The organism is Oceanobacillus sojae, from assembly GCF_007991515.1.
In the GTDB taxonomy this organism is placed as follows: Bacteria; Bacillota; Bacilli; order Bacillales; family Amphibacillaceae; genus Oceanobacillus; species Oceanobacillus sojae.
Genome location: NZ_BJYM01000016.1, coordinates 57672 through 115342 on the forward strand (window position 1 = coordinate 57672; position 57671 = coordinate 115342).

Genomic DNA, 57671 nt, shown 5'->3' on the forward strand with positions numbered 1-57671 from the left:
GTGCCGTTATAACCGAGCGTTGCAAACAGATCCATTCCTTCCATTAGAATTTTTTCTTTTGTGTGCATGGTGTTATTCTCCTTTGACAAAATAGTTATACTAGGGTAGAATTTTCTTAGAAACGAACAGTCGGTAGGTTCCGTTGATTCATATTATAGAGTATGCTTAGCGGCATGTCATCTAAAAAGATAAATATAAAGCTTTCGGTTATCAGTATAGCTTTATTTCGCCAGTAAAAAAGTCGGAGGAAAGATAATATGGAAGGACAAGCGTTATTTAAAAATCGTACATTTGTGCTGTTGTTCGTTGCTGGTATCTTTGGCGTAGTCAGCTTCAGTATGTTCTTGACGACAACAACATGGTTTGTTATCAGCGAGAGCGGATCTGCAAGTTCTTTAGGGCTTGTATTAATTGCTGCGACGGTTCCGAGGATTGCGATGATGATTTTCGGCGGAGTGGTGGCAGACCGTTATAAGAAGACCACGATTATGTTTTTAGCAAATTTTGTGCAAGCAGTTCTTCTGCTTATTTTATATATCCTCATTAAAAATGATGGATTATCTCTTAGCCTGCTTCTAGTGATTGCAGCTGGTTTTGGGATGCTGGATGCTTTCTTCGGTCCAGCAAGTTCCTCGATGATTCCTAAAATTGTTGAGAAAAGCCAGCTTCAGCGTGCCAATGCCTTATTCCAGGGAGTGGACCAGGTTTCCTTTGTAGCAGGTCCAATTATTGCAGGAATACTGATGGAATCTGTTGGAGTCAGCGGAAGTTATTTTGTGGCAATGATTTTAGCGCTGCTTTCTGCGGTAATTATTTATCCGCGTTTTATTAATGAAGGCCCTGTTGCACTGCAGGAAAAACAAAAACCGATAAAGGAAATCAAAGAAGGTCTGGCATATATTCGTAATTCACGCTTTTTGCTGACAGGCTTAGCGGTTTTAATTACACTGAACTTCTTTGTATTCGGAACCCTGCATATTGCGATTCCCTTCTTAGTGGAGAGCTATGGAGGAACACCGCTTAATCTAAGCTACATGGAAGCCAGTCTGGGTATAGGTCTGGTTGCCGGGACAGGGGTACTCAGTACCGTGCTGATAAAAAGGAAAGGCAGAACTTCCCTGTTCGGCTTATTGGGGGCGTTAATATCGTACGTTATTTTTGCACTTGTCCCTAATTTAACAATGCTTACGGTTGTTGTATTCTTTATTGGATTTTCTATGTCGTTTGTATTTATTCCGTTCTTTACAGCTGCTCAGGAGCAGACAGAAGACTATATTATGGGAAGAGTCATGAGTATTATTTTTCTGGCTATGAATGGATTCGATCCAATTTCATATGCTCTTGTTTCTGGATTGTCAGCTGCTGATATTTCTATTCAAGTTATCCTGCTAAGCTTTGCGGCGATAGGCTTGATTATTACAACAGTGCTATTTAAAAAAGCAAAAACCTATCAAAGTTTGTAAAACTGCAGCTAAAAAAACCTCTTATGCGATGTTTTGTCACATAAGAGGTTTTTTTATACGGTCATTTCTAATTGATTTCTGCGCCACTTACCAATAAATAGAATGGAAATAGTAAGGATATTGAGGAAGATAAGCTGTCCATATTTCATTGAAGCGAAAAGCTGCTGTACAAATGCCTCTTCTAACAGCATCTTTCCAGCTGTCCAAGCAAGTAAGCCTGCACCGATATAAATAATAATTGGGAAGCGCTGGATTAATTTTAGAATGAGTTCACTGGCTGTTAAAATAATCGGGATACTTAAAATGATTCCGGCAATTACCAGCAGCAAATCGCTGTCTGCAATGGCAGCGATGGCCAGTACATTATCCAGACTCATGATGACATCTGCAAAAATAATAATTGTTATCGCCTCACGCAAAGAATTCCCGCTCTTCATCTGACTTTGATCCTGCTTATCAACCAGTAATTTATATGCTACATACAATAGGAGAAATCCGCCAATTAGTTGAATAAAAGGCAGCTGTAGCAAGTAAATCATGATAAAAACAAAGAGGATACGAAGCGCAATTGCTCCAAAGGTTCCCCAGCGGATAGCGCGTGTTTGAAGATGTTCCGGAAGATTTCGGCTCGCCATCGCAATGACAATAGCATTATCCCCGCTTAATAAAATATTGATAAGGAGAATTTGTCCGACTGTCTGTATAAACTCCAACATATCTCTCCTTTCCTGTCTGCTCGATATTTTAGTATATGAGCTTGTACGAGGAATCAGAACAGGAGAGAAAAAAATAAAGAACGGCAAATGAAAACCCTTTTATTTTTTTATCCAAAGGAAATAAAAGGGTTGTTAACTGTTTTATATGTACGTACATGCCAGGAGGCCTTCCTGCTCTTTTTTGTCAAAAGAAAACTTGTTAAGAAAAAATTAAAATAAATGCTATATTCAATTGAATAGAGGCTGTTGGCCTTGAATCATTTGAAAATATGTAAATAAGCTTAAAAAATATTATCAAGTTTTTATGAGAAACTAGCTATCACTGCGAAGGCGCGCGTAAATGCCGTTTCGTCTGTTTAAATCCAGCTTTAAGCCTGCATATGGATCAGCATGAAGATTCTCTTTGATCCATTTTCTTAATGCAGTAATAATTTGCTTGGTCATCCATTCCTGTTTTCCGGACGGCGTTATGATTTCTGCTGAAAAACCAGTGTAATCATCATAAAACAACTCTACCTGGACGTCATCTGCATTCATATTCTGTTCTTCAGCAATGTACATACATATAGCAAGCACAATATCCTCTTCAGGAATAATAAGTTTTTGCATACCTCAAATTCCTCCTGCATATGGTTGGAAGGCTTATTTAATATCCGCCTTTAGCGATGGTGCCCATTCTATTCTATCTTACTACAAATTCCCTATTTGCATGAAGCAGGAAGTAGTTATAGGGCATAATCTTTCTCTTGACTCTTCTAATCAGGATAATTTTATTGTTAACCTTTATGGGAAAAAGAGCAATGGAGAGAGCGCGAAGCCTCAGAAGAGCTTAGTCATTACTTCGTTTAACTAACATTTCTAAACAGGAAGTATATCAATAGTATATCACTGTCTTATTTGATTTAATAATGAGAGAGGTGTAAATCTATTCTAACTAAAGAAAAGCAGCTGTCCTTAATCCGTAACAGCTGCTTCTATAATCGAAAAGGATGCTTGATGGCAATCAACTTGTGCTAATCTTCCATATGGGATAGGTGTTTTTGGTTCAGTATGTCCAAAAGAAACACCATAAAGAACAGGAAGGTCAACCAGCCCGTTTTCTGCTAGAACAGATAAGATAATTTCCTTATATGCTTCATAATGTACCTCCCCATAAGGTTTTGCAAAAATCATTCCATTTGCCTGGTGGAGTATTCCTTGAGCTGCATAGTTTCTAAGCCATCTTTTTATTAACTCGGGCTCTGTCTGCTCCTCGGATGTTTCAAAGAAGAGAATGCTATTCTTCCATGCTCCCTGCTGTGGCCAGATTTCTGTTCCTTTGGCAAATTCAAGTACTTCGATACAGCCTCCGATAAGGTTTCCTTTTGCGATACCGCTTCCCTGCAGGAGTTCATAACCCCGATCAGGATATCTTGTTCTTGCAATGGATTTATTGGAAATATCCCATTCCAGGAATTCACTTGTCCATTTCTCCGGTGCAGAGATATTGCCGACTGCTTCCACTTTAAAAAGCATGTTTTGAATGGCATTCACTGTGTAATCATCCATTGCAACATTTTCTGCAAAGTCTGTCATAATTGCCGGACCGTAGAAGGAAGATAATCCTGCATGGAAGCAGAATAAATGGGCAATCGTCGTGTCAGAGAAACCCATAAAAATCTTTGGGTTTTTACGGATAATATCAAAATCAATATAGGGAAGCAGGCGGATACTATCATCTCCGCCAATATTAGAAATAATCCCTTTGATTTCAGGATCCTGAAAAGCGGTCATTAAATCCTCAGCCCGTGCCTCGGGGTGTTCAGCTATGTAAGCTTGTCCTTTTAAGCTGTTGGGCATTGGCACAACTTCGAGCCCAAAGACGGATTCTAAGCGTTCCACGCCCTGTTCATAGCGCCAACGCAGTGATGGTTCACCAGCTCCTCCCCAGGAAAGGCTGACAGTTGCTACTTTATCACCAGGCGATAATTTTTTTGGCTGAATAAGCATAATTGAGGCTCCTTTCTGTGAATGGTATATACTATGTATTCGTTACTTATTTGAGAAATCCTTTTTCTGTTTTTTATAATAAGATCCAGTTTTCTTCTTTCTTCGCATTAATATGGCTGCATATATTAATAAAGCGGTAACGATGATAACACAGCTGTAAATAATAAAACTAGATCCTATAAAATCACTGAATTTGGTTCCTGATATGTACGCTTTATAAGGCTGGCCTTCAGGATAACGGATATTTATTAAATCACGATTTTGAGGAAAAATACGAGAGGATACTTGTTTGGAAATAAAATTTCTTCTTCTATATCTTCCGCGTAAAAAGGATAAATGCAAATAGTATGAATTTGTGCTATGGAGGCCGGCATTATAATTACGCTCTTTATCAGAAATAAAAGCCTCGGTTTCTATTTGATTGCCACTATAGGATTGAACAACACTTATAACAGCTTTTCCCATAAAAACATATGACATTAAAAATAAGAGAGAAAAGATTCCCAATAGCGAAAAGACAAACAGGTACAGAATAATCTTTGATAAAATCCTGCTTTACGCCTGTACACCCTTATGGTAATCTAAAGCTGACAAGTAAATACGCAATGATCCACTAGGGGTGCTTATAAAGCTGAGAGAGGCATGTATATACTGCCTTAACCCTTACCAACCTGATCTAGTTTGTACTAGCGGAGGGAAGTGGGCGGGATATGCCTATAGGCAAATGAAATAAAACTTTCTGCCATCTTCCTTCCTGGGGAGATGGCTTTTTTGCGTGCTTTAAAGGAGGTTTATTTTAATGGATAAAATAGTTCAGGATGTATGGAACCGGGAGAAAGAGCTGGTAGAGCTACTCAGCGATTTGATCCGCTTCAGGACACCGGCGCCGCCTGCAAGAAATACAGCGGATATCCAGGCTTATATTGCAAAGTATTTGAAGGAAATGGATTTTGAAACAGAACAATGGGATGTTTATCCGGGAGATCCAAATGTCGTCGGCCATCTACAAGGAACTTCTTCTGATGCATATAATAGTTTGATTCTTAATGGACATGTCGATGTCGCTTCTATTGAAGAGGATGAAAACTGGAAAAATGCGCCATTTCAACCGATAGTAGAAGACCGTACATTATACGGACGTGGCGCAGCGGATATGAAAGGTGGTCTGGCAGCTTGTTTATTTGCTATGAGAATTTTGCATGACCATCAGATTGAGCTGGGAGGAGATGTCATTCTTCAATCAGTCATTGGTGAAGAAGTTGGCGAAGCAGGAACGAAGCAATGTGGTGAGCGCGGTTATACAGCAGATTATGCCATTGTTGCAGACACTAGTCATTGTGAAATTCATGGACAGGGCGGTGTTATTACGGGCTGGGTTACAGTGAAAAGCCCAACCACGCATCATGATGGTACACGCAGACAACTTATTCATGCAGGCGGCGGAATGAAGGGAGCGAGTGCGATTGAAAAGATGAACAAGCTGATTACTGCCCTGCAGGAGCTGGAGCGCCATTGGGCAGTGACTAAATCTTATCCAGGTTTCCCGCCGGGCACGAATACGATTAATCCTGCAGTTATTGAGGGAGGAAGACATGCCGCATTTATCGCAGATGAATGCCGCCTGTGGATTACCGTTCACTATTATCCGGATGAGACAGCTGAACAGGTCGCAGAAGAAATTGAGCTGCATTTACGAAAAACAGCGGAAGCAGACGTCTGGATGAGAGACAATCCGCCGGAACTTGAGTGGGGAGGCGAATCGATGATTGTTGACCGGGGTGAAATTTTCCCATCATTCTCAGTAGATGAGGAGCATGCAGCCTTTGCTCTTTTACAAGAGAGTCATCAGGAAGCATTCGGTAAGAAAGCTTCCAGTCGTATGTCTGAAACAGTAACAGATGGGGGATGGCTTGCAGCCTACGGTATTTCTACTGTCTGCTATGGCCCAGGAGAATTAAAGCACGCTCATGCAGTCGATGAACAGATAGATATAGATGAGCTATTAGACTATACAGCGTCATTACTGCGGTTTATTTTGAAATGGTGTAATACAGAAAAACAGAAATAGCGTTGTTCATAAAAAATATATAAAAGGAGCTTTTATAACATGAAATTTTCAGAGCGTATTCGCAAGAAAGCAGACCCGGTTTGGGAGAAAAGCCATCAGCATCCATTTGTACAGGGGATTGGTAATGGAACACTCGATATAGAGGCGTTTAAATTTTATATGTGTCAGGATTACAAGTATTTGATAGAGTACTCCAAAGTAATTGCGATGGGAACGGTGCTTGCAAAAGATTTAGATACGATGTCCGGGTTTGCTAAATCATTGGACGAAACGCTAAATTTTGAAATGGATCTTCATCGTCAGTATGCTGAACATCTTGGTATTTCAAGGGATGAACTGGAATCTACTGTTCCAGGTCCTGTAACTCTTGCTTACAGCAGTAACATGCTTGCAGAAGCGCAGAAGGGCTCTTTAGCAGCTTTGATTGCAGCAATTCTGCCGTGTGCCTGGAGTTATCACGAAATTGGTCTGGAGCTGGCGAAGAAGCCGGGTGCGCTGGAGCATGAGCAGTACGGAGAATGGGTGAAAATGTACAGCTCGGATGAATTTGGTTCCATCGGTAAGTGGCTGATTGAAAAATTGGATGAACTTGCTGAAGGCTGTACGGAAACAGAACTGAATGATTTAGAAGCTATTTTTCTGAATACCAGCCGCTATGAATATATGTTTTGGGATATGGCGTATAAGCGTGAAGGCTGGCCGGTTTAATGGCAAAGAGATTACCTATAAGATATAAGCCATTTGTGAAATAGTGTATAAATAGGATGTTTGGTATAACAATATTGTCTATAAAATTGAAAAAAGTAGAATGGTTGGATAGACAATGAATAGATTCATGGTAAAATAAAGAAAACGGATATGGAAGATGGGTGAAGCAGATGAAGCTCTGGTGGAGAAGAATAGCAGTCGTATTTATAACTATCTTAACGTTGGGGATATATACACCGACTAACCTTTTAGAAATTGATGCAGATAAACGGAGCGACAGTAATTTATCTTCTTCATCTGATATAGAAACAACATCTGTTATTGAGGAAACCACCCAATCATATATTGTAGGGAATCCAAAGGAAGTTTATCTGGAACATCTGCATAAAGAGGCAAAAGAATTGAGTCTGGAAAAGTTTGGACCAAGAATCACTGATAAAGTAGAGAACGAATTTGCCGCAGTTATTTTGCCGCAAATGGAAACATTACTTGCAGATCTTGTTGAACATTCTGAGGAATATAAAGATATCGCTATTACGGAAAAGCCGTCAGAAGGCTATGGAGAACGAATCTTTAATGTTTCTAATAACAACACAAATGAAACATTGGTAAAGTTTCATGTCCGTCGTGAAAACCGGCCATTAGAAGGACATTATTTTAATTTTCATTATCATTTAAATAAAGACAGGTTCCAAAAGCATTATCACATCGGGGATATCTATTGGGATAAAAATACACCGCCAAAATGGATGGCATAAGAACAAAATTATGTTTTTATATTAAGAAAGGCAAGGAGGCGACGAGCGCTTCCTTGCCTTTTGTTTTTTTATAATAATTTATTCGTTTCCTCTAAATAAGCTCCAATCTTCCGGTCAAATACAACTAAATCTGCATAATTATCTAATGGTGTTTTCTCCTGATTCACAATGACGAGCTTTGCACCATTTTGTTTTGCGATTTCCGGAAATTGATTGGCAGGCGTTACGGATAGGGAGGATCCCAGTACAATAAATAAATCAGCCTGCTTTGCAAGTTCAAAAGCAGCAGAGAAGGCATCCTCTGGGAGCATTTCTCCAAATAACACAATAGAAGGTCTGAGTATTCCACCACAGGAACAGTAGTAATCTTCATCTACATAAGCAGAGCTGTCATAAACTTTTCCGCAGCTTTGGCAATGAAGCTTCTGCAGCGTTCCATGAAGCTCATGAACATGTTTGCTGCCTGCATCCTGATGGAAGCCGTCTACATTCTGAGTAATGATGGCCTGAATAAGTCCATTCTTCTCCCAATCGGCTAGAATTTGATGGCCTTTATGCGGACCGAATTCCTTTACACCAAGAACACGTTCCCGATAAAATTCGGTAAAATCTTCTACGTGATGATTTAAAGCATCTACGCTTGCGATTTTACTCGGGTCTTTTTTTCTCCAAATTCCTCGGTTTGTTGAACGAAAATCAGGCAGTCCACTTTCTGTAGACATTCCTGCACCAGTGAAAATAACGGTATGATTGGAATCTTTTAACCATTCATGAAGCATCGAGACCCCTCCTCTTCTATATGTTTTCTATTATACATGTTGTTGGAGCTATATGCGACTAATATTGACAGGTAAAATAGAATATGGTATTACATGTAATAGAGGTTTAGCACTCTGCGTGCAAGAGTGCTAAAAAAAGAAAAAGGAGAGGGAATGTCATGGCAAAGCGGAAATTTAAAGCAGAATCACAGAAGTTATTAGATATGGTAATTAATTCAATCTATTCACAGCGGGAGGTTTTTCTGCGTGAATTAATTTCAAATGCAAGTGATGCGATTGATAAAATTTATTATAAAGCATTAACAGACGATTCTTTAACTTTTGATCAGAGCAGCTATTACATTAAACTGATTCCAAATAAAGATAAGCGTACACTGACAGTCATTGATACGGGGATTGGAATGACAAAGGAAGAGCTGGAAAATAACCTTGGGGTGATTGCTAAAAGCGGCTCACACACCTTTAAATCTGAAAATGAAATTAAAGATGGTCATGATATTATCGGCCAATTTGGTGTTGGCTTTTACGCTGCATTTATGGTGGCAGATAAAGTAACTGTACTTACGAAATCAATTGATAGTGAAGAAGGGTATAAATGGGTTTCACAGGGATCAGACGGCTACACAATTACACCAATTGAACGTGAAGAAGTTGGAACAGAGATTATTCTTGAAATAAAAGAAAATGAAGACGAAGAAAATTATGATGAATTTTTAGATGAATTCAAGTTAAAACAAATCGTAAAGAAATACTCTGACTTTATCCGTTATCCAATTAAAATGGATGTTACTGAAAGTAAGTTAAAAGAAGGTACAGAAGATGAGTATGAAGATGTCATTGAAGAACAGACGCTCAATACAATGGTTCCAATCTGGAAGAAAAATAAGAGCGAACTGACAGATGAGGACTATCAGAACTTCTATCAGGAAAAACATTACGGATTTGATCAGCCATTACGTCATATCCATATTAATGTGGATGGTACCGTCCGTTATAATGCTATTTTGTTTATACCAGAACAGGCACCTTTTAATTACTACTCCAGAGAATATGAAAAAGGTCTGGAGCTGTATTCTAATGGTGTGTTGATTATGGAAAAATGTGCAGATTTACTGCCTGATTACTTCAGCTTTGTGAAAGGGATGGTTGATTCAGAAGACTTGTCCCTAAATATTTCCAGGGAAATGCTTCAGCATGACCGTCAGCTGAAAATCATTGCGAAAAATATTCATAAGAAAATAAAACAACAGCTGCTCAGCCTGCTGCGCGATGACAGAGAGAAATATGAAACATTCTTTAAAGCATTTGGCCAGCAAATTAAATTTGGTGTGTACAGTGATTTTGGCCAGCATAAGGAAGAACTGCAGGATCTGCTTCTGTTCTACTCTTCGAAGGAAAAAAAGCTGGTAACCTTAGAGGAATATGTATCACACATGCCGGAGGACCAAAAATATATTTATTATGCTTCAGGGGACTCCAATGAGCGTATTGAAAAACTCCCACAGACTGAAATTGTTGCCGATAAAGGCTATGAAATCCTTTATTTCACAGATGAGATTGATGAATTCGCAATTAAAATGCTGATGAAATATCAGGAGAAAGAATTCCGTTCTGTTTCCAGCGGAGACCTGGGTATTGAAGAGGATAATAAAGAGGAAGAGAAGGAAGAAACGGAAAGCCATAATGAGCTGTTCAAAGCAATGAAAGAGGTTCTCGGAGATAAAGTGAAGGATGTACGAGCCTCCAAACGTCTGAAATCACATCCGGTTGTCCTTTCTGCAGATGGAGAGATTTCCTTGGAGATGGAGAAAATTATAAATGCTATGCCGGATGACCAGCAGATTAAAGCAGACAAAGTACTTGAAATTAATGTAGATCATAGTATTTTTAAAGCACTCGAAGCAGCACAGGGAAATGATCAGGATAAATTAGAATTATATACAAATCTACTTTATAACCAGGCGTTGTTAATTGAAGGGCTGCCGATTGAAGATCCGGTGGCATTTACGAATGATATGAGTAAGATTATGGTTTGATTCCATTTAGAAAACATCGTATAGAGGGAGACCTTTTATACGGTGTTTTTTACTTTATTCATCAGCATTTCTGAATCTCTGCAGGAATGATATGTTTATTTTGTGAATTCAGAATGTTAAAATGATATCAATATAATTTTTTATATGGCAGGAGGATTTTATGAGGATAAGCGTAATTGCAAATGAAATTAACAAACAGGTAGAAAATTATTTATCTCTTTATCCTGAAGAGCAGGAAAGGTTAGCACCACTTATTCATCAGCTTAACGAAAATAAAACAGATATTTTTTCGAGAAAATCACTCCCGGGACACATCACTGCAAGTGCAATTATAATAAAAGAATCCAATCCTGATTATATGTTAATGATGCTTCATCAAAACTTGAAAAAATGGCTGCAGCCAGGCGGTCATGTAGACCCAGATGAAAGACCGGTCGAATCAGCTGTCAGAGAGCTGAAAGAAGAAACAGGAATGGATGGGGAAGTGGATGCAGCAGTTTCTCTTATCCCTTTAGATATTGATATTCATACGATTCCTGCCAATCCAAAAAAAGGGGAAGGGACTCATCAGCATTACGATTTCAGGTATATCGTGAAAGTAAACACGGAAGTTATATTGGGGAACATAGAGAATAATAAAGTTGCCTGGGTACATATAAAGGATATAGATAACAACGGGTTAAAAATATTGATAGAAAAATTGAGGCAACGCAAAGAAGTAAAAATAGGGGAGTGAACTTAAAATAGGCAGTAAAAAAGAATGAGTTGATTATTCCCTTTCAAGCCGTTAAATTTATTAAAAAATTAAAAGAAGCTTTTAAAGAAATTCAGCTAAATCCCTTTGGAGTTGTTGGAAAAAAGAGATTTAGCTGATATTTTTGGTTACGACATATATTATTAACGTAAAAATTATGAGATCGCTTATACAATCGGCCAGGGTGAAGATGGCAGAAATGTTATCATTGCCTTGGTTGGAATATGAGAACAATTTTATCAAGCGTTAAATAGATATATCAAAACACCAAAATAATTTATCAATTACTTCCGATACATCTTAAACTGTAAAAACAGCTCATTATAAAACGCCAGATTTTCCTTCCCGAGATTTTCATAAACCTCAAGCTTATCCGTCAATGCAGCATCCGGGTAAAAGCGTTCATCGTTCACCATTTCTTCAGGCATATATTTCAAAGCTTCTTTATTCGGCGTAGAGTAGCTGACATATTCTGTGTTCTGTGCAGAAATCTCAGGGTCCAGCATAAAGTTAATAAATTCATGTGCACCTTCGATATTTTTGGCAGTTTTGGGAATAACAAAATTGTCAAACCAAAGATTAGAGCCTACCTCAGGAACCACATAGTCCATTGCTTCATTTTCCCACATAATATCTGCAGCATCCCCGGACCAGCCGACTGCCACTGCAGCTTCATTATTCACCATCAGCATTTTGTTTTCATCCCCGACGATGGCACGGATATTAGGAGTCAGCTTTTCCAATTGATCCAATGTTTCATATAGATGCTCTGGATTTGTGTCGTTCAGAGAATAACCGAGTGTGTTTAAGCCCATACCTATAATTTCCCGGGCTCCATCAACAAGCAGAATCTGGTTCTCCAGGCGCGGGTCCCATAAATCATGCCATCCTGTTATTTCCATTCCCTCCGGAAGCAGCTCGGGGTTGAATATAATGCCTACTGTTCCCCAAAAATAAGGGGTTGAATAGCGATTATTCTCATCAAAAGGCAGATTTAAGAAGCGATCATCAATATATTGCAGGTTTGGAATTTTATCATGATCCAGCTCAAAGAGCAAGTCTTCTTCTTTCATTTTTTCAATAGTATATTCAGAAGGAACGGCGATATCATATGTTGTGCCGCCCTGTTCAATTTTGGTCATCATTGCTTCATTGGAATCGAAGGTCTCATAAATAACAGTGATTCCTGTTTCTTCTTCAAATTGCTGAATGACATCCGGGTCAATATAGTCTCCCCAGTTATATACGGTAAGTGTGTTGTCGCCGGAAAAACCCTGTGCAGCATTCAGACGGTTAATAACTATGAGTAAAACAACAGACACAACGAGAATAATAAGAAACGAACGGTTTAAAGCCTTCATCGTCTAAAGTTCGCCCCCTTTGTACCTGAGCTGCTTGCCAGGTAATAATAGACAACGACAAAAATGACAGTAATAACAAACATCAGTGTTGATAATGCATTAATATTTAAGGAGACGCCTCTTCTTGCCAGGGAATAGATTTCTACAGACAGTGTTGAAAATCCATTTCCAGTTACAAAGAAGGTCACTGCAAAATCATCTAAGGAGTACGTTAAAGCCATAAAGAAGCCGGCAAAGATTCCTGGTGCTATATAGGGCAGTGTTACTTTCGTCAAAACATTCCAATGGCTTGCTCCTAAATCGCGCGCTGCATCCTCTAAAGAGGGCGACATTTCCATCAGCTTCGGCAAAACCATCAGTACAACAATCGGTATACTGAATGCAATATGAGATAAAAGAACAGAATAAAATCCGAGCTGAATCCCCGCCATGGTAAAGAGAATCAAAAAGCTTGCTCCCATAATAACGTCAGGACTGACAATAAGGACATTATTTAATGAAAGCAATGTATTTCTAGTCTGTCTCCGTTTATAGGAGCGTATCCCGATAGCGCCGAGTACACCTGTTATTGTAGCAATAAGTGCAGATAATAAAGCAATGACTACTGTATTCAAGACGATAATTAACAGCCGGGTATCATGCAATAATTCCCGGTACCAATCAAGGGTAAATCTTTCAAAATGGCTCATAGTACCGCCGCTGTTAAAGGAATAGAAAATCAGGTAAAAGATAGGTGCGTATAAAATAAAAAAGATAAGCAGCAAAAATAGATTTGCGAACGAAGAAGATTTTTTCTCCATATTACACACCTCTCCTTCTAATCGAAGTCAGTGCCATAAAGCCGACCATGATGATAATTAAAAATACAGCAATGGTCGCGCCCATTCCCCAGTTCTGTGTCACGAGAAACTGCTGTTCAATCGCTGTCCCCAGCGTAATTACCCGGTTTCCTGCGATAAGTCGTGTCAGCATAAACAGGGATAAAGCCGGAATAAAAACAACCTGGCATCCTGATTTGACACCGTCCAATGTCAACGGGAAGATAACTCTTCGGAATGTTGTCCATTTAGATGCTCCCAAATCACTTGCTGCATAAAGCAGGCTGGGATTTAATTTATCCAGAGCATTAAAAATAGGTAAAATCATAAAAGGAATAAAAATATACACAGCAACAAATACAAAGCTGAAATCGGTAAATAAGAGCTGTCTGGATCCAATGCCGGCCCACTCTAAAAAACGGTTGGCAGCGCCGTGTGTGCCAAAAATTCCAATGAAGGCATAGGCTTTTAATAATAAATTGATCCAGGAAGGAACAATAATGAGCAGAAGCCATAGCTGCTTATGCTTGGTACGCGTCAGAATATAAGCTGTCGGATATGCTATGAGCAGCGAAATAACGGTTATCAAAAAAGCGTACCAAAACGAGTTTAAGGTCATTTGCAAATAAGTTGCAGTAAAAAAGTTTTTATAATTTGTTAAAGAGAAATTTCCATTAATATCAAAAAAAGAAAAGTAAACAACCAAAAGAATCGGCGCAATAACGAATATAATAATCCACAGTGCATAAGGGAGCATAAACAAATTTCGGAAGGTTTTATTTTGCATCGTTCTCATCCTCACTATAGGCATCGAGGCGGCGGTCGAAGTCTTCCTCTGATTCATTTAACCGCATAACATGAATGTCCTCAGGTGTGAAGCGGAGCCCGATTTCCTCGCCGATAGTTGCTTTTTTGGTCGATTGAACAAGCCATTCATTGCCGGTATCATCCATACAAGTAATTTCATAGTGCACCCCGCGGAATAATTGAGCTTGAACCGTAACGCGAATGCTTCCCTGTTCTACAGAAGTAATTTCCATATCCTCCGGCCGAATGACAATTTCAACAGCTTCATTCGGGTCCATCCCCTGGTCTACACATTCAAATTGTTTACCGGCAAATTCGACCAGAAAATCCTGAATCATTGTTGCCCGGATAATATTTGACTCGCCGATAAAGTCTGCAACAAACCGGTTAATCGGCTCATCATAAATATCGTTAGGTGTGCCGCTTTGCTGAATTTTTCCTTTGTTTAATACAAAGATTTCATCCGACATAGCAAGAGCTTCCTCCTGGTCATGTGTCACGAAAATAAAGGTAATCCCAAGACGTCTCTGCAGCTCCCGCAATTCATATTGCATTTGATAACGAAGCTTCAAGTCCAGTGCCGAGAGCGGTTCATCCAGCAGGATAATGGCCGGCTCATTGACAATGGCGCGGGCAATTGCTACACGCTGCTTTTGACCGCCGGACATATCCGTAATCTCCCGGTTTTCATAGCCTTTTAAATTTACAAAGCTGAGCGCTTCTTTGACCTTGGCATCCATATCTGCTTTTTTAACCTTTTTAATCCGTAACCCAAAAGCAACATTTTCATATACATTAAGATGGGGGAACAGGGCGTAATCTTGAAAAACGGTATTAATAGGACGCTTGTTGGCTGGTACATGATTAATCTTTTTTCCTTCAAAAAGAATATCGCCTGAGGTCGCTTCTGTAAATCCGGCAATTAAGCGGAGAATTGTTGTTTTCCCACATCCGGAAGGACCGAGCAGGGTATAAAACTTTCCTTTTTCTATTTCAAAACTGACGTGATCCAAAACAGGTGCATCATCGTCAAATTGTTTCATTACATGATTGAATTGAATAATTGGTTTTTTTGCCATTTCAGACTCCTTTTTACATAAAGATATCTAATAAAAAATCCTTTGCATATATTCACGTGTGAACATAAAGGAGTGCTATCATTCTTATCAGATTCGAAATAATTATACACGAAAATAAATCATTTGAAATCAATTTTTTTTAGGTATTATTTTGAAGGAAAAAGCAGATAACGATACCGAAAAATAAATAATCAAATTAATTTTTGAAATTCTCATATTTTGTTCAATATTTAAGGTTATGAAATAGCAGAATCGGGGAATATGATTATTAGGTCGGAGGTTAAACGAATGTAAGAATAAATTTTTTATAAAAGGTTTACAGGAAAGAGAAATAGTAAACACTTATTAATAGAAAACCTGGCTCCTGCCTGCCATACAATAGTCACATTTTATAAAAAAAGTGACACGATGTCATGAAAAAAATTGACTTATGACATCGTGTCACTTAATATAGAATTATAGAACATGACATTGTGTCACATGAGCTTATGGAGGAGCAAGAATATGCCTACATCTACATTTTTTAATTTGAACGACTCAAAAAGGGCTAAATTATTGCAAGCAGCAGAAAAAGAATTTGCAAGAGCTCCGTTACCACAAGCCTCCATTGCGAATATTGTAAAGCTTGCAGGTGTTTCAAGAGGAAGTTTTTATCAATATTTTAACGGTAAAGAAGATGCATTTTATTATTTATTAAAGATCCATACAGATAAGCGCCGGGCATACTTTTTAAAGCTGTTACAGGAAAAGGACGGAGATCTGATGGCTTCTATGGATCAGGTTTTTCGCACAATGCTTATCGAGCTTTCTGAAGAGGAGCATTTACAATTCTTAAAAAATGCCGTGCTTAATGTCACGCATGAAATTGAAGATTCATTTACGGAGTTATTCTTAGGGAAACAGCCAGAGGTAGATGCAGTGAATCAAGTAAAGGATCTGGTGGATTTTAAAAAATTAAATATTGATAATAAACAAGAGTTCTTCCATGTTATGCAGATTTTAACATCTGTCACATTTCGAAATATTGTGGATCAGTTATCCAGAAATCTTTCTCATGAAAAAGCTATAGAGAATTTTCGTATTGAAATGGACCTGTTAAGCAAAGGTTTATCAAAGGTAAAGAAGCAAGTATAAACTTTTCCATTTGTGCGACGGGGGCGATGACCCGGTCATAATTTGGTATTTACCCAAAGGTTTAGCAAAGGTCAAGTTTTCTAATGATTTAGGAAAAGAAACTATATAAAAATGGGGTATGATTAATGACAGTAACAATTTATGGTGCAGCATGCTCATCAACAAGAAAAGCAAAACAATGGTTTACGAAAAACGGAATTGAATATACAGAACGTAATGTAATCAGAGAACCTTTGACAGTCAATGAATTACAAAATATTCTTCGTATGACAGTAGAAGGAACAGATGAAATTATTTCTACACGCTCTAAAATTTATAAAGATTTAGATCTTGATATTGAAGCATTGCCGTTGCAGGAGTTATTAGAGATTATTCAAGAATATCCCCGTCTTTTACGCAGTCCGATTATGGTAGACGCGAAAAGATTGCAAGTTGGCTATCATGAAGAGGATATCCGCCAGTTTTTACCGCGGAAAACGAGAGAAAGCCAATGGCTGCAATGGAGAAAGAATCATCTTCGTGTTGCGGAAAGCTGATAGAATGATGAATTAACGGAGGAGACAATGCAATTTATTGCCAAACAACCGTATGTAAAAGTTGTCCGTCAAGTAAGCGTATTAGAACAAAAGGATACGGAAGAACAACGTTATATGTATCTTTATGAAGATAAGATTGTCACACGATACCGGGAATTCTCAATTGAAGATGTTATGGATATTTCATACCGGCTCACTGGAAAAAAAGAAAAAGGAATGCTTTATTTACACACTCTTAAAGGAGTTTATGCCTACATTATAAAATCTTCACCGGAACAGTTTATCGATGCGTTTAAAGCTCGAACACATAGTACCATCCATCGGAATTAAGGGAATATAATGAGCAGCTCGAAGTTTTTACAAGAAACTTCCTTCGGGCTGATTCTTCTGCGCCCAAAGCCTTAGCTCATCTTCCTCGGAGCTTATATGGTTTTATCCACTTTCAATAATATAACCTATGAAGGAAACTCTGAGTGAATGAGATGTCACTTGGGGTTTTTAACTTATTTATAGAAAAATGCTGATAGAAGTGAAAATGAAATATAAAAAAATTATGCGGTTAGAAGATGATTCTAATAATGAAGAGGAGTTATTTTTCTCAATTCTTCTCTATCACAGGTCCATCATATGATACTAGGCGAATAACCAAAATTCGTCCTATTTTTTTCTTTGTGCATAAGCTGATTTTAGAGGTGATGAAAATGGTATATCTGAACCGGCAAAAGCGCATTTATGCAGATGATATAAAGGGTGCTTCGTCTAATCAGGAAACATTTATTTATGCTCATGCAAGTGAGAGAGAACAAAAACAGCTGGAAATGCAAAGGGAATCTACAGAAGTATTACAGCAGCTTCAGCGGGATGTTTTTGCAAAAAATCAGCAGCTGGAACGCATTGCGAAAAGATTAAAGGAGATGGACAAAAATAGAAAGAATCATCAGCAGGTGCAGGAGAAGGTATTAGATCGATTAGATTTGCTTGATGAAAATTCAAGGAGTGAAAGCGGACAGCTTGCACAGGTTCTTGCTATTCAAAAGAAGGCTGAGGCAGAGACAGATGATATTAAGAATAACCAGGCATCTATTCATGTTAAGCTTGAAAAAATAGAGGATGTAAATGCAATAATATCAAAAAAAGTGGAGGAGCAGGGAAATAAGTTAGAAGAAATTTATAATCAGACGGGACAAAGAGAAGAAGAACTCACGCTGCTCCATGAAAGAATCGATACACAGGAGGCATGGCTTGAGAAATTGATGCGTCAGGTCCATGATTTACGTGGAATCATTTATGAGAGAGCAGATGAAGTGATAAAGAAGATAGAAAAAAGTATACAATTGTTTGGCGGCAAGTGGAATGTTGTTCATCGGGAAGATACAAAGTCATCTAAAGAAACATTAAAGAAGTGAGCTGTTTCATAAGAAACGGCTCACTTCTTTAATGGGTACATATGCGACTAAACATTTATGAGGTTTAATATTCCTTTTAAGCAGCATCATTTCTCTTTAAAGAATGAAAGTGATAAAATCAGATTGATACATTGTGAACTGAAAATAGAGAATAAATATAGAATTAATGACGACAAATACGAGGTGGCAAAACATGAAAACAACAAGTTTCCGAGATACTTGGGCGGAAGTATCTCTGCAGGCTTTAGCCTTTAATGTAAAACAATTCAAACAGCATATTCATAAAGAAGCACGCTTTATGGCTGTTGTGAAGGCAGATGGATATGGTCACGGAGCTGTAGAAATTGCTGAAGAAGCATTAGCTAATGGAGCGGACTGGCTTGGAGTTGCTTTTTTAGATGAAGCACTGGCCTTAAGAGAAGCAGGGATTATTGCACCTGTATTAATACTAGGCTATACACCGGGTTATGCAGTCCATAAAGCAATAGAGCAGGATATAACACTGACAGTCTATTCGCAGGAAACAATAGAAGCAATTCGCCAGGCAGCAATAACTTTAGAGAAAAAGGCAAAGGTTCACATCAAAGTGGATACAGGAATGACGCGTATTGGTATCCGGTCAGTGGAAGAAGCATTGGAGTTATGTCAAGCCTTAGACCAGGAAGAAATAGAAGTAGAGGGAATCTTTACTCATTTTGCGGAGGCGGATAATGGCAAGTCAAGTGAGTATACGTATCAGCAATTTGAAAGATTCCAGCAGATTTATCAGGCAGTAGAAGCGAATGGGTACAAAATTCCTATCAAGCATTGCTGTAACAGCGCCGGGACGATTGCATATACGGAAATGCACCTGGATATGGTTCGTGTAGGAGTAAGCCTGTATGGTCTTTATCCGGAGCCTCATTTAAAGGGAATTCTGCCGCTGAAGCAGGTGATGAGCTTGAAAACAAAGCCTGTACTTATTAAGCCTGTTCCGGCTGGACAATCTATCAGCTATGGCAGAACCTATACAACAAAGGAAGAAGTAAAAATTGCTACCTTACCAATCGGCTATGCAGATGGATTATCACGTCTCTTATCCAATCAGGGGCATGTTACCATTCGTGGGAAGGAATGTCTGATTGTCGGACGCATCTGTATGGACCAGACGATGGTGGATGTTTCGAACATAGATGATGTTCATGAGAATGATATTGTCACCATTTTTGGCGACCCCAGTGAAGGATATGTTTCTTTGGACATTGTAGCAAAACAAATGCAAACCATTCATTATGAAACAGTTTGTTTAATTGGAAAACGTGTACCGCGAAAATATGTGAGGTAAAGTAAAACTTCATTTAGCAGTTTCTTTTCGGTGTACTGCGATAAAAATTGGAATAGGAATGATAAAGGATGACTCCTTTTACACATGAGGTTATCAAAATAATACAGCAAATACCACCAGGAAAGGTTATGACTTATGGACAAATAGCCAGAGAGGCCGGTAATCCTAGAGCTGCGAGACAGGTTGTCCGGATCCTCCATTCAATGAGCAGAAAGCATAACCTGCCCTGGCACCGTGTAATCAATGCAAAAGGCCAGCTGGCAATTCCAAATGAAGAGGCAAATTGGGAGCAGCGCACCCGTTTGGAGGCGGAAGATATTCATGTAAGTTCTGCCGGGCGTGTGAATTTAAAAGAGTACCAATGGATTCCAGACTGATAAGCATCTAACTGTATTTCTATTTGTCAACTAGGTATAATACAGGTAAATAACTGCTTTTAAAAAGCGTTTTCATTCCTGTCTGTTTATGTTCCTTTGTAATCATATGAGCAATATAGAAGGTTCGCGTTATAAAGAAGTCTATTTATAGGCGAACAAAGTAAATGTGCATCCATATGTTTGCATAGACTGATTAAGAATCAGATAAACATTCCTGGACAAAAAGAAATAAATTGATAATATAGGAGGATGCTCCGTGAAAATAGTTGGTATTTCTGGTTCAACGGTCGGCTCAAAAACAAGAGTTGCAGTGGACCATGTATTAAAGTATATGGAAAAAGAACATACTGGAGTAGATATAGAACTGTTAGATTTAAAGGACTACAATGTGGTATTCAGTGACGGACGTCCTTACAAAGATTATACAGGTGACACAAAAGTCTTGTTGGAAAAAATTATGCAGGCTGATGGAATCCTGATCGGAATGCCTGTTTTTCAAGCATCTATTCCAGGAACATTAAAGAATATTTTTGATCTGCTTCCTGTCGATGCTTTTCGGAATAAAATGGTTGCAATTGTAGCAACTGCGGGCACAACGAAGCACTATTTAGTGCCGGAACAGCATTTAAAACCGATTCTTCACTATATGCATGCATGGGTAATTCCCAAATATGTATTTGTTGAAGAAAAGGATTATACAAACTATATAATCACGAATCAAAATGTTATTGATCGTTTAAATAAATTATCAGATGATCTTATTCATTATGTGGATATCCTGCAGAAGCATCCGGAAATAACGCCATTTATATAAAGTGAGGCTTTAGGAATACTATGCTGTAATCTAAAAAGTCCTTTTACGAAATTATGTTTTCGCAAAAGGGCTTTTTACGTATTTATAGACATATTTTTCTCATGAGCTGTTACCAGGCAACTCCTTTGTGTTTGGAGTCAATGGTAAACAGGCTATGGGCAATAAGAAATTGTGCACTATAGTAAGTAAGCATAATAACTTCATTTGCGGCTGCAAAACTGGATATGAACATATTCCAGGCAAGCATACTGTCGGAAATGATAAATAAAATACTTCCTAGAACAGCCCAGCGGTTCCCCGTCATTACAGCCGTAAATGTCATCAGGGTAATGATTCCAATATAAGCGATGACAGGGATGATAAGGGTTGTCTCCCCATCAGTCTGCAGTCTGCTTATAAGCTGATAACCAATCCAGCAGGCAAAAAGAATAAGTGGTATAGAAGAAAGAAATCTTGGTAAAGAAAAGCGCCATTCTTTTAAAAAGCCGATTGTATAGAATACATGACCAACAAAAAAAGCAGTTAAGCCGATTAAAAACCAATGCAACGTTGCATCCCCAATCAGGCAAAATATAATACCGCCAATAATCCAATAATGTACGGTCTTTCGTTTTGGCAGTGATTGCTCAAAAGCATAGATCAGAATAAGCACCATTGGAATTACCTTAAAGAAAATACTGAATGCTAACGGCTCTGATGGTGAAATAAATATATAGACAATTCCTGTAGTCAGAATCAATATGGGTAAACGATAGAGCATCAAATTGGACACATTCCCTTCATTTATCAGGATGAGAATCTTCAGATAAGTTTAGTTTAATCATAGTAAAAAAATGCTTATATAACAAATTCTAGATATATAACAGAATTCCTTTTTTGAAGTATTGCAATGGTGGAAGAAATAAGGAGTTACAAGGAGATGAATAATGAAAAAACTTAATGGTTTTTTAGACATCGTTAAGGATTAATAGGGTTGTACATTATTTATTCGAAACTAGATACAAACAAACTCCAGAGATAATTAAGAGAATTAAAGAAAATTTTTCATTTGGGATATGTAAGCTTTTTATAATAAAAAACTCCCCTTGCCGCCCCTGATTGAGGAGCAAGAGGAGATTCTATTATTGTTCGATAGATACTTCTTTTAAATTTAAAAGCTGTGTTGGTGATTGAGTTAATCCTTTTACACTGTCATCGACACCTAATAAATATTGCTGATGGTGAATATAAACCATTGGCGTAATTTCAGCCAGTAATTCCTGTGTTTGACGGTAAAGCTCTAATCGTTCATCAGGATCACCTTCCTGACGGGCCTGGTCTAATAAATCATCGAGCTCGGGATCAACTGTAAAAGTTCTATTTCCTGATTCACCCAGATTATCTGAATGGAATAAAGGATATAAGCCGTTATCAGCATCTCCGGTAACGGTTGTCCAGCCAAAGACAAACATATCATGCTCGCCGTTAGCAGTCTGTTCAAGCATAGAGCCCCATTCCACAGTTCTTACTTCTGCATTAATACCAATTTCCTTCAGCTGTGCCTGGATATTTGTTGCTGTATCAATGCGCTGACGATCATCATTTGTCCAAATTGTTGTGGAGAATCCATCCTCCAGACCTGCTTCAGCAAGTAATTCTTTCGCTTCTTCTATATTATATTCTTGGTCTTTTACGTCCTCACTGTAACCAAACACACTTGGTGCAATTGGAGTATGTGCAGGAATGCCGACATCATCATAAATACCGGAAAGAATTTCTTCTTTATCAATTGCTTTAGCTATTGCCTGGCGGACACGTACATCATCAAATGGTTCCTTCTCCATGTTAAATCCTAAATAGGATAGTGCCAGACTGTCCTGAGCCTGAACGGATAGATGATCAGAACCCTCAATTTGAGCCACATCAGACGGGCTTAAGGAGTTCGCAACCTGAGAGTCACCGGTCTGCAGCTCTGCAATACGAGTTAAATCTTCCGTAACTACTTTGAAGGTTACCGAATCAAGCAATGCCGGCTCGCCCCAGTAATCTTCATTATTTACTAAACGGACGTATTGACCAGGCTGCCATTCATCGTATTTGAAAGGGCCAGTGCCCTGTGGATTTGCACTGATAACATTTCCAGCATCTTCTCCATCTTCCATAGCTGCGTAGTCTTCTTCAATCTGATCCTTTGAAATCATCACTCCACCTGGATGAGCAAGGTGAGCCGGTAATGCAGCAAAAGGATATTCTGTTTTAAAATGAACAGTATAATCATCGACTACTTCGACTTCAGAAATCATATTGTACATAATTGCGCGTGGAGATCCTACATCCGGATCAAGCGTACGGTCAATATTTGCTTTTACAACGTCTGCATTAAAATCAGAGCCGTCATGGAATTTAACATCCTGACGCAGCTTGAATTCCCACGTAGTATCGTCAATTTGCTCCCATTCCTCTGCAAGCAAAGGCTGAACCTCCATATTCTCATCCTGGGTAACAAGTGTTTCAAAAATATTTCGTTGTACGTCACTGGACGGGGTATCATTGGAAGCAGCCGGATCAAGTGATACAGCATCTGCTGGAGTGGTAATCGTTAAATCACCGCCTGGCGTACCTCCTTCTGAATCATTGCTCCCAGATTCATTCGTATTACTATCTGGCTCACTGGCACAAGCAGCCAAAACGAGGCTCAACAGAGCTATAAATACGAGCACATATATTTTTTTCTGTATTCTCATAAGATGTTTCTCCTTTTCCATGTTGTACTTTAAAGCCTGATTATATTGTAATAATCAGGCTTCAGCTTACTTAAATTATTTGATTTTACCAGCCTGGAACGACAGAGCCGTCGAAGTTTTCTTCAATAAATTCTTTTACTTCATCTGTGTGGTAAAGATCAATAAATTGCTGAACTACTTCATCATCCTTATTTTCTGTGCGGGTTGCAATTAAGTTAACAAAGGTAGAGTCCTGCTCAATAAAGATAGAATCATCTTTAGGGGAAAGGTCAGCTTCAATTGCAAAATTGGAATTAATTGCCGCTGCATCTACTTCACCAAGCTGCCTTGGTATTTGCGCAGAATCTAACTCAAGCAGCTCAAGATTTTTTGGATTTTCAACAACATCATTTACTGTTGCGTTAACACCTAAACCTTCTTCTAATTTGATAAGTCCAGCTTGTTCAAATAATAATAAAGCACGTCCGCTGTTGGTAGGGTCTCCAGGAAGACCTAATGTTGCACCGTCTGGAATATCTTCAAGCGAATCAACAGATTCAGAATAAACCCCCATCGGGAAAGTTACAGTATCTGCTACTTTAACAATATCTAAGCCTCTTTCTTCAACCATACTGTCCATAAAAGGTTCTGTTTGGAAGCTGCTGATGTCAATATCACCTTCGTCTAAAGAAACATTCGGCATGACATAATCGCTAAACACAACCGTTTTAATCTCTAAATCATCTTCAGCTGCAATTTCAGCTATTTTTTCAACAATTTCTTCATGCGGCCCGGCTGTTACACCGACTGTCAGTACACCATCCTCAAGTAAGTCTGATTCACTGCCGCTTTCGTCATCTCCGCCGCAGGCAGCAAGGAAAACGAGTAATAAAGCTGTAATACTAAGTAAATATTTCTTCATGATAGATCTTCCTACTTTCATTTTTATTTTGAATAGTCTTCAAGTTGTAAGAATGCACTAATAACTTTATCTGCATTGATGTCTTTCTTCATCAAATGAATAGATTCCTCTTCACGGGTAACCTTCTTCGCAATAGCTTCCAACAGCTCCTGATCATCTGTCTGTATGGAGAAGTCTGTCAAGCTTGTTGGAAAGCCCCATGCTTCATAATAATTCAAGAGCTTATGAAGCTCTTCAATATCCTGTTCTATGACAAGCTGAGCTAAAATACCGTAGGATACGATTTCCCCATGAAGGGAATCAGCGATTTGCGGTGCTGCTGTTAAACCATTATGAATAGAATGTGCACCGGCAATACGTCCAGCTTTCCCGCCAAAGCCTCCAACCATACCACCTGTTGCAATAATGGCTTCAATAACGCGAATGAGTGCATCTGTCACCTGATTATTTTCACAAGCTTTAATTGCTGCTTCACTGTCAGCAAGCAAAATATCTTTGCAGGAACGGGCTGCGAACTGAGAAATTTGCAGCCAGACTGGAAGTGTACCAGCAGGATAGAAGGCTTCCACTAAAGAACGGGCTTCATAGAATTTTGCCAACGTATCGCCAATCCCTGCTTTTAAATATTTTACAGGAGCTTCTGCGATAATTGCCGGTTCTACTATGACCAATGTATTGGCCTCAGGAAATTCTGTATAATGAGAATGCGCTCCGTCTTCCTGATAAAAGACACTTAACGGGGTCCACGCTGCACAAGTTGCTGCAATGGTTGGGATTAAGATGCTTTTTATTTGTGCATTTATAGCGGATGCTTTCGCTATGTCTAAAGCTGTTCCGCCGCCAATACCAATGACAGCATCAACCTGTTGTTCCTGATAAATCTTTGCAAGTCTGCTGGTTCGTTCGACAGTACAATGCCCATCTGCAAAATGTATATCTTTCTCTTTTATGTTATCTGTAATTGCAGCTGGAAGATATGGTTTTGCCTTTTCCCAGGCAGTTCTGCCGGTAACGACTGCAATTCGTTCCACATGCAGATCATTCAAGTTTTCTGCAAGGTGTTTCAGAGCACCTTCACCAATTTGATAATGGCCTGGTGAGCCCTTTACAGTAGCTATTTGCATGATAAGATGTCCCCTTTTAAAATAACTTTAAATAGAATTCAAAAAGTACGGAGAAATTCACCGTATTATATTTATTGGACTTTTTGAACAACCTCTTTAAATGCTACATAAAAAACCTCTCTATTTGCTCTAGAGAGGTTGAAAAAGTTTATTTACTAAACGTCCTCTCTTATTTTCCAAAGCGCATAATGCGCTTTGCAGGATTTAGCACCTTTTTTAGAACGAATTCTAGAAAGGTTGCCGGGCTTCGTCGGGCCAGTCCCTCCGCCACTCTCAATAAGAGTTCTTATGTAACTGTTGTTATATCTTAATATGAAATATATGAAAAGTCAATGGCTTTAGAAAGAGTGCTAAATATAGATATATAAGCAGAAATAATAAGTTACATCTTTAATATCTATTATTTTCTTCTATTTTGAAAATGTCCCACAATTTCAGAGATTCCTATACATGTCAGAATGACGCCAAAGGTTTGAAATAGTATAAGCGTGCTTTTGAAAGGGTTAAAAACAAGAACAGCTCCTCCAACCATGAGGAGAATACAAAAAATAGTCCAGCCAGTACTTTTTATATTCAAGGCTACAATCAGTTGCATTAGTCCATTGATGATAATCGCTAAACCTAATAAAAACGGTAAAATCGAGAAAAGTGTTGGTGCAAAGTAAATGAAGACAGCAGCCAATACAATTAAAAGAATGCCGCCTGCTAAACCTATATCATAAGTGCCGGTCTGTTGTTTTAATTTGTAGCTTTGATATATTTTAATAACACCTAGTAAAGTTAGATACCCTGCAATCAAATAACCCACAAAATGCAAGAATCCATTTGGATTAATAAAAATTGCTGCACCGATGAATATAAATATAACTGCACGGAGTATCGCATGACGTTGAAAGTTTTCTTTGAAGTCCTTAATCATTTAGTTTGGCCTCCCTTATGTCTTTTTTTTTATTCTAATGTAAAAATCATGTTTTTACTATATAAATAGATTTAATATTTACATTTAAACAAAAAACGTATGTAACCTAAACTGGATTAGTGTTGCTGTTCATAATGAATTTTCTGGCAATGGTAGTGATTTTCGGTACTTTTGAGTGAGAGACTTTGAAAGTTTTCTTTCAAGAAGGATAATTCAATTTTTATAATATAAAATATATAAGAAAGCCCAGACACTGATTTTGCAGCGGCTAGGCTCTCTTATAACTAGATTATATTTTTGTTTATTCATTATCCTCTAACACGATATCTTTCTTTTTTTTCTTCAAATAATACGCACTCATCAGAGCGGCAATTGGAATAACCAGGGCGATTCCGACACCGGAAATAAAGATTGTCAGCAATTCATCATTAAACACTTTCGCATTCATAATATCGCCTACTGAGTAATCCAAATCCTTAAACCAGATTAACAGCCCCATATAGCCTCCGAAAAAGGCAAAGAACAATGTATTTGTACTTGTCCCTAAAATATCTCTGCCGATCCGGATGCCGGCTAAAAATAAATCTTTTCTGGAAATCTCCGGATTCTGCTCATAAATTTCACGCATGGGAGAGGTGATGGAAATTGCTGTATCCACAATTGCTCCAATGGTGCTCATCAGAATAACTGCTGTAGCAATTTGAACAAAATTAAGACCGATATGAACATTGAACGTGGTTATTTCGCCAGACTCTTCTTCTCCGAGTCCGTAAATCATTGATTGTTCGGTCAGAATAATAATGAAAAAGATTAAGATAACCGTCGTTGCAATCGTCGCTAAAAAAGCAAGCATTGTTTTATTATTTACCTGATTAATGAAGAAGAGGCTGACCGCGCTGATAAAGCCGACCGCGATAAGCGCAATAATAATCGGGTTTCCGGACGGGTCATTCATGACGAAAACAGCCATCAGAACAATGAGAAAGTTAATAAAGAGTGCGATAAAGGACCGAACACCCTTCATTCCGCCAACCCAAGCCATTAGTGCAAATAATACGATTGCCAGTAATACGAGTACATTCATAATTTCGCCTGCTTTCTGCGGATGAAGAAAATAGATATATACACAGCAATAGGAATAGTCAGGACAATACCAATTCCGCCAACTAAAGCACGTGCTAATTCAAGAGAAAGGTTCATGGATACAGTAAAACCGAATGGAGCTGCATTTTTAAAATAAATTAACAGCATTGGAATCGATCCGCTGACATAGGCAAAAAATAGAATATTTGTCATTGTACCCATAATATCCTTGCCTATTTCATATCCGGCTTTTTTTAATGTTTCTAGGCTAATATGATTATTTTTCTCATACATTTCAAACATGGAAGCAGACAAGGTAATAGCAACATCCATGACGGCTCCTAATGAGCCAATCAAAAGTCCTGCCATAAAGATAGTTTGCGGATTCCGGGTTAGAAATGCCATCTCTTCATAGCGTAAGCCCTGTTCAGCAGTAAACTGTAGTGCTACATAAGCAATAACCAGAGATACACCTGTACCAATCAGTGTCGTGAGAATAGCTGTATAGGTCTTTTCATTAAAGCCTGTTGCCATCAGTAAAGACAGCACCGTAAAAATGATGATACTGATTAATGTAATGAGCGACAAGCTGATGCTTGGATGTTGAATATAAATATCTAAAGCAACCGATAAGATGACTGCATTGACGAGCAGACTGAGTGCAGATAAAGCTCCTCTGGATTTACCGACAGCTAATAAAATAGCCAGGAATATCCATGCTACAAATACGAAATATTTATCCCGTTTGATATCACCAGTGGCCTCGCCATCCTGGGCAAGAAAAATCTCGTCTCCAGCAGCCAGTTCATAATCCAATGCCAGGGACTGGATATATTCATTGTCAAATTTAGTTAAATTTCCTTTATCAGGTCCATTTTTTACTTCCCCGACGATATGCTGTGTAACATGCTCGTCTTTATTTCCATGTGTATCAACCTGATCTTCTCTATTTATTTCCTGCACATCGGTTATTTGAACAATCGTTCTATCATATAAATCATAATTATTATTGATAAAAATCATAGATGCAATAAAACCGATCAGTAATAAACAAACGGTAATTATTTGGCTTTTTGTCCGGTTTTTTAACCATGCTTTCAATGTGATCACTCCAAAAATAGGGTTTCCTATTTGTATTTCTGAAAACATATACTATGATAACACTTTTAATTAGAAGGAGATACATACAACTTCGAAAAATTTTCCGGTATAAAGCAAAGGGGAGATGCATAACCTTCTTATTTTAGTATGTACCAAAAGGAGGAGGGTATTTTATAATGTCCAAAGCTTTGGACATTATGAAGGGAGTAATGCTATAATTTTGTCAAATACTTTTGACAAAAGGAGCTTGAACATTGAAAAATTTTATCAAAAAAATAAGGAAGCAATCAAATATAACTCAAGCAAAGCTGGCTCTTCTTTGTGGCGTTTCCAGACAAACAATTAACTGTGTTGAAAATGATAAATATGACCCTGCTTTAGTGCTGGCATTTAAAATATCGAGAGCGCTGGATAAAAATCTGGAAGAGGTGTTTATTTATGACGAAATTCCATAAAGGGTACCGTATTACAATGAAAGACATTAAAAAAGAAGGAGCTTCTATTTTAAGAAAACAGCTGGATCCAGTGCGCATGCCTGTTACGGAAGAAACGAAAACAGAACTGGAATGTATGCTGACCTATTTAAAAAACAGTCAGAATCCTGAACTGGCAAGGAAATATAAGTTAAGGCCGGGCTCTGGGCTTTCAGCGAATCAAGTGGGTATCAACAAAAGAATGTTTGCAGCACTTTACCAGACGGAAAAGGGTGAAACAATAGAATTAAAGCTGATTAATCCTAAGCTGATCAGCCATTCTGCAAATACAATCTACCTTCCGGAGGGAGAGGGATGTCTATCTGTAAATAGAGAAATACGCGGGCATGTGCTGCGCTATGAAAGAATAAAGGTGAAGGCCTTTGACATAGAAGGAAAGAAGCATACCTATGCCTTTAAAGGATATAGCGCTATTCTAGTTCAGCATGAGATGGATCATCTGGATGGAATTATGTTTTTTGACCGTATTGATAAAGAAAAACCATTTTTGAATTTACAATAGGAGGACAAAATTCTCAGAAAAGAGGTTTGGAAATGAACAAATTTACTGCCATGTTACAAGAAGAATATGACGTCCACCCGGTACAAATACAATCCAAACAAGGGGGATGGGCATCGCTTGCCTTTGAGATAAAAGCAGGTAAAGCTGTTTATTTTTTAAAGGTATATGAAAAGAACCGGGCGTCGACACCAAAATTAACTGCATTGATTGATCAATATGTTCCGATAGTCGAATGGATAGAACATAACAGTAATTTAAAAGGTAGAATTCCTGTTCCGATGCAGACAAAGGAAGGCTACTACAAATGTGACGATGAGGAAAATATTTATTTACTGTATCCTTTTATTAATGGGAAGACAATTGGTGAACAGGATTTAACAGAGCAGCAGACAGAAGAATTGGCACATATCATTGCTGCACTTCATTCATTTGGTGAGGAAATCCCTTTTCCAACGGGGGCCCTGACAGAAGATTTTGAGGTACCCTTTATAAGAGAATTGGAAAAGGTGCTCGATTACAGTGAGGAGCATGTTCCAAAAGAATTGCATTTATTTCTGCATGAGAACCAGGAGCGTATAAACAAGTGGATTACTAACGTAAAAGAGCTCTCAACAAAACTGAAATCTGCCTCATTAAACAGGGTGCTGTGCCATACGGACCTTCATCATTGGAATTTAATGCAGGCAGAGAACCTGTTGGTAATCGATTGGGAGGGTTTGAAACTGGCTCCTGCTGAAGCAGACATGATGTTTCTGACAAGTGAGCCGTATTTCAAGAAATTTATGGAAATTTATCGGAAATATCATAAAAATTATCATATAAATAAAGATGCTCTCACTTTTTATCAGTTAAAAAGGAAACTTGAAGATATTTGGGAGTTTACCGAGCAGCTGTTATATGAAGAGCTTAGTACAAAGGATAAAGATGAAATTATTGGTTACTTAAAAGAATTAACAGATCTTGAAAACTAAATCTTTATGATATCGGGTTAAACACGCTATAAAAAGGGAATAGGCAAAGGTATTTGTGTTGTAATGAAGCCAAAGGGAAGTGAATTTATGTTTTTAGCCTGGAACGAAATAAGGAATAACAAGCTGCGTTTTACATTGGTTATTGGTGTTTTGGTGCTTATTTCTTACCTGGTTTTCTTTTTATCAGGGCTGGCAAATGGATTAGAGCAATTAAACCGTGAAGCTGTTGATAAATGGGAAGCAGATGGGATTATTCTGACAGAAGAATCGGATTTGCGGCTGCAGCAATCTATCCTGTCCAAGGATGATTTTGATGGGAGCGGCGTTGATGAATATACCGAATTATCTCAGCTGAGTGCGATTGCCAGTAACGGGGATAAAAAAGAAAATGTATATATTTTTGCAGTAGATCCATCTTCCTTTATCATGCCGGATGTTACCGAAGGAAATGCTTTTGTGGATGAAGGGGAAGTCATAGCTGATGATACATTAAAAGAAGACGGCTTTGAAATCGGTGACGAGCTTTCTCTGTCTTCTACAGATGAAACGTTAGAAATTGTCGGATTTACTGATAAAGCAAGGTTTAATGCAGCGCCAGTACTGTTCACGGACCAGGATACACTGGAGACCCTTCAATACGGGGAATTTGCTGAAGAAGATAGTGATGCGATTAATGCCTTCATCATTCGTACAGATAATTTAAATAATGTGGAAGCAGACAAAACATTACAGGTTATTGATACAGAAACTTTTATAGAAAATTTACCAGGCTATACAGAACAAAATTTGACGCTGACATTGATGATATACTTCTTATTTATTATATCGGCTGTTGTACTGGCAATTTTTCTTTATGTACTTACCATTCAGAAGATAAGTATTTTTGGGGTAATGAAGGCGCAGGGGATATCATCCGGGTACTTGGCCGGCTCTGTAGTGGCCCAGACATTTTTACTTTCTTTAGCTGGTGTTATGATCGGGCTGTTTTTGGCGGTAATCACAGGCTTATTTTTACCTGCGGCAGTACCGGTAGCCTTTAATTACATCGAAATGTTGATTTATGGAATCATCCTGATTGTTGTGTCAGTAATTGGAGCATTAATCTCCGTACAGACCATTGTACGAATTGATCCATTAAAGGCGATAGGAGGGTAAGAGAGCATGGCTATTTTAGAATTGAAGAAGGTACAGAAAACTTTTGGAACCGGCAGAACAAAAGTGGAAGCAATGAAAGAAACGGATTTTGAAGCTGAAAAAGGAGAATTAATTGCTGTGATTGGTCCCTCCGGATCAGGAAAAAGTACATTTTTAACTATTGCAGGCGGACTGCAGACACCAACTGACGGGGAAGTAATGATTAATGGAACAGCTTTGGCGGATTTAAAGGAGAAAAAACGTGCTGCATTAAGGCTGAAGGAAGTCGGTTTTGTATTACAGGCATCTAATCTCATACCTTATTTAAATGTCGGACAGCAGATGCAGCTGTTAGATAAGGTAAAGAAAGGGAATCTGCAAAAGGAGGAGGCGAAGGAGCTTTATCAGTCACTGGGAATTGACCATTTAATCCGTAACTTTCCGAAGGACTTATCCGGCGGGGAAAAGCAGCGGGTTGCAATTGCCAAAGCACTTTATACCAACCCAAGTATTATTTTAGCGGATGAGCCAACTGCATCCCTCGATTCTGATCGCGCGTTTGAGGTAATGAATATGCTGAAAGAAATAACCAAAGAAAAGCAGACAGCAACCATTGTTGTGACCCATGATACGCGCCTGATTGATGATTGTGATAAAGTATATAAGATTACAGACGGTAAGATGGAATTACAGGAAAGAGTGTATGATACATTATAGTAGACGTAATAAAAAGTGATGCAGAGCCGGTTTACGGCAATGGATCACTTTTTATTTAAATAATATTTCATATCATTTAAAGCTTTGCTGTTAAAAAATCCTCATAGAATAAAACACTATTATCTATTTAAAATCAATCCGTTTTCGACGCTTTACGAATAATAATCTGCCAATGAGGTCCTGTTTCAACATGATATGCATTGGCAAAGGAACCCTGGTTGATAGCTACGCCTAAATTATCTAATGAATTCACATATAGTAAAGGCTCACCAAGTCGAATTTCGGCAAAGGAATGTCTATATGTCATGATATTTTTATATACTTGCTGACGATTAGTGGCAATGGTAACTTCAAAAGCATCACCGTGTGCAACATTGATTTTTTGGAATAACTCTCGGCTGATATTGGTCCATAGATTACCAAAACGGATATCCAATATATCAATATTACCGTAGACAATATCATCTTCTATAAATGCCTCCGGTTTTGTTAATTCGACAATATCATCTGTATCAATAGCCGGTCCGACTTCTTCAAAGGTAATTGTATTTGATGCCAGTCTTGCTCCGGTGTACGCATAAACATCCCGGCCATGAAACGTATAGGATTCACCTGATTGGGGCAGCCTATTTGTTTTTTCATCGATAATTCTTGCTTCCTTGATGCCGATATCCTTCTTAATATGAGTAAGTGTTCCGTTATCTGGTGTCACGATATACTGGTTATTCACCGTTTTCACAACAACACTCAGCCTCGAAGTACCAACTCCCGGATCGACTACAGAAATAAAAACCGTCTCTTCTGGCCAGTATGGTAAAGTTTGATACAAACGATAAGAACCCTCCCAAATGTTATATTGCGGGATATTGTGTGTCAGATCAAATACCCGGAGATTGGAATCTACAGTAAGTGCCACCCCATACATTGCACTGACTGCACCATCACTGATACCAAAGTCTGTTTGAATTACTAAATTTCTGCCCATTTAAAACCCTCCTGTATGTTAGCCTTTATTTTCGCTGATGAGTAGCTGGTTTCCTTTTCTAATAAGAAATTAAAAAACCACGCCCGTATCGAATAAACGATAAGGACGTGGCTGGAATTTACGTGGTACCACCTTATTTTACTGTATGCTCACACATACAGCCTCATCAAGTACGAAAGCATGGAGCTTTTATACTGTGGTATTGATAACGAGTACCAAATCTCGCCGGAACCTACTTATATCTAAGGGATACTTTCAGCACGAAGCTCAGAGACCATTGTTCAGATTCTTATTTTTACTTCTTTTCAGCTACCGAAGTTCTCTGTGAAAAAATAGGTGAATCTTACTTTTCCTCTTCAACGCTTTTGATAAATAACAAATGTGAATTATCGTCATTATAAGTAATTGTCATATAAAATGCAAGCGGTTGTAGCAAAATGATAACGTGAAAGCTGAGATGGTAATATAAGATATTTCGGAAGTTTATCCATTTAAATGATAAATGGAATATCCGTGCATAAGATATTAATAAAGAAATAAATGATATTTTTCATTTAAAACGGGACAAGCATACAAAAGAGCGTAGAACGTAGCAGCTGTATATCTTTTCTTCAGTTGGATTTTCTAACTTTATTAAGCCCTCTTTAAGATAATTTACATACTCTTTACATTAACAACAAACTATATTAATAATTCTTCTCTATACTTCAAAGTAAGGACAGAGAAGAAATGTCCAGTAAATATAGGATGAATTTTAAGGGGGCCCTTTGATGAGCTTTAAACGTATTACTTTATTCTTTTTAGTTTCTGTTTTAGTTTTCTTAACAGCATGTGGTTCAGATGATGCAGATAGTGCAGGAGATTCTGGATCTGATAATGGAGAAGAACTGACAGGAAATATCGCAATTGATGGTTCAGGTACTGTATTTCCATTAATGGCACGTTTAGCTGAAGACTATATGTTAAATGAGCAGCAGGGCGTTTCGATAGAAGTAAGTCGTGCCGGGACGAGTGCAGGTTTTCAAAAATTCCTAGTTGAAAACGGGACAGACTTTAATGATGCATCAAGAGAAATAAAAGAAGAAGAACAGGCAAAAGCAGATGAATTAGGTATTGAGGTTCAAGAGTTAAAGGTTGCATTAGATGGTTTAACAATTGTGACGCATCCAGATAATGACTGGGCAACAGAGTTAACACCAGAGCAGGTACAGGGGATTTTCCTTGGTGAATATACAAAGTGGTCAGATCTTGATGATTCTTGGCCAAATGAAGATATTAAAACGTATGGTCCAAATGAAAATCATGGAACATATGAGTTCTTTTACGAAACTATTTTAGAAGAACAAGACTTAGTAAATGGCATTGATCTTCAGCAAGATTACTCAACATTAGTAACACTGGTTTCGGAAGATAAGAATGCCATTGGATTCTTTGGATTTGGTTACTATCAAAGTAATCAGGACACGATTAATGCAGTATCTATTGATTTTGGAGAAGGGGCAGTTGAACCTTCCCTGGATACCATTGCAGAGGATGGACCTTACGCAGATTATACACGTCCCGTATTCACTTACTTGAATGTAAATCATGCACAGGAAAAACCACAAGTTCTTGATTATGCAAAATATGTTTTAGAAAATGCGAATAATATTGCCGGTGAGACTGGATTTGCACCAATTCCTGATGAGGAAGTTCAGTCTCAGCTGGAAGCTTTAGAAGGAATAGAATAAGAAAAGAAGATAGATGAGAGGTGCAGCTGCACCTCTCATCTTCCTCTTATTTTTTGATGAGGAAAGGTGGCTTTTGAATAATGGCTGCAGATAATAAGAACCGTACGTCGGTTAGTGAAATGATTGAGCAACAAAAGCGGAAGCGGAAATTTTTTAATCAATTAGAACGGATGATACCGGGTCTATTATTGATTATTGCTTCCATATCGGTTCTTACAACAATCGGGATTATTTATACTTTGTTTGCTGAATCAGTTGCGTTTTTCCGGAATGTGCCGATTCTTGATTTCTTTACAGGAACGGTATTAAAGCCGTTAAGCCAAAACCCTGAATTTGGTGTATTACCTTTATTAAATGGAACGATTATCTCAACAGTTATTGCAATGCTGGTAGCTGGGCCAATCGGGATGATGTCGGCGATTTATTTAAGTGAATATGCTCCTGATAACGTACGAAGAGTGATAAAACCGTTATTGGAGATCCTGGCAGGAGTGCCAACAATTGTTTACGGGTTCTTTGCGTTTACATTTGTAACACCTTTACTGAGAATGATTTTCCCATCTATTGAAGCGACAAATATTCTTAGTCCGGGAATTATCATGGGTGTGATGATTATTCCAATGATTGCTTCGCTGTCAGAGGATGCGATGTCATCTGTTCCTAACTCTATGAGAGAAGGAGCTTTAGCACTTGGGTCAACGAAGCTGGAGACAACATTTAAAGTAGTTATCCCTGCAGCATTATCAGGAATTATTGCTTCCTTTGTGCTTGGTATTTCCCGGGCAATAGGGGAAACGATGATTGTAGCTATCGCAAGTGGAAGCTCTAAGAATTTCTCCTTTGACATTACTGGGTCTATGCAGACAATGACTGCTTATATTGTAGAGGTAGCCGGGGGAGAAGCAGCAGCAGGAACAACAATTTATTATAGTCTTTATGCTGTGGCACTAACGTTATTTGTTTTCACATTAATTATGAATCTATTAGCAAAATATATTTCACGTAAATTTAGAGAGGAGTACTAAGATGGCAACAAAATATATGGATGCAGAACTGGTCGGAAAGCGTATGTCATCTCGTGTACGAAAGAATGCAGGCTGGAAAGGCCTTTTCTTTGCCTCTACATTATTTGGTCTGATTGTACTGGCAGTATTACTTGTCCGTATTTTTACGCAGGGAATAGAATATATCAATATTGACTTTCTAAAGAACCATCTATCAACGGATGCAAGCAGAGCGGGTATTATGGGAGCAATTCTAGGAACTGCATGGCTGATGGTAGTTGTTATTCCGGTAACAATGGTAATTGGAGTAGGGACAGCAATTTATCTGGAGCTTTATGCAAAGAAAGGAAAACTTCAATCCTTTATTGCAACAAATATTTCTAACTTAGCAGGTGTTCCATCCATTGTTTATGGACTATTAGGTCTGACATTATTTGTCCGTGCTTTAGAATTTGGAAATGTTATTTTAGCTGGCGGGTTAACATTAGCTTTGCTTGTGCTTCCAATCGTAATTGTTGCAGCACAAGAAGCTCTTCGGGCAGTGCCGGGTAGCTTGAGTGAAGCGTCCTACGGCATGGGAGCAACAAAATGGCAGACTGTACGTCGTATTATTCTGCCGGCAGCATTACCTGGGATTTTAACGGGAGCAATTTTAGCATTATCGCGTGCAATAGGGGAAACAGCTCCATTAACCGTTCTTGGTATACCAGCTTTATTAATCCCGTTTCCAGAAGGTATTTTTGATACATTTACGGCATTACCAATGCAAATTTATTATTGGACTATTGATGCTTCTCTTGTAGCAGAATATGCGAACTTAGCAGCGGCGACAATTATTGTACTATTAGTTTTGCTATTTTTGCTAAACTCTATCGCAATCCTGATTCGAAATAAATTTCAGCAGCGTTACTAAATAAATAAAAAGAGATTTAATATAAGAGAGGAGATTATCCTAAATGAGTACTGTAATGACAAAAGCAATTAACTTGAAACTTGTAAGAAATGAAAACGAAAGAAGCGAACCGGAAGTGGAAAAAGAAGTAGTTTATGATACAAAAGGGTTAAATTTATGGTATGGAGAAACACATGCTTTAAAAAATATTAATATGGATATTAAGGAAAAAGAGGTAACAGCAATTATTGGGCCGTCCGGGTGCGGAAAGTCAACATATTTGAAGACATTAAACCGTATGGTGGAACTGGTTCCAATTGTAAAAACATCTGGTCAGATAACGTATAAAGGAAAAAATATTTTAGATAAATCGTTTCGTGTAGAAGATCTGCGGACTCAGGTGGGAATGGTATTTCAAAAAGCAAATCCATTTCCAAAATCAATCTATGAAAATATTGCTTATGGCCCAAAAATCCATGGTATTAAAAATAAAAAGATACTTGATGAGATCGTTGAAAAAAGCCTGCGTGGCGCATTTATTTGGGATGAATTAAAGGATCGTCTTAATGATAATGCGTATGGGTTATCAGGTGGACAGCAGCAGCGTCTATGTATTGCCCGCTGTTTAGCCGTCGAGCCGAATGTTATTTTAATGGATGAGCCGACATCTGCGCTGGATCCGAAATCAACTCTGCGAATTGAAGAGCTTGTACAGGAATTGAAGAAGGATTATGCCATTGTTATTGTAACGCATAATATGCAGCAGGCAGCCCGGATTTCTGACAAAACAGCATTCTTCCTGAATGGAGAAATTATTGAATATGATAAAACAGATCATATTTTCAATAATCCTACGGATGAGCGCACAGGAGATTATATCTCTGGACGATTTGGATAAGTGAATAAGACTTCTATGAGAATGGCTTTCCGGGTCATTCTTTTTTGTATTTCAGATGGATAAATTCAATGTATGATAGAAGGACAGAGAATATTTTATATGGCCTTTCCAGAAGAGGGTTTTTAAAGTTATCCACATTGTGTGGATAACGCAGGATTCATTATAATAGATCCATTTTTGTTAGCTTGGTTCTTTATTTTTGGAAAAAATCTTGTTCTGTCTAATTTTCTGCCCCAGGAAACTATAAAAGTCTTTAATAATTTGTAAAATCACTCGTTTTCTTTATATTTATCACGGTGCAATCGGGTATAAGATTTCCTTAACAAGAACAGTGGGAAAAACGCCCGCTGAATAAAGTTTTACTATTAAGAAACTATTCTATAAATAATTCTAAATGCAGCTGGCACAAGTATGACCAATGCTATAAAGAGATGGATATACCTTCTGGTTGTGAAACTGGTATAAGTCCATAATAATAATAGAATAAAAGATGCCACAACCAATAGCTCGATTAAAGCCAGCCAATTTGTCGGATAAAGCTCATATAGAATAGAAATGAAAAAATAAATAATTCCGCTCAGAATAAATCCTTTTTTAGCTGAATCCATATTAATCCCACCTTCTGCTAAGCATATAATCATTCTTCCCTTAATATAAAAGGTAAAACGTACTGTATATAATTAGGAAAGCGTTATCTTATGTATACTTTGGTCTGCAGGTTATAATAAGATTAGTTTAAAAATAAGAAGGTGAATAGTATGCAAATTAATTATCAAGAAATGAAAAAGCTGGATCAGAGGCCTTTGGAGGATTTGTATACAGATGTTGGCTGGTCTGCTTACACAAAAGATGTGGATAGGCTGCAGCAGTCTGTTGAAAACTCTTTATATGTTTTAACGGCCTGGCATGAAGATGAATTAATTGGATTAATTAGAGTGGTGGAAGACGGTCTATCTATTATTTATATTCAAGATTTGCTTGTAAAAAATGCATACCATAATCAAAAAATAGGCTCTGAATTAATGCAAAGTGTGTTAAATAAATATGCAGGTGTCAATCAAAAAGTATTGTTAACAGAGGAAGCTCCTAATACCAGATATTTTTATGAGAAAAATGGATTTAAGTCATGTGATCAAGGAGATGCAGTAGCTTTCGCGCAACTCAAGTCTTAACCGGATAGAAAACAAGTTTGGATACTTTCTGGAAGGGAACATTTTAAAATAGAAGCATTATATGAAGAGGAGTTGTTAAGAATGAACGTAGTTGTTATTGGAGCGAATGGACAAATTGGAAGACATCTTGTTAATCAGCTTCATATCAATGAACAGCATGAGGTTACGGCAATGGTCCGAAAAGAAGAACAGAAAAAAGAACTGGAAGCAAATGGAGTTCATGCTGTTTTAGCAGATTTAGAAGGCAGTATTTCCGGTTTGGAGGATGCTTTGAAGGGCGCAGATGCAGTAGTATTTACAGCAGGCTCTGGCGGCCATACCGGTCTGGATAAAACATTGCTTATTGATTTAGATGGAGCTGTAAAATCAATTGAAGCAGCAAAAAATACGAATGTGAGACGTTTTGTTATGGTCAGTGCATTCCAGGCGCATAATCGTGACAGCTGGGCAGACAGTCCAATTAAACCATATATGGTGGCTAAACACTTTGCTGATGAAACGTTGATACACAGCGGCCTTGACTATACAATCGTTCGTCCAGGCGGCTTGCAGAATGAACCGGGTACAGGAAAAGTACAGGCGAGTGAAAATCTGGAACGAGGCAGCATACCCCGCGAAGATGTAGCAGCTGTCATTGTCGAAGTATTGGAAGCGAAAAACACGTATAGAAAGGGCTTCGATTTAATTACCGGGGAAGATTCAGTAAGCGATGCTGTTAAGAAAATTTAAATGCTTATTCAGGCGCTCTTTTCAGGGCGTCTTTTTTGATTGTTAAGTATTAGTGTGGAGCTCGGAAAGTTATATTTATAATAGTGAAGAAGAGAGGGTTTTAAAATGTTAGAAAACATAGAAATTGATTACTTCAACAGCAATGATTCTGATATAGAAAAAATTGCAAAACTATATTGTATGACTTTTTTAACGGATAATATTTTGCTGGAAGATAAAGAAAATGCAGTGAAAAATATAAGAAAGCATACCGGTTATGAAGGTTTTATCGGTTTGAAATGCAAGGATGCAAAAGGGAAATTAATTGGTTTGCATATGGCTATACAAGTTTGTCCAAACAATTTTACAGAGAAAAAATTGCTAATCAATTATCAGACGATAAAATAGACTTTTGGTTAGCTGATTGTTTTGAGTTTGTAGAGCTGGCAGTAAATCACTCTTATAAACGTCTCGGTGTTGCAAGTAAACTGCATGATGAATTATTGGAGAATACGAATTGTGGAACTGCTGTATTAACAACTGCTATCAAGAACAAGCCTGCATTAAATTTGTATAGGAAGAAAGGATGGGAAGTTATAAAAAAGGATGCACCCATTATTTCAAAGGATAACCTTCAGGTGATTATGGGAAAATTACTAAATGGGAATCACTTTAACTTTCCCGAACAATACAAATATAAAAATGAAACATAACTTAATAAGAAAAATATACATAAATCTATTGCCCTAAAAAGGATTTTTTTCTGAACAAACGCTCACTTATTCCGCTCTATATGTTTCTGCAAACAAATAAAAAAGCTTGGAATTACTTGTGCGGACAGGGGGAAAGCTGAATTTCCCGAAAAAATAAATAAATTTCAAAATACCTCTTGCATTATTATACATAATAATGCATAATAATTCGATAATAGCACATTTATGAGAGGGGATTTTTTAAGTGGCAAAAGACAAGATCGTTTTAGCTTATTCTGGAGGATTAGATACATCTGTAGCAGTAAAGTGGCTGCAGGATAAATATAATTATGATGTGATTGCAGTTGCATTGGATGTAGGAGAAGGAAAAGATTTAGAGTTCGTGAAACAAAAAGCGCTGGATGTTGGTGCAATTAAGTCGTACGTGATTGATGCGAAAAAGCTTTATTCAGAAGAATATGTATTGCCGGCATTACAGGCTAACCTGTTATACGAAGGAAAATATCCGTTAATTTCAGCATTATCCCGTCCATTGATCGCAAAAATACTAGTGGATATTGCAGGAGAAGAAGGAGCAGTAGCTGTAGCGCATGGCTGTACGGGAAAAGGGAATGACCAGGTTCGTTTTGATGTTGCATTTACAGCGTTAAATCCTGAATTGAAAATTGTTGCACCAGTTCGTGAATGGGCAATGTCCAGGGAAGAAGAAATTGAGTATGCAAAGGAACATAATATTCCAGTTCCAATTAAAAAGGAAAGTCCATATAGTATTGATCAGAACCTGTGGGGCAGAAGTAACGAATGTGGTATTTTAGAGGATCCGTGGGCAGAGGCGCCAAAGGATGCCTATGATTTAACGCAGGATCCAGAAGATGCACCTGATGAAGCTCAAACAGTTCAGATTACTTTTGAACAAGGAAAGCCAGTTTCATTAGATGGCAAAAAATTAGATTTGGATGAATTAATTTTAACTTTGAATGAGATTGCTGGAAAACATGGAGTTGGAAGAATTGATCATGTGGAAAATCGTTTAGTTGGAATTAAATCAAGAGAGATTTATGAGGCTCCAGCAGCAATGACATTGATTAACGCACATCAGGAACTGGAAGCATTAACTCTGCCTCGTGAAGTAGCAGAATTTAAACCGATTGTTGAGCAGAAGCTGTCGCAGGCTGTTTACTACGGCTTATGGTACTCACCGTTAACAGAGGCGCTACAAGCCTTTATTGAGAAGACACAGGAGCATGTTTCTGGTACAGTAAAAGTGAAGCTGTATAAAGGTCATGCACATGTTGTCGGAAGAGAGTCTGCAAACTCCTTATATGACTTTGACTTAGCAACTTACAATAAGGACGATGCATTTGACCATGATGCAGCATTAGGATTTATTAAATTATGGGGACTGCCTACACAGGTACATGCTTCAGTAAATGGTCCTCAGGGAAAGAAATCGATTGAGAAAGTAAAACTAGAGGTAAAGGAAGCTGTTAATCCGTGAAATTATGGGGTGGAAGATTTACAAAACCAACGAATGAATTAGTCGACGAGTATACCTCGTCGATTCGTTTTGACCAGAAGTTAGCAAAATATGATATTAAAGGCAGTCTGGCTCATGTTGCTATGTTGAAAAAATGCGGTATCATACCTGCTCAAGAAGCCGACCAGATTGCTGAGGGCTTGAAAAAGGTTCTCAGTAAGATTGAAGCAGGGGAAGCAGAGCTATCTGAGGCAGATGAAGATATTCATATGAATGTGGAACGGCTGCTGATTGAAGAGATTGGACAAGTGGGTGGCAAGCTTCATACCGGACGCAGCAGAAACGACCAGGTAGCTTTGGATATGCGTCTGTATGCAAGGGAAGCTATCTCCGAATTAAAATCACTATTAAAAACAGTCCAGCAGGCACTCATTGGGCAGGCAAAAGCAAACATAGATGTCATTATGCCTGGATATACGCACTTACAGCGTGCTCAGCCTGTTTTATTTGCGCATCATATGATGGCGTACGTATTTATGTTTCAACGCGATGTGGAACGTCTGGAGGACAGTTTGAAGCGCGTAAATAAGTCACCATTAGGTGCAGGAGCACTGGCAGGTACAACCTTCCCGATTGATCGTAGTTTTGTAGCTGAGCAGCTTGATTTTGACGGGATTTGTGAAAACAGCCTGGATGCTGTAAGTGACCGTGATTTTGTAGTGGAATTCCTTTCCAACGGTTCTTTAATCGGCACACATTTGTCCCGTCTTTGTGAAGAACTGGTACAGTGGTCAAGCGCAGAATTTAATTTTGTTGAGCTGGATGATTCCTATACAACAGGAAGCAGCATGATGCCACAGAAGAAAAACCCGGATGTAGCAGAGCTTGTTCGCGGAAAGACCGGGCGTCTTTACGGTAATCTTATCGGGATGCTGACTACCTTAAAGGGCTTGCCTTTGGCATATAATAAAGATATGCAAGAGGATAAAGAGGGGATGTTTGACTCTCACGAGACACTGAAAGGCGCGCTACAGCTCTTTGCCGGGATGATTGGATCAATGGAAATAAATAAGGAAAGTATGTACAACGCTGTTACGAATGATTACTCCAATGCCACTGATTTAGCAGATTATCTGGTGAATAAAGGGCTTACCTTCCGTGAATCACATGCCGTTGTCGGACAGGTTGTTTTAAATTGTATTCAAGCAGGAACTTATCTGCTTGACCTGAGCTTAAAAGAGTTTAAACAATATTCAGAGGTTATTGAAGCGGATATTTATGAAGCGTTGAAGCCGGAAACGGTTGTTAATGCAAGGTCTGCTGCCGGCGGTACGGCAAAACAAAGTGTGCTGGAGCAAATTGCGAAGGCAGAGCAATTATTGGAATCGTCTTAAGTAAATGAGGTATAGTAGATAAGTGAGATAAAATAACAGAGCTCATATCAATTGCTGATGAGCTCTGTTATTTTGCAACGAAAAATAAAATAGAACGGATTAAAAATATCTGAAAATGGGAAAATAAAAGCAATAAGACAGAAGAGTACTGCTTTTTCCTTTTTAATATAGCAGCTGTTTTCAGGATTTCCTTTAGAGAATACCCTGAATTCCTTGTTTTTTTAAGTTCTATTTTATAGAAAAGGCGGTTAGGTATAATGAAATTAATTGCATCAGATATGGATGGAACATTACTTAATGAAAATGGAGAAATTAGCGAGGCAAATGCGGAAGCAGTAAAAATAGCTGTGGAGAAAGGTATTGAGTTTATTGTAGCAACAGGCAGATCCTATCATGCTGCGAATATCCCTCTGCAGGCGGCGGGGATAACCTGTCCGGTAGTGAGCTTAAATGGAGCTGTAACATACCTGGAAAACGGGAAACAAATAAACAGTATTCCTATGGACAAGCAGGTAGCTGCGCGAATTGCCAATGAGTGCAGCAAGCTGGGGATGTATGTAGAGTTATTTACAAATAAAGGAGTTCTTTCTGAAAGCAGGGAGCATTTTTTAGATGTGCTTATCGATATTATGCGTTCAGCTAATCCAGATATTTCCGAGGAAGAAATGCGCGAAATGGTAGAACAGCGATTTCAATTAGAGGAAGTTTCCTTTGTGGAAAGCTTGCAGACAGCATTAAAAGATGAGAATGTAGAAATCTATAAAATTCTCACCTTTGCGTTTGAGGAAAATCAGCTGGAGGAGGCTAAGAGAAAGCTTCGCGATGAAACAGGAGCAGTGATTACCTCTTCTGGAGATACGAATCTTGAATTTAACCATCCAAAAGCTCAAAAAGGTTTAGCTATTCAGAAGTATATTGAGGATAAGGACTGGTCAATGGAAGACGTCATGACAATGGGTGATAACTGGAATGATGCGAGTATGCTGGAAATGGCTGGACGTGGTGTCGCTATGGGCAACGCCTCTGATAAAATCAAGAAGCTATGCGATTATGAAACGGTGGCAAATGATCAAGACGGTGTAGCAAAAGCTATTGAAGAGATGTTAAGAGAATTGGATAAATAAAATAAAGATGCCAAGCTGAGAATTAGCTTGGCATCTTTATTTTAATGTCTTTTACTTAACCATAGTACACCAGATTTTGCGAGTCTCGGCAATAATCCTGTCATTGGCTTTTTAGCCATATTTCCAAATCCGTCTGATTTTCCTAAGGAACCTAAAGTTCCTTTTAATTTGAGAGGTTTCGGCTTCTTCGGCTGCTTTTCGTTTAAAACAGCTAGAAGAATTTCTGCAATCTGTTCTCCCTGCAGACCGGCAAGCTGGGCGCTTGGCGAATATTCACTGGAAGCACAATCACCCAAAACATATACAGAAGGATCTTCCGGAACCTGATAAAAATCATTGACGACTACTTTACCGTGCCGATCTTTAGTATATGGAAGCTCACGCACAAGCCAATTAGGCTGTACTCCGGCAGTCCAAATGGTAACATCATTTAAATAGCAAACGCCGTTATTGCATACGCCATCATGTTCTACATATTCCACCGTTGAATTATGTATCACATCCACATTATTTTCTGTCAGCCATCTTTCTACATAAGCCTGGATTTTGCTGTCCAGGGTTTTTAATACGGTATCTCCCCGGTCAAGGAGGCGGATATTTAAGTCTGGTCTGCTTTCACGAATTTCAGAAGCAACCTCAATACCACTTAAGCCCGCCCCGATAACAGATACTTTTCCATATGCCTTTAAGTTCCCTACTGCAACACCAGCTTTTCTTGCTTTCGCAAAGGTTTGAACGCTTTCTGTGTATTCCTCTGCTCCAGGGATTCCATGATAATTGTCCTCGCAGCCTAATCCGATAATCAAATAATCGTAGAGAACAATGGAATCTTCATCTTGAATAATAATCTGTTTATTATCCACATCAATTTTTGTGATTTCCCGAAAAATATATTTTATGCGGGAATCATCTGGAAAATCAACGCGGACATCATGGTCTGCTGAAGTTCCAGCAGCAATTGCATAGAACTCGGTTTTCAGTGAACGGAATGGATTACGGTCAATTACAGTTATATGTATATTATCGGATAATGTTTGGCTAAGAAGGCCAAGCAGCGTTTTAACACCGCCATATCCACCTCCAACAAGAACAACTCGCTTCATTGTGTTACACCCCTTATTTAATTTGAAACTCTTCCAGATACTAGCGTAACAAATTATGAAGGCGATGTCATTAAGATTAAGGCAGTAGTTTGTTAATCGTAAAAGGATAATTTATTCAAAAAAGTCAATCTATTATAGGGGTTTTTAGTTTTTCTAAAGCAACTAATATTAGAGGAGAAAATTCATTAAGAAAAGGCCTTTTTTCTTCAAATAAAATTTTACATTTATTTAATAATTAATAATAATTGGATTTTCCTTTTTTGTCTTCATAAAATTGTGACTTAGGTGTATACTGTTCGAGTTCAACATAGAAAGTAAGAGGCATAAGGAGGAAATTGTTTTGTTTAAGATGTTTAAGCCAGCACCGGAAAAAGAGAGGCTGCCTGAAGATCAAATTGATTCCCATTATAAGAGACTCCGTTTTCAAGTGTTTATGGGAATATTTATTGGTTACGCAGCATACTATTTACTTCGTAAGAACTTTTCCCTGGCAATGCCTGGATTAATTGAAGAAGGGTATTCTAAGGGCGAGCTTGGAATTGCGCTATCTGCTGTATCCTTAGCATACGGAATCAGTAAATTTATTATGGGTACTGTATCAGACAGGAGTAATCCACGCGTCTTTTTAACAAGCGGGCTCGTATTATCTGCTGTTGTCAGTTTATTAATGGGGTTTGTTCCATTCTTTACATCTTCTATTGCTATTATGTTTGTTATGATGTTTTTACTAGGATGGTTTCAAGTTATGGGATGGCCTCCATCAGGACGTACCCTCGTTCACTGGTATAGTGTAAGTGAACGCGGTACAAAGACTTCAATTTGGAATGTTGCCCATAATGTTGGCGGAGGATTAATGGCTCCAATTGCAACATTAGGAATGACTATCTTTGCTGGAAGCTATTTCGTAGGCTATGAAGGTGTATTTATCCTCCCAGGGATTGTTGCTCTGCTGCTTGCAGTTGTTGCATATATGCTAATTCGTGATACTCCCCAATCAGAAGGATTGCCGCCAATTGAGGAATATCGTAACGACTATCCGACAAACAATAAAAAAACATTAGAAACAGAATTAACAACGAAAGAAATTCTTTTCAAATATGTTTTAAATAATAAATGGGTATGGGCAATTGCATTCGCCAATATATTCGTTTATTTTGTGCGTTATGGAGTGCTGGACTGGGCTCCCACCTACTTGAATGAATCAAAAGGATTTGAAATGAGTGAATCCAGTTTCGCTTATTTCTTATACGAATGGGCTGGAATTCCAGGTACACTGCTATGTGGTTGGATTTCCGATAAATTCTTTAAAGGCCGTCGCGGGCCTGCCGGCGTGGTCTTTATGTTCGGAGTACTGCTTGCTGTTCTTGTTTACTGGCTGAATCCGGCTGGAAATCCGATGATTGATAATGCAGCATTAATTGCTATTGGCTTCTTAATCTATGGACCGGTTATGTTGATCGGTTTACAAGCGTTGGACTTAGTACCTAAGAAAGCAGCTGGGACTGCAGCAGGATTAACAGGCTTATTTGGTTACCTGGGCGGTGCAGTAACAGCCAATATCATTATGGGTTATGTTATTGATCACTTTGGCTGGGGAGGAAGCTTTATATTATTAATTGTTTCCTGTGCCTTGGCAATGTTTGTCTTTGCATTAACTTGGAATGTGCGCGGACAAGAAGTTGTAAAGAATTAAAATCAGAAAAATATTTTTTGTTTAGACGAAAGAAAAAAGTGGCAGTATCTCTTTATATTTATGAGATATGTCACTTTTTTTATGGGAAAATATTAAAAAAGGGAATAGCTTGCTAGAGTTTTAGAAATAATGGTACGATTAAGAGTGCTTTTTGATTAATAAGTTAAAACATTTTATAGATAATAGAAGAAAAAGGAGTTGCCTATGGCAGGAATGAAATCAATCCCGTTTACTGTAGCAAAAAATGAGCAATTTTTTGATCGCTTAGGAGATTATATCGGCGATGTTTTTTATGATATTTTACCTGAACAAGGCTTTGAGCTGCGCGATGAACAAATTTATATGGCATTTCAGCTCGAGCAGGCTTTTAAGCATAAAAAGACAATCTTTGCAGAAGCAGGTGTCGGAACAGGGAAAACGATTGTCTATCTATTGTATGCAATTTGTTATGCCCGTTATATGAGAAAGCCGGTTATTATTTCATGTGCTGATGAAACATTGATTGAACAGCTGGTCAAAGAAGGCGGAGATATTGATAAGCTTGAAAAAGCACTTGGCTTGGAAGTAGATGTCCGTTTGGCTAAAGCACGTGAAAATTATCTTTGCATGAAAAAACTGGACCCTTTGTCCGAATACACTGAGGATGAAGAAATTCTGGATGTACATGATTCTGTTCCAGACTTTGTTTTTGATCAGGGTATCTCGATGCAGTCATTTTATCCTTACGGGGACCGGAAAGATTACCCATGGCTTTCTGATAAGCAATGGGAGCAGATTGGCTGGGACCCTTTGAAGCAGTGTGCAACATGTGACTTTAGACATCGTAGTGCGCAGACATTGCATCGTGATTATTATCGCCATGCCCAGGATATTATTATCTGCTCACATGATTTTTACATGGAGCATGTCTGGACGAAAGAATCACGGATAAGAGAAGGCCAGCTTCCATTACTTCCAGAAGCAGGTGCAGTTGTGTTTGATGAAGGGCATCTGCTGGAATTTTCAGCACAAAAAGGGTTAACCTATCGTTTTAACTATCAGAATATCACAAATGTCCTGACAGGATACCAGGGGCAGGATGTTCGGGAAGAATCGCTGCAATTAGCAGAGGACATTATGACGCTTCATGATGATTGGTTTGATCTTATTACAGAAATTGCAGTACGTGTAGAAGGATCTAATCGGCTGGAAATCCCAAGAAATCCAAAAATGATTGAGATGGCTGAGCGATTAGAAAAAATGGTTCAAGAGTTATTAGAACAGCTAGTTTTTGATGCAGAATTGTTTACTATGGATGCGTATCATACAAAGATTATTGAAGAATATCTGGAATTTTTCACGTACGGGTTATCGATTTTCCTAAAGGATGATGAGGGAGTTTACTGGCTGGAAGAGGATGGAGATGAAAGTAGTCTGGTTATTATGCCGAGGCTCGTAGAGGATGTTTTGCGGGAAGAAGTATTCCAAAAAAATATTCCATTTATTTTCTCTTCCGCAACGCTTTCTCAGGATGGTGACTTCTCGTATACTGCAAGAAGTCTGGGTGTTGATTCATATGAGTCATTTTCTGTCGAATCCCCATTTGAATATGAGAAAGTACGTACGATAAAAGATCATAGCTATACGGATGATACAGAAAAGTTTGAAGGAATTGCGCAGCAGCTTCAGGATAATGAAGGCCACAGCCTTATTTTATTCCGTTCCGAAGAGGAGATGCAGGTGTTCCGGGAATGGGCGCAAGAAAAGGAATGGTCATTTGACTTATTATTTGAGGGTGACAAGGAAATCAGTGAATTGGTTCGTACGTTCCAATTAAACGCTTCTTCCACGCTTTGTGCATATCATTTATGGGAAGGGCTGGATGTACCAGGGGAATCATTAACACAGGTTATTATTGCTTCCTTGCCATATCCGCCGGATGATCCTGTATTTAAAGCAAAACGCAAGCATGCAGGGAATCCATATGAAGAAATCGATTTACCTTATATGCAGCTTCGTTTAAAACAAGGTATAGGCCGTTTAATCCGTACGGAGCACGATAAAGGAGTTGTGCATATTTGGAAACAGGCTTAAATCTAAAACGCTCTGTTCGCCGGACAGAAGTTTTTAAGATTAAACAACAGTTTGAACAAAAAGACCCTTGATACGTTTAGACGTATTAAAGGTCTTTTTGTTCATTAATCAAGTCGATAAAATGTGTAAGGATTTTAGCAGTAAGCCCCCAAATAGTTTTATCATCATATCGGTAGAAGAGTTCTTCCAGAGCCCTGATACGCCATTCATAGTCCTCACCGCCGACAATAAGATGGTAAGGGAAGTTGTCCTCTGGCTGTATTTCCAGATGCACTTTATATTTTTCGGGTGTATTCTCTAAGAAGAAGGAGAGCGGCACAGTAAAAATATGATCCACTTCATCAGGATTTGGTTGGATATTTTTTAGGTTTTTCAGCTTTCCGATAAAAGGATAAATGATTCTTCCTAAATCATTTACAATATAATCGAGCGGAATTGGTTCGGATATATCTTGTTTTGTTATACCCAGTTCTTCAATTGTTTCCCGGATAGCAGTATAATCAGGGCTCTTATCTTCCGGATCCATGCGTCCTCCTGGAAAACAGATATCTCCCGGCTGGCTTCTTAAGTTCATCGAGCGGACTTCAAAGAGAATATGAGTTTCTCCATTCACTTCAATCAAAGGAATCAAAACAGAAGATCGTTTAAAGTGCTGATGTCCCATTAATGCAGGAGTACGATCTTTTAATTCGTTCAGAATATTTTCTATCTGCATGCCGTATCCTCCCTAAATTTCTTACTAAGTTCTATTTCCATTCTAGTATGCTTTCAGGCTGCTGTCATGTATAGCGTTTAGAATCTATAATATGTATACGAGTTGAAATTTATCCTTTTTAGACAACATGTTAATATAAAGATAACAATTTCTGCTAGAATAAGAATTGAAATGAGAAAGGCGGGTGCGAGATGAAGCATGCTATCTATCAAATGGATATTATCCCTGGAGACCCGGAAGGTAATCGTAAACACATCAAGGAATGGCTGGAAAAACAGGTAGGAACAGAGAAACCTGATATTATTGTTCTTCCGGAAATGTGGACGACTGCATACACATTAGCACAATTAGAGAAAATTGCTGATTTGGATGGAGAACCTACAAGGGGTTTTTTGAAAGAATTGGCTAAAAAGCATCATGTGCATATTATTGGCGGATCATTTGCTAATAAAGTGGATGGTGCAATCTATAATACAGCACTTGTTATCAATAATGAGGGAGAGGAGGTCTATACATACGACAAAATACATCTTGTCCCTATGTTAGATGAACCAGACTACTTAACAGGTGGGAAAAAACAGGTACGTCTGTTTGAGTTAGACGGAGTAAAGATGGGACTGCTTATTTGTTATGATCTTCGTTTTCCAGAGTTAGCCCGAGAATTGGCGATAGCAGGAGCTGAGGTGATTTATATAACAGCAGAATGGCCATCAGCACGTAAGGATCATTGGAAGGCACTTCAAATGGCACGGGCCATTGAAAATCAATGCTATATTATTTCAAGTAACCGGGTAGGTTCTTATAATGGGGTTGATTTCTGCGGAACCTCATTAGTTGTAGACCCATGGGGGACGACTGTTAAAGAGGGATCGGAAGAACGAGTAGAAACACTGATTGAGACAATTGCTATTTCAAATGTGGAACGTATACGCAGCGAAGTTCCCGTATTTAAAAGCAGGGTGCCTGAAATGTATCAAGGCTGGAAATAAAAGCAATATAAAAGACTCCAATGTCAGTGCAGTCCCCGAAAACCAGAATGTAAAATCTGATTTTCGGGAGTAATCACTGTCGCATGGAGTCTTTTTTAATGAATAGAATGGTTATTGATATTTGGCGGTTCTTTTAATTCGCCGGTGCATACATTTTCTGTAATATGAACCTGGGAGGTCTTCCCTTTGTTGTTAATGAATTTGAATACCCCATTATTGAAATCTGTTCCAATCTCTTTATAGAAAATTCCTTCGTATAAATTATGCTTGGAACGGGTGAATTTCAAACGATATTGTCCGGGTGCTTCACTGTCTTCCTGGATAAATGCACGTACGCCTTTTTCGTAAATAGTATCATCTGTACTTTTTAATGTACGGTCCACGGAAACAATGTGAAGGTCGATGAAAGAAATTTCCCGGAGAAGCACGTTGACAAAAGAACCTTTCGTAATCTCTTCCCAACGGTTTTGTGCGCTTTGCCCAATAATAATTTGTGTGATATTGTGCGTGTGCGCTACTTCTTTAATTGCTCTTACGGAACGTTTCTCATTATCACGTATAATAAATTCCTCTACATCTAGTTCCTCACACAGCTCCTTCCAATGTTCGACAAAACCTGATTTATCTGCATCAAATTCATCGTAAGGAAGGGCATCTACTGTTAAAACGTATAATGGGCAATCCATGATTTGTGCCAGCTTATGGCCCCGGCGGATAAGGCGTTCTCCGTTGGGACCATAATAAACACATACTAAAATACTTTCATCCATGCGACCTCTGATTTTTTTCATCGTATCTACCGCACCTTTCTTTCATAGTCATTTGCTATTTATATTTAAAAAATCAATATTTATCCGAAAAGGAACTGAATTGTTTTATTCTTAATTTAACCTGGAAAGAGAAGGTATAAACCTCCTCGTGACAGTTTCTTTACCTTTAAACCGTATCATTTTAACATGTATTTCGATTTTCGTATAGTACCAGGGAAGAAAAAATTTGAAGAAGTAATTGACATATAAAAAAGTCTTTATTCCTACTAATTATGATTATCATAAAGTCCTTTATACAAGTATTTCTTCCAAGTTGCAAGTAAATTTAATTATATCCTTTTAATTCAGTTAAAGTGACACAAAAAGATTTTATAAGCGTATCACAACGTCATGCATGCAAGTACAGATAAATTCTTGTATAATATTTATGTGTGATTGTGAAGACTTATTGTTTTAGTGTGTGTTCTGCTGAGGCCTGTAAAAATATGACCTCATGATTGATGCTGCAACTTCGTGTTATTTTTATCAGATTGTTCGAACAACCATTTTAACACCTCATAATGCCTTTATATTCTACTGCAAGAAAGGCTTATTATTTTTTACCACGATTTTTCACAGCATGAGTGTCCGTAATTTTCCTCTGTTTGGGCATGAAAAACATTTTAAATATGTTAGGGCAAAGTGTCCCGCTAAATCAAGTTTCGTTTAATCAAAGTGAGTAATATCCCTTTCAATACGATTGAAATTGCTTAAAGAAGCAATCATAAAGTATTGATTTAACCACTTAACCGCCTTTTATTCAATTCACTTGCACTGTAATCCTGAAGGCGTTCTTCTAACATAACCTTATTGTGACGAGGAGCATAGACAGTCTGTTATAAATGTTTTCCAGAATAATATGTTTTTCTATCATTAGATTAGCATTTTACGGACAAAATAACCATTATGTTTGTGATATTCGTTTTTTCATTCATCACAATGGGTAGTTAGTAAATAACATACTTTCTAAAATAAAATGTGTGTGTACTTTTTATACGTCAACAAAGAGTATAAGGAAAACGAAGGATGTAAAGGTAAGGGATTATTGCCTGAGTTCCCCGGATTATGTGTGGGAACGCAAGTCAAGGGCAAACGATACTTGAAATTTTCGAAGCATAATCACGAAAAAGAAAATCAATAAAATGATAGGAGGTTCTCGTTTGTCGACTTTAGTACTGGCTATTTTTATACCATTTTTAGCTGCTGCAATTATACCCTTCTTATATAAATATTTGAAAAACATTCATGTCGGCTGGTTTGCTATTCTGGTACCGACAGGTTTATTCATTTATCTTGCTTCACTTATCCCAGCCATTTCAAGCGGTGAAGTTATTGTACAGACAATAAATTGGATTCCAAGCTATGGAATAGATATAACGGCTTATCTGGATGGACTCAGTCTTACATTGGCATTATTAATTTCCGGAGTTGGAGCTCTTGTTATTCTTTATTCCATCTATTACCTTTCTTCTAAAGAGCCAATAGGCACGTTCTATACATACCTCATGCTGTTTATGGGGGCTATGTTAGGTGTCGTTATGTCAGACAATATGCTTGTATTGTATGTCTTTTGGGAATTAACAAGTATTTCTTCCTTCTTGTTAATCGCATTCTGGTACCAGCGAAAACGTTCCAGAGAAGGTGCCAAGAAGTCATTAATTATTACCGTTTCTGGCGGTATCTCCATGCTGGTTGGTTTTATTATGGTCGGTTCCATGTCAAATACATGGAGTATCCGCGAAGTAATTGCAAATGTAGGAGCGATTAGCGACCATGCTTTATTTATACCGGCGATGCTGCTTGTCCTGCTTGGCGCTTTTACCAAGTCGGCTCAGTTCCCGTTCCACATCTGGCTTCCGGATGCCATGGAAGCACCTACCCCAGTCAGTGCTTATTTGCACTCCGCAACAATGGTAAAGGCAGGTATCTATCTTGTTACCCGGTTCACGCCAGTTTTTGGCGGAGAAGCAGTCTGGTTCTGGGCGGTTACAGGAGTCGGGATATTCACACTCTTCTGGGGCTCCTTTAATGCCGTTCGCCAAACAGATTTAAAAGCATTGCTGGCTTATTCTACAATCAGTCAGCTCGGAATGATTATGAGTATGTTTGGTATGGGATCCGCTGCTCTTTATTTAGGCTATTCAACAGAATCAGTAGTATATACAGGAGCAACATTTGCAGCGTTATTCCACTTAGTAAACCATTCTACGTTCAAAGGTGCTTTATTTATGGTTGTAGGTGTTGTGGACCACAGTGTAGGCACACGGGATATCAGGCGGTTAGGGGGATTAATAACATTAATGCCGGTTACCTTCACAATCGCAACTGTCGGAAGTATGTCTATGGCTGGATTACCCCCATTTAATGGTTTCCTGAGTAAAGAGATGTTTTTTGTATCCACTCTGGAAATTACAGAAGCAGGATTCTTTGGCCTGGGGACATGGGGTATAGCCATTCCAATTATTGCTTGGATAGCGAGTGTTTTTACATTTGTTTATTCAACCGTATTTGTTGTAAAAACATTCCTGGGACCTTATAAAGAAGAAAAATTAGAGCATCCGGCTCATGAACCGAAACCGGGTATGCTCATTTCTCCAATTATACTTGGACTGCTTGTTATTGTATTTTTCTTCATGCCGAATATTGTTGGAGAGAATTTGATTACTCCTGCTATGAACGGGATTTTCCCGACATTCGCTGCAGAAGGTGCCGAGCTTGGAACACATATCCATGCCTGGCATGGATTTAAGCCTGAATTATTTATGACAATTGGAGTTGTTCTTTTCGGAGTGCTGCTGTTCATAACAAGGAAATATTGGTACGGCGTATACAATCTGTTCCCTGAAAAACGCTCTATAAATGTGTTTTACGGCTTTGTATTAGATCAGATTGAGGATAAATCGACTGTTATTACAAATAAGTACATGACGCGTTATTTGCGCGATTATATGGTGTATATCTTTGCCTTCTTTATTTTAGCAATTGGTGGTATTTTCATTTTTACTGAAGCGTATTATTTTACGCTTCCTGAGAATGCACCCATTTCTAATTTTGAGTGGCTTGTCATACTGGCTATGATGATAGCAGGAATTACCATTTTATTTGCGAAATCACGGCTGACAGCAATTGTTTTAAATAGTATTTTAGGCTTTGGTATTTCGATTCTTTTTGTACTGTTCCGTGCACCCGATCTGGCGTTGACACAAACGATTATTGAAGCAGTAACAACGGTTTTATTTCTTGTTGCTTATTATTTTCTGCCTGAATTGGATAAGGAAGATACAACGAAGAAAACGAAAAGTATTAACCTGTTTATATCTATCGGTGTAGGAGTGGTATTTACTGCTGTAGCGTTAGGGGTTCAGGGAAACAAAGCGTTTGATACTATTTCAACCTTCTTTGAAAATTCCTATGAGCTTGCGGGCGGAAAAAACATGGTAAATGCCATTTTAGGTGATTTCCGGGCATTTGATACGATGATGGAGGTCGTCGTGCTTTTAATTGCAGGTATTGGTGTATATACAATGATCCGGGTGAAAGCCAAGAAGGAGAGTGATCAGATTGAAGATAAATAATGTCATTCTCCGTACAGTGGCCAAACTTGTTTTCTTTATTATTCTGACGCTTGCGGTATATTTATTCTTTGCAGGTCATAACAGTCCAGGCGGAGGGTTCAGCGGCGGGCTGGTTCTTGCTTCCGCGCTGGTATTATTATTTATTGTGTTTGATATTGAAACCATCCAAAAAGGTTTGCCAATTGACTTTAAACTGGTCGCTGCCTTTGGAGCCTTTTTATCCGTAGGTACAGGATTTGGAGCATTGATATTTGGAGACAACTTTTTAACACAAGCCTTCGATTATTTTAATGTACCTTTTTTCGGTGAAATAGAACTGACAACTGTTACGATTTTTGAAGGCGGCGTTGCCTTGGTCGTTGTAGGTGTTGTTGTAACAATCTTATTAAGTATTAGTGAGGATGAGTAAATATGGAAACGTTAGTAACCATCCTGGCAGGTGTATTAGTAACAGTAGCAACTTACCTCTTACTGTCAAAGAGTTTAATTCGTGTCATTATCGGAACTGCGATTTTAACTCATGCAGCGCATCTTATTATTATGGTAGTTGCCGGCTTAAAGACTGGGACTGTGCCAATTGTCGGTGAGGGAGACCCAGTAGATCCACTTCCACAGGCATTGATTTTAACGTCAATTGTTATCGGTTTTGCGGTAACTGCGGTTTCTCTTGTTCTTGCTTATCGAACATACCAGGAGATTGGGACAGATAAACTAGATAAGTTACGGGGGAATCCAGATGAATAATATAATTGTTATGCCGATGATGCTCCCGGTCCTGGTCGGGATTATCCTTTTATTCTTAAGACCATATGTAAAAACGCAGCGGACAATCTCATTATTGGTATTTCTTGGGAATATCGGTATTAGTGTCTATGTACTGCAGCTAATTCAGCAAAATGGTGTTATGCGACTTGATTTTGGCGGCTGGCAGCCTCCTTTTGGAATCTTGTTTGTTGCTGACAGCTTTGCCATGCTGCTTGTGTTGTCATCAAGTGTGGTTGCTGCAGCGTGTTTAATTTATTCCTTTTCTTCGGTCAAACCATCCTTTGAAAAGAACTTTTTCTATTCCTTTGTTTTATTTCTGATAGCAGGGGTAAATGGTTCCTTTCTGACAGGAGATATTTTTAACCTGTTTGTCTGTTTTGAAATTATGCTTCTGTCATCTTATGTGCTGATTGCATTTGGAGGAAAGAAAAGACAGCTTCGCGAGTCAATAAAGTATGTAATTATTAATGTTGTCTCTTCCTGGATTTTCCTCGTAGCCATTGCTTATTTATATGGAGTAGTTGGAACACTTAATATGGCACATATATCAGAACGTATTGCAGAAGTAGGGCAAACACCTATGGTGACTGTTATCAGCGTCGTGTTTTTAACTGTATTTGCATTAAAAGCTGGGTTATTTCTATATTTTTGGCTCCCGGGATCTTATTCCGTTCCAATTACTCCAATTGCGGCTTTGTTCGGAGCGTTACTGACAAAGGTCGGAATTTATGCGATGTTCCGCGTATTTACGCTGCTGTTTTACCAGGAACAGCAAATTACGCATACGCTGATTGGAATTTTGGCGGCATTAACTTTAATCGGTGGAAGTATTGGAGCAGTTGCTTATAAGGATATCCGGTTAGTAGCTTCTTACAATGTAATCATTGCGGTTGGTTTTATTCTGGTGGGCTTGGCTGTGGCAACGCCATCTGCTATAGAAGGATCCATTTACTACTTGATTCACGATATTATTATAAAAGCACTACTATTTTTACTGGTAGGTACAATGATTGCAGTAACTGGGCAAACTAGAATAGACGAGATAAGCGGACTTATTAAGAACCATCCGCTACTTGGGTGGCTGTTCTTCCTGACAACCTTGTCCTTGTCTGGAATTCCGCCGCTGAGCGGCTTTATCGGCAAGGTGCTGATTGGTGAAGGGACTGTAGCAGCAGGATCGTATGTTTTATTAGCTCTTGCGTTTATTTCAAGCATCTTTGTTCTATACTCTCTTATGCGTATTTTCCTTACCAGTT

Annotated in this window: 57 protein-coding genes, 2 riboswitches and 1 other annotated feature (2 of these 60 cut by a window edge); of the genes, 36 read left to right on the forward strand and 21 right to left on the reverse strand. The window is 38.3% G+C overall.

The window, feature by feature from the left end; all coding sequences use genetic code 11:
- Nucleotides 1–68, reverse strand: partial view of a TetR/AcrR family transcriptional regulator gene (locus OSO01_RS17535; protein WP_147211741.1) — the start only. It extends 514 nt beyond the left edge of the window; 68 of the gene's 582 nt are visible here — the first part of the coding sequence; it begins with the start codon at nt 66–68; the stop codon falls past the left edge of the window.
- A gap of 189 nt (nt 69–257) precedes the next feature.
- Here OSO01_RS17535 and OSO01_RS17540 point away from each other — a divergent pair, with 189 nt between their 5' ends.
- Nucleotides 258–1463 (forward strand): MFS transporter, encoded by a 1206-nt coding sequence (locus tag OSO01_RS17540; RefSeq protein ID WP_147211742.1) that lies wholly within the window; start codon nt 258–260, stop codon nt 1461–1463.
- A 53-nt stretch (nt 1464–1516) separates the two neighbouring features.
- Here OSO01_RS17540 and OSO01_RS17545 read toward each other — a convergent pair whose 3' ends face one another.
- From OSO01_RS17545 to OSO01_RS17555, 3 genes are all read right to left on the reverse strand, one after another.
- Nucleotides 1517–2179: a TerC family protein gene (locus tag OSO01_RS17545; protein WP_246145202.1), complete on the reverse strand. Its 663-nt coding sequence runs from the start codon at nt 2177–2179 to the stop codon at nt 1517–1519.
- Between the two features lie 312 nt (nt 2180–2491).
- Complete coding sequence (locus OSO01_RS17550) at nt 2492–2788, reverse strand: DUF2653 family protein (protein WP_147211743.1); 297 nt, start codon at nt 2786–2788, stop codon at nt 2492–2494.
- 345 nt (nt 2789–3133) lie between these two features.
- Nucleotides 3134–4168 carry a S66 family peptidase gene (locus OSO01_RS17555; protein WP_147211744.1) on the reverse strand — a complete coding sequence of 345 codons (1035 nt, stop codon included), beginning with the start codon at nt 4166–4168 and terminating at the stop codon, nt 3134–3136.
- Between the two features lie 605 nt (nt 4169–4773).
- Nucleotides 4774–4883, forward strand: a riboswitch (TPP riboswitch).
- An 84-nt stretch (nt 4884–4967) separates the two neighbouring features.
- On the opposite strand from OSO01_RS17555, the gene OSO01_RS17565 reads away from it, so the two are divergent.
- The 3 genes from OSO01_RS17565 to OSO01_RS17575 all read left to right on the forward strand — a co-directional run bounded on the left by OSO01_RS17565 (nt 4968) and on the right by OSO01_RS17575 (nt 7702).
- Entirely contained in the window at nt 4968–6236 is a 1269-nt protein-coding gene (locus OSO01_RS17565; RefSeq protein ID WP_147211746.1) for an acetylornithine deacetylase, read from the forward strand.
- A 39-nt stretch (nt 6237–6275) separates the two neighbouring features.
- A complete protein-coding gene (gene tenA / locus OSO01_RS17570) occupies nt 6276–6944 on the forward strand; it encodes a thiaminase II (RefSeq protein WP_147211747.1) in 669 nt (222 codons plus the stop codon).
- A 170-nt stretch (nt 6945–7114) separates the two neighbouring features.
- On the forward strand, nt 7115–7702 hold the full coding sequence (locus OSO01_RS17575) for a YpjP family protein (RefSeq protein ID WP_147211748.1): 588 nt from the start codon (nt 7115–7117) through the stop codon (nt 7700–7702).
- 68 nt (nt 7703–7770) lie between these two features.
- Here OSO01_RS17575 and OSO01_RS17580 read toward each other — a convergent pair whose 3' ends face one another.
- Nucleotides 7771–8481 carry an NAD-dependent protein deacylase gene (locus OSO01_RS17580; RefSeq protein WP_147211749.1) on the reverse strand — a complete coding sequence of 237 codons (711 nt, stop codon included), beginning with the start codon at nt 8479–8481 and terminating at the stop codon, nt 7771–7773.
- A gap of 158 nt (nt 8482–8639) precedes the next feature.
- Between OSO01_RS17580 and htpG the strand changes: the two genes are divergently transcribed.
- Nucleotides 8640–10517 carry a molecular chaperone HtpG gene (htpG, locus tag OSO01_RS17585; RefSeq protein ID WP_147211750.1) on the forward strand — a complete coding sequence of 626 codons (1878 nt, stop codon included), beginning with the start codon at nt 8640–8642 and terminating at the stop codon, nt 10515–10517.
- 160 nt (nt 10518–10677) lie between these two features.
- Nucleotides 10678–11253: an NUDIX hydrolase gene (locus tag OSO01_RS17590; protein ID WP_147211751.1), complete on the forward strand. Its 576-nt coding sequence runs from the start codon at nt 10678–10680 to the stop codon at nt 11251–11253.
- Nucleotides 11254–11555: 302 nt separating this feature from the next.
- Here the strand turns inward: OSO01_RS17590 and OSO01_RS17595 are convergent, their stop codons facing one another.
- From OSO01_RS17595 to OSO01_RS17610, 4 genes are read right to left on the reverse strand one after another with little or no spacing between them, the layout of a single operon-like run.
- Complete coding sequence (locus OSO01_RS17595) at nt 11556–12632, reverse strand: ABC transporter substrate-binding protein (protein ID WP_147211752.1); 1077 nt, start codon at nt 12630–12632, stop codon at nt 11556–11558.
- Nucleotides 12629–13432, reverse strand: a complete 804-nt coding sequence (locus tag OSO01_RS17600) for an ABC transporter permease (protein ID WP_147211753.1) — start codon at nt 13430–13432, stop codon at nt 12629–12631. Before OSO01_RS17600 ends, OSO01_RS17595 begins: the two co-directional genes overlap by 4 nt.
- Nucleotide 13433: 1 nt before the next feature.
- Complete coding sequence (locus OSO01_RS17605; RefSeq protein WP_147211754.1) at nt 13434–14237, reverse strand: ABC transporter permease; 804 nt, start codon at nt 14235–14237, stop codon at nt 13434–13436.
- Entirely contained in the window at nt 14227–15336 is a 1110-nt protein-coding gene (locus OSO01_RS17610; RefSeq protein ID WP_147211755.1) for an ABC transporter ATP-binding protein, read from the reverse strand. Before OSO01_RS17610 ends, OSO01_RS17605 begins: the two co-directional genes overlap by 11 nt.
- A gap of 504 nt (nt 15337–15840) precedes the next feature.
- Between OSO01_RS17610 and OSO01_RS17615 the strand changes: the two genes are divergently transcribed.
- The 7 genes from OSO01_RS17615 to OSO01_RS17645 all read left to right on the forward strand — a co-directional run bounded on the left by OSO01_RS17615 (nt 15841) and on the right by OSO01_RS17645 (nt 20927).
- Nucleotides 15841–16470 carry a TetR/AcrR family transcriptional regulator gene (locus OSO01_RS17615; RefSeq protein WP_147211756.1) on the forward strand — a complete coding sequence of 210 codons (630 nt, stop codon included), beginning with the start codon at nt 15841–15843 and terminating at the stop codon, nt 16468–16470.
- Between the two features lie 125 nt (nt 16471–16595).
- On the forward strand, nt 16596–17006 hold the full coding sequence (locus OSO01_RS17620) for a Spx/MgsR family RNA polymerase-binding regulatory protein (protein ID WP_147211757.1): 411 nt from the start codon (nt 16596–16598) through the stop codon (nt 17004–17006).
- 27 nt (nt 17007–17033) lie between these two features.
- Entirely contained in the window at nt 17034–17336 is a 303-nt protein-coding gene (locus OSO01_RS17625) for a hypothetical protein (protein ID WP_147211758.1), read from the forward strand.
- A gap of 371 nt (nt 17337–17707) precedes the next feature.
- Nucleotides 17708–18412: a hypothetical protein gene (locus OSO01_RS17630; RefSeq protein WP_156985222.1), complete on the forward strand. Its 705-nt coding sequence runs from the start codon at nt 17708–17710 to the stop codon at nt 18410–18412.
- A gap of 193 nt (nt 18413–18605) precedes the next feature.
- Entirely contained in the window at nt 18606–19736 is a 1131-nt protein-coding gene (alr, locus tag OSO01_RS17635; protein WP_147211760.1) for an alanine racemase, read from the forward strand.
- A 68-nt stretch (nt 19737–19804) separates the two neighbouring features.
- A complete protein-coding gene (locus OSO01_RS17640; protein WP_147211761.1) occupies nt 19805–20113 on the forward strand; it encodes an MGMT family protein in 309 nt (102 codons plus the stop codon).
- 256 nt (nt 20114–20369) lie between these two features.
- Nucleotides 20370–20927 carry an NADPH-dependent FMN reductase gene (locus OSO01_RS17645; RefSeq protein ID WP_147211762.1) on the forward strand — a complete coding sequence of 186 codons (558 nt, stop codon included), beginning with the start codon at nt 20370–20372 and terminating at the stop codon, nt 20925–20927.
- 109 nt (nt 20928–21036) lie between these two features.
- Here OSO01_RS17645 and OSO01_RS17650 read toward each other — a convergent pair whose 3' ends face one another.
- The 7 genes from OSO01_RS17650 to OSO01_RS17680 form a co-directional block, all read right to left on the reverse strand.
- Entirely contained in the window at nt 21037–21687 is a 651-nt protein-coding gene (locus OSO01_RS17650) for a lysoplasmalogenase (RefSeq protein WP_246145206.1), read from the reverse strand.
- A gap of 361 nt (nt 21688–22048) precedes the next feature.
- On the reverse strand, nt 22049–23650 hold the full coding sequence (locus OSO01_RS17655; RefSeq protein ID WP_147211763.1) for a glutathione ABC transporter substrate-binding protein: 1602 nt from the start codon (nt 23648–23650) through the stop codon (nt 22049–22051).
- An 85-nt stretch (nt 23651–23735) separates the two neighbouring features.
- On the reverse strand, nt 23736–24551 hold the full coding sequence (locus OSO01_RS17660; protein WP_147211764.1) for a MetQ/NlpA family ABC transporter substrate-binding protein: 816 nt from the start codon (nt 24549–24551) through the stop codon (nt 23736–23738).
- Nucleotides 24552–24574: 23 nt separating this feature from the next.
- Complete coding sequence (locus OSO01_RS17665) at nt 24575–25675, reverse strand: iron-containing alcohol dehydrogenase family protein (RefSeq protein ID WP_147211765.1); 1101 nt, start codon at nt 25673–25675, stop codon at nt 24575–24577.
- 166 nt (nt 25676–25841) lie between these two features.
- A riboswitch (SAM riboswitch) is annotated at nt 25842–25958 on the reverse strand.
- Nucleotides 25959–26075: 117 nt separating this feature from the next.
- Complete coding sequence (locus tag OSO01_RS17670; protein WP_147211766.1) at nt 26076–26594, reverse strand: HdeD family acid-resistance protein; 519 nt, start codon at nt 26592–26594, stop codon at nt 26076–26078.
- Nucleotides 26595–26895: 301 nt separating this feature from the next.
- A complete protein-coding gene (locus OSO01_RS17675) occupies nt 26896–27678 on the reverse strand; it encodes a YibE/F family protein (protein ID WP_147211767.1) in 783 nt (260 codons plus the stop codon).
- Nucleotides 27675–28787: a YibE/F family protein gene (locus tag OSO01_RS17680; RefSeq protein ID WP_443093868.1), complete on the reverse strand. Its 1113-nt coding sequence runs from the start codon at nt 28785–28787 to the stop codon at nt 27675–27677. The genes OSO01_RS17675 and OSO01_RS17680 overlap by 4 nt, the downstream gene beginning before the upstream one ends.
- Before the next feature lie 245 nt (nt 28788–29032).
- Here OSO01_RS17680 and OSO01_RS17685 point away from each other — a divergent pair, with 245 nt between their 5' ends.
- The 5 genes from OSO01_RS17685 (at nt 29033) to OSO01_RS17705 (ending at nt 32596) form a co-directional block, all read left to right on the forward strand.
- The gene (locus OSO01_RS17685; RefSeq protein WP_147211769.1) at nt 29033–29233 is read left to right on the forward strand and encodes a helix-turn-helix transcriptional regulator; all 201 of its coding nucleotides are present in this window, start codon (nt 29033–29035) and stop codon (nt 29231–29233) included.
- Nucleotides 29217–29774 carry a peptide deformylase gene (gene def, locus OSO01_RS17690; RefSeq protein ID WP_147211770.1) on the forward strand — a complete coding sequence of 186 codons (558 nt, stop codon included), beginning with the start codon at nt 29217–29219 and terminating at the stop codon, nt 29772–29774. Before OSO01_RS17685 ends, def begins: the two co-directional genes overlap by 17 nt.
- A gap of 32 nt (nt 29775–29806) precedes the next feature.
- A complete protein-coding gene (locus tag OSO01_RS17695; protein WP_147211771.1) occupies nt 29807–30745 on the forward strand; it encodes an aminoglycoside phosphotransferase family protein in 939 nt (312 codons plus the stop codon).
- A gap of 87 nt (nt 30746–30832) precedes the next feature.
- A complete protein-coding gene (locus tag OSO01_RS17700; RefSeq protein ID WP_147211772.1) occupies nt 30833–31900 on the forward strand; it encodes an ABC transporter permease in 1068 nt (355 codons plus the stop codon).
- A gap of 6 nt (nt 31901–31906) precedes the next feature.
- A complete protein-coding gene (locus OSO01_RS17705; protein WP_147211773.1) occupies nt 31907–32596 on the forward strand; it encodes an ABC transporter ATP-binding protein in 690 nt (229 codons plus the stop codon).
- A gap of 133 nt (nt 32597–32729) precedes the next feature.
- Here OSO01_RS17705 and OSO01_RS17710 read toward each other — a convergent pair whose 3' ends face one another.
- Entirely contained in the window at nt 32730–33581 is an 852-nt protein-coding gene (locus OSO01_RS17710) for an SAM hydrolase/SAM-dependent halogenase family protein (RefSeq protein WP_147211774.1), read from the reverse strand.
- 98 nt (nt 33582–33679) lie between these two features.
- Nucleotides 33680–33950: a binding site (T-box leader), on the reverse strand.
- A gap of 401 nt (nt 33951–34351) precedes the next feature.
- On the opposite strand from OSO01_RS17710, the gene OSO01_RS17715 reads away from it, so the two are divergent.
- The 4 genes from OSO01_RS17715 (at nt 34352) to pstB (ending at nt 38105) form a co-directional block, all read left to right on the forward strand.
- Nucleotides 34352–35311 carry a PstS family phosphate ABC transporter substrate-binding protein gene (locus OSO01_RS17715; RefSeq protein WP_186813693.1) on the forward strand — a complete coding sequence of 320 codons (960 nt, stop codon included), beginning with the start codon at nt 34352–34354 and terminating at the stop codon, nt 35309–35311.
- A gap of 80 nt (nt 35312–35391) precedes the next feature.
- Nucleotides 35392–36336, forward strand: a complete 945-nt coding sequence (pstC, locus tag OSO01_RS17720) for a phosphate ABC transporter permease subunit PstC (RefSeq protein WP_147211776.1) — start codon at nt 35392–35394, stop codon at nt 36334–36336.
- A gap of 1 nt (nt 36337) precedes the next feature.
- A complete protein-coding gene (pstA, locus tag OSO01_RS17725; RefSeq protein WP_147211777.1) occupies nt 36338–37228 on the forward strand; it encodes a phosphate ABC transporter permease PstA in 891 nt (296 codons plus the stop codon).
- Nucleotides 37229–37283: 55 nt separating this feature from the next.
- Nucleotides 37284–38105: a phosphate ABC transporter ATP-binding protein PstB gene (pstB, locus tag OSO01_RS17730; RefSeq protein ID WP_186813695.1), complete on the forward strand. Its 822-nt coding sequence runs from the start codon at nt 37284–37286 to the stop codon at nt 38103–38105.
- A 365-nt stretch (nt 38106–38470) separates the two neighbouring features.
- Here pstB and OSO01_RS17735 read toward each other — a convergent pair whose 3' ends face one another.
- Nucleotides 38471–38713 (reverse strand): hypothetical protein, encoded by a 243-nt coding sequence (locus tag OSO01_RS17735; protein ID WP_147211779.1) that lies wholly within the window; start codon nt 38711–38713, stop codon nt 38471–38473.
- A gap of 150 nt (nt 38714–38863) precedes the next feature.
- Here OSO01_RS17735 and OSO01_RS17740 point away from each other — a divergent pair, with 150 nt between their 5' ends.
- The 7 genes from OSO01_RS17740 (at nt 38864) to OSO01_RS17770 (ending at nt 44693) form a co-directional block, all read left to right on the forward strand.
- Nucleotides 38864–39277, forward strand: a complete 414-nt coding sequence (locus OSO01_RS17740; protein ID WP_147211780.1) for a GNAT family N-acetyltransferase — start codon at nt 38864–38866, stop codon at nt 39275–39277.
- An 81-nt stretch (nt 39278–39358) separates the two neighbouring features.
- Nucleotides 39359–40006 (forward strand): SDR family oxidoreductase, encoded by a 648-nt coding sequence (locus OSO01_RS17745; RefSeq protein WP_147211781.1) that lies wholly within the window; start codon nt 39359–39361, stop codon nt 40004–40006.
- A 105-nt stretch (nt 40007–40111) separates the two neighbouring features.
- Complete coding sequence (locus OSO01_RS17750) at nt 40112–40393, forward strand: hypothetical protein (RefSeq protein WP_147211782.1); 282 nt, start codon at nt 40112–40114, stop codon at nt 40391–40393.
- Nucleotides 40336–40698, forward strand: coding sequence for a GNAT family N-acetyltransferase (locus OSO01_RS17755; RefSeq protein WP_186813694.1), 363 nt, complete (start codon nt 40336–40338; stop codon nt 40696–40698). Before OSO01_RS17750 ends, OSO01_RS17755 begins: the two co-directional genes overlap by 58 nt.
- Before the next feature lie 244 nt (nt 40699–40942).
- Nucleotides 40943–42196 carry an argininosuccinate synthase gene (locus OSO01_RS17760; RefSeq protein WP_147211784.1) on the forward strand — a complete coding sequence of 418 codons (1254 nt, stop codon included), beginning with the start codon at nt 40943–40945 and terminating at the stop codon, nt 42194–42196.
- Entirely contained in the window at nt 42193–43569 is a 1377-nt protein-coding gene (gene argH, locus OSO01_RS17765) for an argininosuccinate lyase (RefSeq protein WP_147211785.1), read from the forward strand. The genes OSO01_RS17760 and argH overlap by 4 nt, the downstream gene beginning before the upstream one ends.
- Before the next feature lie 257 nt (nt 43570–43826).
- Nucleotides 43827–44693 carry a Cof-type HAD-IIB family hydrolase gene (locus OSO01_RS17770; RefSeq protein WP_147211786.1) on the forward strand — a complete coding sequence of 289 codons (867 nt, stop codon included), beginning with the start codon at nt 43827–43829 and terminating at the stop codon, nt 44691–44693.
- A 41-nt stretch (nt 44694–44734) separates the two neighbouring features.
- On the opposite strand, the gene OSO01_RS17775 is transcribed toward OSO01_RS17770, so the two are convergent.
- Nucleotides 44735–45796 (reverse strand): NAD(P)/FAD-dependent oxidoreductase, encoded by a 1062-nt coding sequence (locus OSO01_RS17775; protein WP_147211787.1) that lies wholly within the window; start codon nt 45794–45796, stop codon nt 44735–44737.
- A gap of 340 nt (nt 45797–46136) precedes the next feature.
- On the opposite strand from OSO01_RS17775, the gene glpT reads away from it, so the two are divergent.
- Both glpT and OSO01_RS17785 read left to right on the forward strand, forming a co-directional pair.
- Complete coding sequence (gene glpT / locus OSO01_RS17780; RefSeq protein ID WP_147211788.1) at nt 46137–47489, forward strand: glycerol-3-phosphate transporter; 1353 nt, start codon at nt 46137–46139, stop codon at nt 47487–47489.
- Between the two features lie 204 nt (nt 47490–47693).
- A complete protein-coding gene (locus tag OSO01_RS17785; RefSeq protein WP_147211789.1) occupies nt 47694–49562 on the forward strand; it encodes an ATP-dependent DNA helicase in 1869 nt (622 codons plus the stop codon).
- 85 nt (nt 49563–49647) lie between these two features.
- Here OSO01_RS17785 and OSO01_RS17790 read toward each other — a convergent pair whose 3' ends face one another.
- Complete coding sequence (locus OSO01_RS17790; RefSeq protein ID WP_147211790.1) at nt 49648–50277, reverse strand: NUDIX hydrolase; 630 nt, start codon at nt 50275–50277, stop codon at nt 49648–49650.
- A gap of 191 nt (nt 50278–50468) precedes the next feature.
- Here OSO01_RS17790 and OSO01_RS17795 point away from each other — a divergent pair, with 191 nt between their 5' ends.
- Nucleotides 50469–51266: a carbon-nitrogen family hydrolase gene (locus OSO01_RS17795; protein WP_147211791.1), complete on the forward strand. Its 798-nt coding sequence runs from the start codon at nt 50469–50471 to the stop codon at nt 51264–51266.
- 95 nt (nt 51267–51361) lie between these two features.
- Here OSO01_RS17795 and OSO01_RS17800 read toward each other — a convergent pair whose 3' ends face one another.
- On the reverse strand, nt 51362–52057 hold the full coding sequence (locus OSO01_RS17800; RefSeq protein ID WP_147211792.1) for an adenine nucleotide alpha hydrolase family protein: 696 nt from the start codon (nt 52055–52057) through the stop codon (nt 51362–51364).
- Nucleotides 52058–53235: 1178 nt separating this feature from the next.
- On the opposite strand from OSO01_RS17800, the gene OSO01_RS17805 reads away from it, so the two are divergent.
- The 4 genes in view from OSO01_RS17805 to OSO01_RS17820 are tightly spaced (at most 2 nt apart) and all read left to right on the forward strand, a layout consistent with a single transcriptional unit that may run on beyond the window.
- A complete protein-coding gene (locus OSO01_RS17805; protein WP_147211793.1) occupies nt 53236–55650 on the forward strand; it encodes a Na+/H+ antiporter subunit A in 2415 nt (804 codons plus the stop codon).
- Nucleotides 55637–56059 carry a Na(+)/H(+) antiporter subunit B gene (locus tag OSO01_RS17810; RefSeq protein WP_147211794.1) on the forward strand — a complete coding sequence of 141 codons (423 nt, stop codon included), beginning with the start codon at nt 55637–55639 and terminating at the stop codon, nt 56057–56059. Before OSO01_RS17805 ends, OSO01_RS17810 begins: the two co-directional genes overlap by 14 nt.
- A gap of 2 nt (nt 56060–56061) precedes the next feature.
- Entirely contained in the window at nt 56062–56394 is a 333-nt protein-coding gene (locus OSO01_RS17815) for a Na(+)/H(+) antiporter subunit C (protein ID WP_147211795.1), read from the forward strand.
- On the forward strand, nt 56387–57671 hold the 5' portion of the coding sequence (locus OSO01_RS17820; RefSeq protein WP_147211796.1) for a Na+/H+ antiporter subunit D. It continues 197 nt past the right edge of the window; the window shows 1285 of its 1482 coding nt (coding positions 1–1285); the start codon lies at nt 56387–56389; its stop codon lies off the right edge, out of view. Before OSO01_RS17815 ends, OSO01_RS17820 begins: the two co-directional genes overlap by 8 nt.

Coding starts and splice junctions, on each gene's coding strand:
- OSO01_RS17605 (WP_147211754.1), bottom strand. CDS start 14,237: ATGCAAAATAAAACCTTCCGAAATTTGTTTATGCTCCCTTATGCACTG.
- OSO01_RS17545 (WP_246145202.1), bottom strand. CDS start 2,179: ATGTTGGAGTTTATACAGACAGTCGGACAAATTCTCCTTATCAATATT.
- pstB (WP_186813695.1), top strand. CDS start 37,284: ATGACAAAAGCAATTAACTTGAAACTTGTAAGAAATGAAAACGAAAGA.
- pstC (WP_147211776.1), top strand. CDS start 35,392: ATGGCTGCAGATAATAAGAACCGTACGTCGGTTAGTGAAATGATTGAG.
- OSO01_RS17640 (WP_147211761.1), top strand. CDS start 19,805: ATGACTCCTTTTACACATGAGGTTATCAAAATAATACAGCAAATACCA.
- OSO01_RS17800 (WP_147211792.1), bottom strand. CDS start 52,057: ATGAAAAAAATCAGAGGTCGCATGGATGAAAGTATTTTAGTATGTGTT.
- OSO01_RS17630 (WP_156985222.1), top strand. CDS start 17,708: ATGGTATATCTGAACCGGCAAAAGCGCATTTATGCAGATGATATAAAG.
- OSO01_RS17700 (WP_147211772.1), top strand. CDS start 30,833: ATGTTTTTAGCCTGGAACGAAATAAGGAATAACAAGCTGCGTTTTACA.
- OSO01_RS17705 (WP_147211773.1), top strand. CDS start 31,907: ATGGCTATTTTAGAATTGAAGAAGGTACAGAAAACTTTTGGAACCGGC.
- OSO01_RS17555 (WP_147211744.1), bottom strand. CDS start 4,168: ATGCTTATTCAGCCAAAAAAATTATCGCCTGGTGATAAAGTAGCAACT.
- def (WP_147211770.1), top strand. CDS start 29,217: ATGACGAAATTCCATAAAGGGTACCGTATTACAATGAAAGACATTAAA.
- OSO01_RS17695 (WP_147211771.1), top strand. CDS start 29,807: ATGAACAAATTTACTGCCATGTTACAAGAAGAATATGACGTCCACCCG.
- OSO01_RS17740 (WP_147211780.1), top strand. CDS start 38,864: ATGCAAATTAATTATCAAGAAATGAAAAAGCTGGATCAGAGGCCTTTG.
- OSO01_RS17745 (WP_147211781.1), top strand. CDS start 39,359: ATGAACGTAGTTGTTATTGGAGCGAATGGACAAATTGGAAGACATCTT.
- OSO01_RS17665 (WP_147211765.1), bottom strand. CDS start 25,675: ATGCAAATAGCTACTGTAAAGGGCTCACCAGGCCATTATCAAATTGGT.
- OSO01_RS17565 (WP_147211746.1), top strand. CDS start 4,968: ATGGATAAAATAGTTCAGGATGTATGGAACCGGGAGAAAGAGCTGGTA.
- alr (WP_147211760.1), top strand. CDS start 18,606: ATGAAAACAACAAGTTTCCGAGATACTTGGGCGGAAGTATCTCTGCAG.
- OSO01_RS17575 (WP_147211748.1), top strand. CDS start 7,115: ATGAAGCTCTGGTGGAGAAGAATAGCAGTCGTATTTATAACTATCTTA.
- OSO01_RS17595 (WP_147211752.1), bottom strand. CDS start 12,632: ATGAAGGCTTTAAACCGTTCGTTTCTTATTATTCTCGTTGTGTCTGTT.
- htpG (WP_147211750.1), top strand. CDS start 8,640: ATGGCAAAGCGGAAATTTAAAGCAGAATCACAGAAGTTATTAGATATG.
- OSO01_RS17795 (WP_147211791.1), top strand. CDS start 50,469: ATGAAGCATGCTATCTATCAAATGGATATTATCCCTGGAGACCCGGAA.
- OSO01_RS17600 (WP_147211753.1), bottom strand. CDS start 13,432: ATGGAGAAAAAATCTTCTTCGTTCGCAAATCTATTTTTGCTGCTTATC.
- OSO01_RS17815 (WP_147211795.1), top strand. CDS start 56,062: ATGGAAACGTTAGTAACCATCCTGGCAGGTGTATTAGTAACAGTAGCA.
- OSO01_RS17790 (WP_147211790.1), bottom strand. CDS start 50,277: ATGCAGATAGAAAATATTCTGAACGAATTAAAAGATCGTACTCCTGCA.
- OSO01_RS17540 (WP_147211742.1), top strand. CDS start 258: ATGGAAGGACAAGCGTTATTTAAAAATCGTACATTTGTGCTGTTGTTC.
- OSO01_RS17650 (WP_246145206.1), bottom strand. CDS start 21,687: ATGCTCTATCGTTTACCCATATTGATTCTGACTACAGGAATTGTCTAT.
- OSO01_RS17770 (WP_147211786.1), top strand. CDS start 43,827: ATGAAATTAATTGCATCAGATATGGATGGAACATTACTTAATGAAAAT.
- OSO01_RS17715 (WP_186813693.1), top strand. CDS start 34,352: ATGAGCTTTAAACGTATTACTTTATTCTTTTTAGTTTCTGTTTTAGTT.
- OSO01_RS17675 (WP_147211767.1), bottom strand. CDS start 27,678: ATGAATGTACTCGTATTACTGGCAATCGTATTATTTGCACTAATGGCT.
- OSO01_RS17590 (WP_147211751.1), top strand. CDS start 10,678: ATGAGGATAAGCGTAATTGCAAATGAAATTAACAAACAGGTAGAAAAT.
- tenA (WP_147211747.1), top strand. CDS start 6,276: ATGAAATTTTCAGAGCGTATTCGCAAGAAAGCAGACCCGGTTTGGGAG.
- pstA (WP_147211777.1), top strand. CDS start 36,338: ATGGCAACAAAATATATGGATGCAGAACTGGTCGGAAAGCGTATGTCA.
- OSO01_RS17750 (WP_147211782.1), top strand. CDS start 40,112: ATGTTAGAAAACATAGAAATTGATTACTTCAACAGCAATGATTCTGAT.
- OSO01_RS17620 (WP_147211757.1), top strand. CDS start 16,596: ATGACAGTAACAATTTATGGTGCAGCATGCTCATCAACAAGAAAAGCA.
- OSO01_RS17735 (WP_147211779.1), bottom strand. CDS start 38,713: ATGGATTCAGCTAAAAAAGGATTTATTCTGAGCGGAATTATTTATTTT.
- OSO01_RS17610 (WP_147211755.1), bottom strand. CDS start 15,336: ATGGCAAAAAAACCAATTATTCAATTCAATCATGTAATGAAACAATTT.
- OSO01_RS17710 (WP_147211774.1), bottom strand. CDS start 33,581: ATGGGCAGAAATTTAGTAATTCAAACAGACTTTGGTATCAGTGATGGT.
- OSO01_RS17615 (WP_147211756.1), top strand. CDS start 15,841: ATGCCTACATCTACATTTTTTAATTTGAACGACTCAAAAAGGGCTAAA.
- OSO01_RS17580 (WP_147211749.1), bottom strand. CDS start 8,481: ATGCTTCATGAATGGTTAAAAGATTCCAATCATACCGTTATTTTCACT.
- OSO01_RS17775 (WP_147211787.1), bottom strand. CDS start 45,796: ATGAAGCGAGTTGTTCTTGTTGGAGGTGGATATGGCGGTGTTAAAACG.
- OSO01_RS17655 (WP_147211763.1), bottom strand. CDS start 23,650: ATGAGAATACAGAAAAAAATATATGTGCTCGTATTTATAGCTCTGTTG.
- OSO01_RS17785 (WP_147211789.1), top strand. CDS start 47,694: ATGGCAGGAATGAAATCAATCCCGTTTACTGTAGCAAAAAATGAGCAA.
- OSO01_RS17660 (WP_147211764.1), bottom strand. CDS start 24,551: ATGAAGAAATATTTACTTAGTATTACAGCTTTATTACTCGTTTTCCTT.
- OSO01_RS17625 (WP_147211758.1), top strand. CDS start 17,034: ATGCAATTTATTGCCAAACAACCGTATGTAAAAGTTGTCCGTCAAGTA.
- OSO01_RS17550 (WP_147211743.1), bottom strand. CDS start 2,788: ATGCAAAAACTTATTATTCCTGAAGAGGATATTGTGCTTGCTATATGT.
- OSO01_RS17670 (WP_147211766.1), bottom strand. CDS start 26,594: ATGATTAAGGACTTCAAAGAAAACTTTCAACGTCATGCGATACTCCGT.